Consider the following 55020-nt stretch of genomic DNA (forward strand, 5'->3'; position numbering starts at 1 on the left):
CTGTTCCAGCGTCTCGACCATCTCGACCGTCGCGCCGCCCGGCATCAGCAGCCCGTCGAGCCGCAGGTCGCCCGCGCCACCCTGTCCGGCGCCCTGTTTGGCAAGCAACTCGCCCAGCCGATCCATCGCCGCGTCGAGCTGATCGCGCGCCACGGTCAGGCCCGCCGCCATACGGTGCCCGCCGCCTTTGAGTAAGAGCCCCTCCATCGCAAGCCGCTGGATCGAGGCACCCAGATCTACGCCCGCGACCGAGCGGCCCGAACCTTTGCCTTCGTCCCCGTCGAGCGCGATGACCACGGCGGGGCGGTTAGTGGCCTCTTTCAGCCGCGCGGCGACGATACCGATCACGCCCGGGTGCCAGCCTTCGGCGGCGGCCCAGACCAGCGGGCCATCGAGGCCGCGGAACTCGGCTTGCGCGAGCGCCTCCTCGCGCACCGCCTGTTCGATGGCGCGGCGGTCGTCGTTGAGCAGATCGAGTTGCGCTGCGATCTTCTGCGCCTCGAAGGTATTGTCGGTCGACAGAAGCCGTGCGCCGAGATCCGCAGCGCCGATCCGCCCGCCCGCATTGACGCGCGGGCCCAGAACGAAACCCAGATGGTAGGGGGTCGGCGCCTGATCGATCCGGCCGACATCGCTGAGTGCGACCAGACCGGGCCGCCCGCGCTGCGCCATGACCTTGAGCCCCTGCCGCACGAAGGCGCGGTTGACGCCGATCAGCGGCGCCACATCCGCCACCGTCGCCAGCGCCACGAGGTCGAGATAGCCCATCAGATCGGGGCCTTTGACGCCTTCGTCGCGCAGCCGGCGGTTGGCTTCGACCAGAAGCAGGAAGACCACGCCCGCTGCACAGAGATGGCCCAGATCGCCTGATTCGTCCTGTCGGTTGGGGTTCACGACCGCCAGTGCGTCGGGCAAGGTTTCGCCGCCGAGATGGTGGTCGATGATGACAACATCGGCGCCCTTGGCGGCTGCGACGGGGCCATGCGAGAGCGTGCCGCAATCGACGCAGATGATCAGCCCGTGATCTTGCGCCAGTGCTTCCATCGCCGGTTCGTTGGGGCCGTAACCCTCATCTATCCGGTCGGGAATATAGAGCGTGGCGTCGTGGCCCATGGCGCGCAGCCAGCACAAAAGCAGGGCCGAGGACGCGCCGCCATCGACGTCGTAATCGCCGAACACCGCGATTTTCTCGCGCGAATTCAGCGCGGAAAGCAGGCGGGTGGCGGCTGTCTCCATGTCGCGCAGGCGCCGGGGATCGGGCAGCAGCGCGCGCAGCGAGGGGGCGAGGAAATCGGCGGCCTCCTCAGGGGGGACCTGACGATGGGCCAGAACCGAACACAGTGCCAAAGGCAGGCGCGTGGCTTGAGCCAGCGCCTCGGCCTGTCGTTCCCTCTCGGTGCCCGGGCCGACCCAGCGTCGGCCCGTCAGCGATGTTTCAACGCCAAGATAGGCAGTCGTCATCTAACCGCGATCATTTCACCGGGTTGCGATAGACCATGCGCCGCACCGAGCCGGTTTTCGAGCGCATGAGCAGGGTTTCGGTTTCGATCCAGCCGGGCTCGCGCTTGATACCCTGCACGATCGAGCCATTGGTCACGCCCGTGGCCGAGAAAATCACGTCCGCCGTCACCAGTTCGTCGCGGGTATAGACGCGGTCGAGTTCGGTGATGCCGGCCTTGGCCGCGCGCCCGCGCTCGTCGTCGTTGCGGAACAGAAGCCGGCCATACATCTGGCCGCCCATGCATTTCAGCGCGGCAGCCGCCAGCACGCCCTCGGGCGCACCGCCCGACCCCATATACATGTCGATGCCGGTCAGGTGCGGCTCGGCGCAATGGATCACGCCCGCGACGTCACCGTCGGTGATCAGGCGGATCGAGGCGCCGGTCGAGCGGATCTCGCGGATCAGATCTTCGTGGCGCGGACGCTCAAGCACGCAGCAGGTGATGTCGGTGGTCTCGCAGCCCTTGGCCTTGGCCAGAGCGCGCACGCGCTCGGCGGGTTCCATGTCCAGCGTCACGGTGTCGGTGGCATAGCCCGGGCCGATGGCCAGCTTGTCCATATAGACGTCGGGCGCGTGCAGCAGCGTGCCGCGCGGCGCCATGGCGATCACGGTCAGCGCGTTGGGCATGTCCTTGGCGGTCAGCGTGGTGCCTTCGAGCGGGTCGAGGGCGATATCCACTTCGGGGCCGTTCCCGTTGCCGACTTCTTCGCCGATGAACAGCATCGGCGCCTCGTCACGCTCGCCTTCGCCGATCACAACGACGCCCTTGATGTCCAGCATGTTGAGCTGGTTGCGCATGGCGTTCACGGCAGCTTGGTCGGCGGCCTTTTCGTCGCCGCGGCCAATCCAGTCGGCGGATTCCATCGCCGCCTGCTCGGAAACGCGGGCAAGACCCAGCGACAGCATGCGATCGTGAAACAGGGGGGAGTCGGACATGATCATTCCTTGATTGAAACCGGGCGCGGGTTGCGCGTCCTGCATAACGCGGGCGTGGGGGCGGGACAACGCTGGTGCCGCTAACGACCGCGCCGGATGGCAAAACGTGTCAAAACCGATGCGCCCCGCTTCAAGCAAGAGCATGGCAGGGATGGGGCGATTCCGGGCGCTTGCGTGGTTTTGTCGCGCCAAGAGGGGGGAAGGGCGGCGCACTTGGCCGCCCGGTTCCCGCCCGCGCTCAGACCTCTTCGATGCGCAAAGCGACCGGATCGCCCACGACGACGCCGGTTTCGGCGAACTTCGCCAGCGCGAAGGCGATATCGTCGGACGAGGCCTTGTGCGTAACGATCAGAACGGGCGCGTCGCTGCCGTCATGCGAATACTGCCGCATCCGCGCGATCGAGATCCCGCTTTCGCCCAGAAGCGTGGCGATCTTGGCCAGCGCACCGGGCTTGTCCAGCAGCGTCATGCGCAGATACCACGGCGCGCCTGCGCTGACGACGGCGGGCGGCGCATCGGTGAGCGTCTCGGCGGGCTGGCCGAAGACCGGCAGCCGCAGGCCGCGCGCGATGTCGATCACGTCGCCCATCACCGCGCTGGCGGTCGGGCCTTCGCCCGCCCCGGCGCCGCGCAGCACGATCTGGCCGACCGAGTCGCCTTCGATCACCACCATGTTGGTGCCGCCCTGAAGCTGGCCCAGCGGATGCGTTTCCGGCACGAGGCAGGGCGTCATGCGCTGTTCCAGCCCGCGCCCGGTCATCTGCGCCACGCCCAGAAGCTTGATCGAATAGCCCATGTCGCGCGCCAGACGGATATCGTCGAGCGAGATCGAGCCGATCCCCTGAAGCACCACATTGTCGAAATCGACCTCGGTGCCAAAGGCGATGGCCGAGAGCAGGCTCAGCTTGTGTCCCGCATCGATGCCGCCCACGTCGAGATTGGGATCGGCCTCCAGATAGCCCAGCTTGAACGCCTCGTCGAAGAGCACGTTGTAGCCCTGACCGGTGGCTTCCATCCGCGTCAGGATATAGTTGCAGGTGCCGTTCATCACGCCCATCACACGGGTGATGCGGTTGCCCGCAAGCCCCTCGGTCAGGGCCTTGATCACCGGGATGCCGCCCGCGACGGCGGCTTCGAAGCGCAGCACGCGGCCATTGGCCTCGGCCAGCCGGGCCAGTTCGGTGCCGTGACGCGCCAGCAGCGCCTTGTTGGCGGTGACGACGTCCTTGCCGTTCTTCAGGGCGGTTTCAACGAGCGCCTTGGCCGCGCCGTTCTCGCCGCCCATCAGTTCGATCACCACATCGACATCTTCGCGGCGCCCCAGGGCCACGGGATCGTCCTCCCAGCCAAAGCCCGAGATATCCGCGCCGCGTTCTTTGGTGCGCGAATTGGCGCTGACCGCGACGATCTCGATCGGGCGACCGCCCCGGCGCATGATCATCTCGGCATGGGTCTGGACGATCTTGACCACACCGATACCGACGGTCCCGAGACCGGCGATGCCCAGACGCAAGGGGGCGGAAGTAGGGGACGACATGAAAAGCTCCGGATTACCTGCCCGCGCGGGGGCGCGGGCGTCGCGCTTGGATTATCCGAGAGCCGCCACAGGCGCAATGCGCCGATAGCCATTGCGGGCGCGGTCCGGGGGAAGCGGGGCTGCCTGCGTCGCGCGATAGCGCCTATTCGCTGTTCGCCTGTTCGTCGAGCATCAGGGCCCGGCGGCGCATTTCGGCATATTCGGCGGGCGACAGACCCTGATAGCGCATCTGCTGCGCGCGGGCGCGCAGGCTGGCAGCGCGGGAATTGAGGCTGGCAGTGCTTGCCTGCGCGCGGCTCGGATCGGCGGCACCTTCTGTGCGGGCGACGATTTCGGCGCGCGGCAGCAAGGCCGGGGCTTCGGGTGCGACCGTCGCACAGGCCGCGATCCCCAGCAGCGCGGCAAGGGCAAGGGGAAAAGCGGAGATGCGGGTCATACGGGCCTCGGGTCTGGTGTACCCATGGTAACAACCGCCCGCGAGGGTGTGAAGCGGCAAAGCAGCAGAGGTGGTGGATCCGGGCTTGAATTGAACGGGTGTTCAGTGAAAATGCGCCATGGCTCGAAAACCCGGATCCCGCGCCGAGATTACCGGCCCCAAGCTGCGCGAGACCGCCTTGCGCCTGTTTGCACGCGACGGCTACGCGGCCGTGTCGATGCGCCAGATCGCCGCCGAGGTGGGCGTGCAGGCGGGCGCGCTGTATCTCTATACCGCCGACAAGCAGAGCCTTTTGTTCGACGCGATGTCCGACCATATGGAGGCGCTGCTTGCCGCTTGGCAGGCCGAGGCGCCGCAGGGCGATGCCCCCGCGCGGCTTGAGCATTTCGCGCGCTTCCATATTCGCTTTCACGCCGCTCGCGCGGATGCGGTCTTCATCGCCTACATGGAATTGCGCAACCTCACGCCCGAGAATTTTGCCCGGATCGAAACCCTGCGCTCGCGCTACGAGGCCGAGCTCGAGGGCATTTTGCGCGCAGGGCAGGACGAAGGCACGCTGACCGTGCCCGATATCAAGCTGGCCACCATGGCGCTGATTGCCATGCTGACCGGCGTGAATACGTGGTTTCGCGAAGGCGGGCGGCTCAGCCGCGACCGGGTCGAGGATATCTATGTCGATATGGTGCTCAAAGCCGCGGGCGCCCGGATCTGACCCCGGGTGCCCGTTTGGTTAACGCCGCCGCGCGGTGTCGGTCTCAGTAGCTGGTCCACTGATCGACATGCAGATCCGCATCGCAGGTGCTGTTGCCATAGGTGCCGACGAAGAGCACGTATTGCCCGGTCGGCGCGTTGGTGATCCGCACGCCCGCGTTCCAGTTCAGGTAATCGTCGTTGAAATACCATTGCCCGTTCGGGTCGCGCACCGCCAGCGTGGTGTCGCAGGTATAGCCGTTATTGCCGTCATCCAGCCGCAGCTGCAGCGCCGAGCTGGTCGAGCTGACATTCTGGTTGTCGTAGTTCAGGACCAGACTGGGCGACGCGTTCACCCAGCCCCATCCGCGCAGTGTGTTGCCGCAGACATTCAGGTTGGTTTCGCCACCCGCGCGCTGTGGCACACGGATGCCGGTGGCAAGGTCCGAGCGCGTCATCGTCAACCACGGCGCCCCGATGCGGTATTCCGGGCATCCCGAATAGCGCGGGAAGCGGGAATAGGGATCGGCGCCAAGCGCATTGGCTGCGTCGGCGGTGAAGGGCGGCGCCGAGCCCGAACCAGCCGAGGTGATCGTCAGGTTGTCGAGCCCCCAGGATTCGTTGCCGAGCGCTTCGTTCAGGGTCGCGGAAAAGCCAAGCTGGAAATTCTGCGGGGCATTGTCGATGGTCAGCACGACATGCCAGATCTGATCGTTGTAATAGGCGCCGGTCAGGTTCTCCAATCCCGTCGTCGGCGTCATCGTCATGCGATAGGTCATCGAGCGCAGATACCCGGCCGAGGATCGGGTATTGGCAAAGGGGACCAGCCGGTCGGTTGCGAACGGATCCCGCGAGATCGGCGTGCCGTCGATCATAACCGCGAAACTGTCGCCCTGATCGGTCGCCCAACTCAGATCGAACGCGTCCCAGCTATCGATCATGTAGAAGTCGAATTCGATCGTCGCGACGCTGCCCGCCTGCGGCAGATTGACGTTCAGAGTCACCGGATTGTCGCGGGTTTCCTGACCGAACGGGCCGAGATAGGCGCCGTTGGGGCCGTTCTGGGTGATCGTCGATTGCGAAAACCCTGTGGTGACGCCGTCATCGAAACCGAAGGTTGCCACCTGTCCGGTGTCATCGGGATCGGGCTCGTCGACCTGATCGCCGGGATCGGGCAATTCCTCGTTCCCGCCGCCGGTCCATGCGATCTCGTAATCGCTTTCGGGGTAGACGGGCTCGATCCCGTCGAAATTGATCCACGGCGCAAAGCGCGGACGCACCACGACCACGGGCGAAAAGCGAAGCTGGCCGATGCCGACATTCGCGAAGGGTTCCCACAGCGAAAATGCCTCGACCAGCAGCAGCGCCTCGCCGGGCAGAACCGGCGGGATGCGGTCGGCGAGATCCTCGACCGGCATCTGGTAGGCGGCATTGGTGAAGCTCACGCTTTCTTCGTCACCGAAACGCTCCTGCAACCCGGCGTAATCCTCGTTGCCCAGCAATTCGAACACATCGGCAGGCAGCTCGGCCAGATCGCGGGTCGCATAGGACCATTGCAGGCGGTTGCGCTCGTTCTCGGAATCCCAGATCACCGACGAGACCCTGAGCCGGGTCTCGTAATTGCTGTCGGCGAGGAAGTCGAAAACGTCGTTGAGACCTTCGATGTAATTGGCGGTGAACAGGTTGGTTTCGCGCGACATGATGTCGGCCACGGTCTGCGCGGCCATCTGCGCGTGATAGCGCGCCTGATAGCCGTTGAAGAACACGACCATGGCGGCCAGCCCCCACAGCATCAGCGGCAGCGAGAGCACGAATTCGATCGAAACGGAGCCGCGCGCGCCGGTCACGAAGCCACGCGCCCGGTTGCGGACGCGACCCAGACCCGCACTGCACTGTCTGAACTGGTTAAGCATAGCGGACCTCATGTGGGTTCGTTCGCGAAGGCGGCGTGGGATACAAGGAAGAAGCCGCCGGACTCGTCTTCGGGCATGCCCAGGATCAGGCCGGTCATCTTGATGAAGGGATCGGCGACCGCACAGACGCGGATCAACATCAGCTCTTGCGCGCCGGTGCCGGGGCGGAAGGACACGACGGGATGCAGCTCGTGCTCGCGGTTGACGCATTGCGCGTCGTCGTCGAGCCCGCTCCATGTGGCGGTGTCGACGGGATGCATCTCGACCGCCATCGAATTCACGCAATCGGCGATCAGGAACGTGTTGTCGCAGATGAGCTGGCGGAAATTGTCGTATTGCGCGCCGCTAACATTGCCCAGCCGCACCTGCCGCACGGCGATATCGACGGCGCGATCGAGAAAGACCTGCCGCAGCATCACGATGCCGTAATCGATCGACGAGAACAGCAGCGCCAGCACCATCGGCAGCACGATCACGAATTCGACCGTGGTCGTGCCCGCTTCGCGGCGCGTGAAGCGGCGGATCTGGCGCAGGAGAGCCCTCATAGCGTCAGCCGCAATTGCTGCGTCTGGATCGACGCGGTGATGCCTTCGAAGACCTCGATGATCTCATCGGCTGAGGTATTGAAGTAGTGGCTGGCCGACGAGGCGCAGGATTGCATCAGCTCGGCGCCCGCATTGGGGGCCTGATAGGCGATGGCATAGATCAGCACGCCCTGATCCTTCAGCGCATTGCAGACGCTCAGCGTGTTGTTGTCCTGCGTCTGTTGGCCATATCGCTCGCCGCAGCAATTGGTACCGTCGGTCAGAAGGATCAGCGCGCGCACGACATTGGGTTCATCCCAGTCATAGGGGCGCCCCTCGAAGGCGGCATCGACCTCGCCATTGGCGATCAGCTCGCTGATGACCGGGCGCAGATCGGGGTCGAAGAACAGCGCGCCGAAACGCACGCCGAGATCGATCGAGGTCGTGCCCGCCGCGCGCAGGTCATCGATATATTGCTCGGCCAGAGCGGGGTCGCTGACATAGGGGCGCACCAGCCTCCACGGCTGAGTGTTGCAGTTGTGGCGGACGCTCAGCAGGTTCAGCGAACCGGTGATATTGTTCCAGGTGCTGAAATCGTTGCACGCGCCGATTCCCGCCACGTTGATGAAATTGTTCAGAAACCCGGTCGGCGGCAGCACCCAGGTGTCATAGGGCACCAGCGTGATGCCGACATCGCCCACTTCCTCGGCATCGTTCAGAAGCGTGGTCGTCAGGTTGACGGCGGCGTCGCGCATCGCGGCGATCTTCTGCTGGCCGTTCATCGACCCCGAGACATCCAGCACCATCACCAGCTCGACATCCGGGCCGCCGTCGAATTGCTCGGCGGCACGGGCGGGCGTGGTCATGGCGAAGCTGTCGACGCCCACGAATTGCATGAAAAGGGACGGAACGGTCGCGGCGGGGAAGACGGTGACGACGCGCCCGTCTTCGTCATTCTGTTCGACACGGAAATTCGAACCCAGCTGATCGCTGAGCCCCTCGGCCGCGAAATAGGCGCGCAGGATGTCTTCGGGCGTGGCATCGGCATTGTTCTCGCGCAGCATGGTCGCGGCCAGCACCGCGCGGTCGGCGGCGCTTTGCATTCGGATCCGCTCGTTTTCGTAGCGCATCATGTCGACGGCGATCCCGCCGATCAGGATCATCGCCACCAGAATGAACAGGCTGAAGACAACCACGGTGCCGCTGTCTTGACGGGAAAAACGCGCCAGACGGGCCATGAGGGGATTATTGGCCCAAAGAGCCCTGAAATGGCGCGGGGGCAGCATGCGGATCACCTGTTACTGACATGCACGAGGGCACGGTACGCCGCGACCCTAGGCCGATCCGGTGGCCGAAATACGGCGATGCGCTGCCCGATTGTGGCAAGGATCAGGCGCGAAAAACGGTTTCTTGGAAACGATCTGTTCCCAGAGCGTGCCGGGTTCCGCGAGAGTTGCGAAATGCTTCAGCGTCTCGCCAAATGGTTACCAAATTGCTTAAGCGGGGCCGGCAAGGTCGCGGGCCAGCGCGCAGAACGATTCCAGCCCGATTTCCTCTGCGCGTGCCGTCGGTGCGATGCCCAGACGCTCGAGCCGTGCTTCGATCTGCGGGTCGAGGCCTTTCAGCGCGGCCCGCAGCATCTTGCGCCGCTGGTTGAAGGCTGCGGCGACCACACGCTCAAGCATCTTGGGCGGCGCGGGAAAGCGCGGCTCGGGCAGGGCGGTCAGATGCACCACGGCACTGTCGATCTTGGGCGGCGGGGTGAAGGCCGAAGGCGGCAGCGTCAGCACGATTTTCGCCTCGCACCGCCATTGCGCCAGCAGCGCGAGCCGCCCATAGGCCTTGGACCCCGGCTTTGCAACGATGCGTTCGGCGACTTCCTTCTGGAACATCAGCGTCAGCGTCGACCAGACCGGCGGCCACTCGGCGGGGGTGAGCCAGCGCACCAGAAGCTCGGTGCCGACATTGTAGGGCAGGTTCGCCACCACCTTGATCGGCGGTGTCAGATGCGCCAGCGGATCGATAGCCAGCGCGTCGCCGTTGATGACCTCCAGCCGGTCGGGATAGGCGGCGGCGATCTCGGCCAGCGCGGGCAGGCAGCGCGTATCCTTCTCGATCGCCAGCACCCGGCGCGCGCCTTCGGCCAGCAGCCCGCGCGTCAGCCCGCCGGGGCCTGGGCCCACCTCCAGAACGTCCGACCCCGCAAGATCGCCCGCCGACCGCGCAATCCGCGCCGTCAGGTTCAGGTCCAGCAGGAAGTTCTGCCCCAGCGCCTTCTTGGCCTGGAGATCATGCGCGGCGATAACGTCGCGCAGAGGAGGAAGGTTGTCGATTTGCGCCATCCAATTCCCATCGGGGAAAATCGGGCGCAAGGCAAGAGCGCGCGGGTTGCGGTGGCGCGCGTAAGAGCTAGGCTCGCGCGGAAAGGGAGGGCTGCGATGACCCATGCCGTTTTCTACGATTGCGAATTCCTGACCGCCCCCGGCGCGCCGATGCGTTTCTGGAACGGCCCCAAGGACCCCGATCCGCTGATTGCGCAGATCGGCGCGGTCAAGCTGTCCCTCGACGATCCCTACGATGTCCTCGACACCTTTTGCATCCATGTCCTGCCCATCGGGCGCGACGGGGGACGCGTGGCGCTCGACCCGCTCTTTACCCGGCTGACCGGCATCGACGAGGCGGCGCTCGACCGCGATGGCATCGAACTGGGCGCAGCGCTGGCGCGGCTCGAGTCGTTCAGCGAGGGGGCCGCGCTCTGGTCATGGGGCAAGGACGAGCTGAACATGATGGGCGTAAGCTGCTGGATCGCCGGGATCGTGCCGCCGCTTTCGCCCACGCGGTTCCGCAATGCCTGCGACCTGACGCTGGCCGCCGGAACGCCGCTGGACGAGGTCCAGAAACTGCGCTCGAACACGATTTCCGAGTATTACGGCGTCACGCATCCGCCGCTTCAGGCGCATGACGCGCGCGACGATGCGTTGTGCGTGGCCTATACGATGCAGGCGCTTCTGCGCGACGGGCGGCTTGCGGTCGCGGCCTTTGAGTGAGCGTCAGTGACGGCTGGTGGCCATGTCCCACGCCATCGTCATCGCCGCGCGCATCGAGGTGGGATCGGCCACGCCTTGCCCGGCAATATCATAGGCGATGCCATGATCGGGCGAGGTGCGGATGAATGGCAGGCCCAGCGTCACATTCACGCCGCCCGCGAAATCCACCGTCTTGATCGGGATCAGCGCCTGATCGTGATACATGCAGATCGCCGCGTCGTAACGCGCGCGGGCCGCGGCGTGGAACATCGTGTCGGCGGGCAGGGGGCCCGCGATCTGCATCCCCGCATCCCGGTAGCGCGCGATAAGCGGCGCGATGAAATCCAGCTCTTCGCGTCCCATAGCGCCGCCTTCGCCCGCATGCGGGTTCAGCCCCGCCACCGCAAGGCGCGGCTCGCTCAGCCCGAAATCGCGTTTCAGCGCGGCATGGGTGATCTCGATGGTGCGGCCCAGCAGATCGGGCGTCAGGGCAATCGGCACCTCGGACAGGGCGATATGGATCGTGGCCGGCACGACGCGCAGCTCGGGGCAGGCCAGCATCATCACCACATCCGTGCCGCCCGCCAGATGGGCGAGGAACTCGGTATGGCCGGGAAAGGCGAAGCCCGCGCCGTCCTTGAGCGCTTTCTTGTTGATCGGTGCGGTGACCACGGCGCTGCACGCGCCGCTTTGGACCAATGCCACCGCGCGCTCGATGGCGGCGATGGTGCCTGCGGCATTCTCGGGCGTGGGGCGACCGGGTGTCGCGGGTGCGGCAAAGGGCAGGGGCAATACGGCCAGCACGCCCTCGGGCACGCTTTGCGCCGGGTGATCGACGGCCTGCCACGGCGTGCCGTCGGGCAGATGGCGGGGATCGCCGATCCAGACCATCGGCGCGGACGAGCCCCCGGTGGCGATGCGCGCGGCCAGTTCCGGCCCGATGCCCGAAGGATCGCCGCAGGTCACCGCCAGCGGCGCGGTCTGCTGGCGCTCGGCGGACTGTGCCATCACGGATACCGGATGTCGGCCTCGGCGCGCAGCCGTTCGAGATAGAGCGCTGCCTGACCTTCGAGCGCGCGGTTCATCAGGCCCCGGCGCACATCGTCGCGCGAGGGCGCGCCTTCGCCGGCGACGATGCGGCGGCACAGGATGCGCACGACCAGCGCGCCGTTCTCGACCGTCTGGGCCGAAATCTGGCCCGCGTTCAGGCGCTCAAGTTCGGTCCGCTCGGCGGAGGACAGCTCGCTTTGCGAGACGGTGATCTGTTCGACCGTGCCGGTCGGCAGCTCGGGGATCTCGCGGTAGACCACGGCGTCGAAATCGACGCAGGAATCGACATTCTCGCGGATCCGCTCGAGATGCGCGAGATTGGTCTCGCTGCGCCCGCCGGGCAGGGCCACGCGGCGGAATTCGATCTGCACCTGATCGGGCGGAACCTGACGGGCCTCGCGCCGGGCACGAAGCTGGAAAAAGGCATAGGCGCCGGGCATCTCGATCGGGCCGATGACGGTGCCGACCGGGGCGGTGGCCATCGCGCTGGCGACTTGCGGCGGCATCGCCTGAATGTTGACCCAGCGGTCGATGCGCCCGCCCGAGGGGCCCGAGGGCGCCGCCGAGACCTGACGCGCGGCGTTCGAGAACTCTGTCTCGGAACGCATGCGCTGGATCTGCGGGATGATCCGCTCGACCTGGGCCGCGAATTGCGGGTCCGAGGGCAGGAAAATCTCGGACAGCAGGATCTCGGTCGTGGGCTGCAGCCCTTCGAGCGAGAGCGCCTGATCGATCTGCGCGTCGGTGATGCGGATCTGCGAGCCGTAAAGCGTGCGCACCAGCTCGCGCCAGATCACGCCCGCGCTGATGAAGCTGATCAGCGTTTCGCGGTCCACCCCGGCCTGCGTCAGCCGCGAAACCAGCTCTTCGCTGCTGATCTCGGCGCGCGCGGCGAATTCGGCGATGCCCGCTTCGATCGCATCAGGGGGCACCCGGCCCCCGAGACGACGGCCTTCCTGCATCTGCAGACGGTCTTCGATCAGCCGCTCAATGGCGCGCTCGCGCGGATTGTCGCCCGCCGCGCCGATGAATTGCAGGAAGCGCATCTTCTGCGTGATGTCGTAATTGGTGATCGGGTCGTCATTGACATAGAGCGCCGCCGCGAAGGGCGATTGCGCCTGCGCGGCCGAGACCCATCCCGTGCCGGTCAGCACCGGCGCCCCGACGAGTGCGACGGACAGGGCCGTGCCGAGAGAAAGGGCAAGCGACCCGAGGGTCTTGCGAAGGCGCGAGTCGTTCATAACTGCGATCCGTTCTGTTCGTCGTGCATTGCCCCGGACTAGCCGGTCGGGGGCGGGATGAAAAGGGGGCGCTCAGCTCCGGCAGGTGCGTCCGGCATCGCTTGGCGCTGCTCCGCCGATCCCCAGAAGCTCGACACGCATGTCGAACCGGGTCGAGGCCGAGGGGTTCGTCGCGGTCACGAAACGGCGTGCCATGGTCAGCTCGAAGGACAGGCATTCATTGACGAAGGCAAAGCCCGCGCGCGCGGTCGCGAACAGGTTCTGGCCGATGTCGTAATCCCAGCCCAGCGTCGTCGACCAGCCATTGCCGAAGCGCTGGCCGATATCGACCGACCATTCCGACAGATCGACGGCGCGGTCCTCGAACCGGCTGGCGGGGACATACAGATAGGTGGTCGACAGATCGGTACGCCCGCGCGTCCATGACAGGTTCGTCTCGCCGCGCGACAGGTTGCGCGTTTCGGGGTCGATCGCCATGCGCATGGTAAAGGCGTAGCCATCGGTGTGGCTGACCCGGCCCGCCAGCAGCCAGTCCGAGGTCGCGCCGCCCAGCGGTTGCCTGTTGGCGGGATGGTAGCCTGCCAGTGGCGCGCTGCGCCAGATCCGGCCGATCAGCGCTTCGGTCGACCAGCCGTTTGCGGGATCGTGACGCGCCCAGCGAAGGCCCGCATTCACGCGGCTGCCGTCATCGGGCGCATCAGTGCCCACATAGCGCTGGAAAGCGAACAGGTTGCCGGCATCGAGCTCGGGCATCGTGTGGTCGTCATTGGGCAGCCTTGCGCCCGAGCGCTGCGATCCGATCACCTGCACGACCGGCTCGATCACGTGCCGCGCGCCCCCGGAATCGACACGCATCCACGGCCAGCGCAGCTCGACCATCGCTTGCGCGACGCCGCGAGTGACAGGATCGACATAGCGCAGGTCGTCGTCGATGCGCACATGATCGACGCGGCCGTTCAGCGCAGCCGTGGCCAAAAGCCCGCCGGGCAGCACGCCGCTGCGCCGCCAGCCCAGTTCCACATGCGCCCGCGCCACATCGCGCCCGGCGCGTCCGTCCAGCGTCGAGGCCCGCTCGAAACCGCGCGCGCCATAGGACAGCGCCAGATCCCCGCCGCCGATCGTATAGTGATGCTCGCTCTCGGCCTGAAGCGCGACATTGGGCTGCTGGGCGTTGATGTCGCCTGCGCGCAGCGAATAAAAGCCCAGGGCGCGGATGCGCTGCGCCTCGTTGCGGCGGATACGCTCGAGCGTCACGTGGCCGTGCAGCCGCGCATCGTCGGTGATGCCGTAGGTTTCCAGATAGGTCCGGTCGGCTGCGGCCAGCACATCGGCGCTCAGCACCCAGTCGTTTTGCAGATGGAACAGCGCGCGGACATAGCCGTAGCCGCGCAGATCCGCCGCCGTTAGGTCATCGCGCGAAACCTGCCCGCCGATTTCGATCCCGCCACGCCGCGTCGCGCGCCGCCAGCGAAACCCGAGCGAAACCGTCCCCTCGGACGAAACGCGCGGCGTCAGCGTCAGATCCTGACGCTCGCCTAGCGGGATAAAATAGGGAATCCCGGCGGAAAAGCCCAGATCGCTGTCCATCGAGAATTCGGGCCGCAGGAAGCCACGCAGCCGGTTGGTGCCGGGCGCGGGTAGCACGAGGCGGGGCAGGTAAAAGACCGGCATCCCGGCGATGCGGAACTGCGCATGGTCGAAAGCCAGACGCCCGCCCGGTTCGTCATGGGTGACACGCTCGGCGCGGATCTCCCATAGCGGTGTCGGGTTGGTCGCGCAGACCGGGCAGCTCGAGGCCAGTACCTGATCCATCTGGCTGACGCGGTTGGTGCCGCGCTCGATCCGGGCGGCCGAAATCTGCAACTGCTGGTCCAGCACCAACCGCGCGCTGGTCACGATCCCCGCCTGCAGCGACGGCGCCAGCTCGGCGGCATCGGCCAGAAGCACGGTGTCGGGCCCGTCCGATATCGTCAGCGGCCCGTTCAGGATCAGGGAATCGTTCGCGCGGTCATAGCTGACGCGATCGGCGGTCATGCGGATCGAACCGTGCCAGATCTCGACCGAACCGGTGGCGATCAGCCGCCCGGACTGATCGACATAGACCTGATCGGCCATCAGCGTGGCGGGGACCTGCGCCGCGGCGGGCAGGGCGGTGGCCATCAGGGTCGCGCCGGCAGGAACCAGTGCGGTCGAGGCCAGCAGCGTCGAGCCAAGGAACGCAAAGCTCCGCAGGCCCGCTTGCATGCGGGTTGCGCGGTTGCCGATCCTGCCCCCGATCCTATTCACGGCGCGTGCAATGCGCATTCTGCCAGCCACTATCCGTCTTCCAAGTTCAGCAATACCCCAAGTGCCAGCAGCATGGAAGCTATCGGTGGTGTCCAGATCGCCAGCGACAACGGGATTTGCCCATTCTCCCCGAGAACTTGCGCGAAGTTGCGCAAAAAGAACAGCGCAAACCCGGCCAGCACGGTGATCAGAACGCGGCTGCCGGTGCCGCCCGCCCGGGTGTGTTTGAAACACAGCACCGCGCCCACCAGCAGCATCGCTGCCATCAGCGTCGGCAGGGCCAGTTCGGACTGGAATTGCGCCCGGTGGGTGCGCGACGACAATCCGGCCCGGTCGAGGGCGCGGATGAAGGCGGGCATCTCCCAGACCGACAGCATTCCCGCGCGGCTGACGCTTTCGCGGATCCGGTCGCCCGTCAGGTCGCTGTCGAGCTCGAGCGTCGGATAGCGGCGCGAATCCCGTTCGGGATTCTCCGCGCGCAGGTCCCAGCGCTTGGCGTCGCTCAGGATCCAGCGTCCGGGGACCAGACGGGTCTCGGCGGCTTCGATACGGATCAGCGGCACGCCGCTTTCGCGGTCGAACAACATGAAGCTGACCTCGCCAAAGCCCAGCCCGTCGGGTTCGACACTGCGCGCGCGGATCACGGTCTGGCCCTGCTCATCACCCTGCCGCAGCCACAAGGCCGAACCTTCGAGCGAGATCTGCGCCTGCAGATCGGGCGAGGTCAGCATTTGCAGCCGGTCCTCGTAGGTGCGGCTGGCCGCGGCGACCAGCGGGTTGAGCGCGCCCACCACGAAGACCCCGAAGAGCAAGGCTGCGATGAAGGGCTCGCGCAGCATCCGCATGGCGCTGCGCCCGGCCGAGCGGATGACGACCAGCTCGCTTGAGCGGGCAAGGCCCAAAAAGGCGGCCATCGATGACAGGATCACCAGAAGCGGCAGGATCTGGTAGAAGGTCGAGGGCACTTTCAGCGCCGCGAGCCACAGGATCTCGGACATCGCCACGTCGCGACCACCGAAGCGGCGGACCATCTCGACCGTCTCGAACAGCATCAGCATGCCGAAGAACACGGCGCCGATCATGCCGAAGCTCATCGCTACCCGGCGCACAAGATACCAGCCCAGCGTCATGATCCGGCCCGCTCGCTTCTCGGGGCGCCGATATCGCCACGCGCGCCCCGGACCCGCCGCGTGCGCGATCCCCAGGCGATCAGCGCCAGCGCCGTGGTCAGCGCGACAAAGAGCGGGGCAAGGCCCAGCCAGGCCAGCGAGGCCGAGCGCATCGCCGTACCCGCCACCGCGTTGTTGAGCATCTGCGCCACGGCCATCAGGGCCACCGCCAGCACCACTTCCTTCCAGAAGCCCAGCCGGCTGAACCCGCCTGCGACCAACGAGCCGAAGCCGATCAGCGCCGCCGCCAGCGCGGCGAAGCCATCGATGAAGCGCGAGGCCAGTTCGAAGGCGAAACGCGCTTCGTTCGCGCCGGTCTCTCGCAGCAGGGCGGGCGTGGGAGCCATCAATTCGCGCGATGAGAGTTCCTCGACCGAGCGCCCGCCGCCCGCAGGCCCGGCGATGCTGCTCAGGTCATAGGTGAAATCGCCAAAGCCCGTGACCGACAGCCGCCCGGTCTGCGCGTCGTAAATCTGTGCCTGCCCGTCGATCATCACCAGCTTGGGGCCCGAGGCCTCGGGGACGATCAGCGCGGTGCGGGCGGTATAATCGATGCGGTTCATCTGGCTGCGCGCATCCGACAGGTAGATCCCGCGCATCGCGCCTTCGGGGGTGATTTCATTGATGAAAAAGGTGATCCCCTCGGTCGGGTGCTGGAACACGCCGTCTTGCAGCAGGCTGGCAGTCATGTTCTGCGCGATTTCCGAGCGCCGCTCGGACAGCATCGTGCGCGCCTCGGGGATCATGAAATGCATCAGCACGGCCAAGAAGGCGCTGACGATCAAGCCAAAGACCGCAATCGGCCGGGCGATGCGAAAAGGCGAGATCCCCGCGGCCGTCATCACCGTGATCTCGCTGTTCTTCAGAAGCTGCAGCGTGACATAGGTCGCGGCCACGAAAGCCGAGATCGGCAACACGGTGCGGATCAGCATCGGCAGGCTCAGCGCGGTGAATTCCAGAAACACCGACATCGGCTGCCCGTCGCTGATGAGCTGATCGAACAGCCGCACCGCGCGGTTGACCCAATAGACCGACACCAGCACCAGCGAGAAAAAGCCGAACACCCACAGAAGCTGTGCCAGGATATAGCGATCCAGCCGCGTCACGCGTCCTCCGGGGTCTGCATACGATTGCGCGCAACTTAGCCAGATCGCAGAGCCTGCGAAACCGTCAATCGGCACAGCACCGCCCGATGGCCGTTTCCTGCCTGAAAACGGGGGGAAATCGGATTGCGCACCGGACTTTCCAATCGGGCGGACGCGGGCTAGGTTTCGCGCAACACAGATCAGGACGATTTCTCATGGCCCTTCCCGACATTCAGTTCACCGCCCCCGATCCCGCCGCGATTGCTGCCCATCCCGGCCTTGTCGCCGTTTTCGGCGATCTGGCGCTTGACCCCGAGGCGCGGCGCGTCGACCGGGTGACCAAGGGCGCGCTGACGCGGGCGCTGACCTCGGATGCATGGGACGGCGTGGCCGAGGGCGAGGCGATGGTGCTCGCCTATCCGTCGAACATGGCCGCCAGCGCGATCCTGCTCATCAAGCTGCCGCGCCGCGCCGATGCCACGGTCCTGCGCAAGGCCGGGGCCAGCATCGGCAAGGCGCTGAAGCCCGCCGGCGCGCTGGTTCTGGCCAAGGCGGTCAAGTCCATCGCCCCGTTGGTCGAGGGCGCGGCGCTGCGGGCCTACAGCTATGCCCGCCGGGCCGAAGCCCCGAAAACGCCCGGCGCGATCAATTTCTGCGTCAACGATCCCGACCACGCGGCGGCGGCGGCCAGCGAAGTGCTTGCCGTGGCCGATGGGGTGCATTTCACCCGCGATCTGGTCAACGATCCGGCCAATATCCTGACCACCGTGGAATTCGCCAAGCGTCTCGTGGCGCTGCGCAAGCTGGGGCTCGAGGTCGAGGTGCTCGACGAGCCCGAACTGGAAAAGCTGGGCATGCGCGCGCTTCTGGGCGTGGGGCAGGGGTCGGAAAGCCCGTCCAAGGTGGTCGTCATGCAATGGAAGGGCGCCGAGGGCGCGCCTTTCGCGCTGGTGGGCAAGGGCGTGGTCTTCGACACCGGCGGCATCTCGATCAAGCCTGCCAGCGGCATGGAAGAGATGATCATGGATATGGGCGGCGCGGGCACCGTCGCGGGCACGATGAAGGCGCTCGCCCTGCGCAAGGCCAAGGCGCATGTCGTCGGGCTTGTGGGGCTGGTCGAGAACATGCCCGACGGCAAGGCGCAGCGTCCCGGCGATGTCGTCACCTCGATGAAGGGCGACACGATCGAGATCATCAACACCGATGCAGAAGGGCGGCTCGTTCTGGCCGATGTGCTCTGGTACGCGCAGGAACGGTTCAAGCCTTCCGGCATCATCGACCTCGCCACGCTGACCGGCGCCTGCATGGTGGCGCTGGGCTACGAGAATTCGGGCGTGTTCTCGAATGACGACGATCTGTGCAACGCGCTGCTCAAGGCCGCCGACGCGCAGGACGAAGGCGCGTGGCGCCTGCCGCTGGGCCCGGCTTACGACCAGCTCATCAAGAGCCGCATGGCCGACATGAAGAATACCGGCGGGCGCTGGGCCGGGGCGATCACCGCCGCCCAGTTCCTGCAGCGCTTCATCAAGAAGGACCAGCCCTGGATCCATATCGACATCGCGGGCACCGCCTATCCGGCCTCGGACACCACGCTCGCCCCCAAAGGGGCCAGCGGCTGGGGGGTGCGCACGCTGGACGCGCTGATCAAGGCAAGGTTCGAAAGCTGATCCATGGCCGTCGCCCGATTCTATCACCTCACCCGCGATCCGGTCGAAGCGCTGCTGCCGCTTCTGATCGGCAAGGCGAACGAGATCGGGCTCAATGTCGCGCTGCGCGGCACCGACAAGGCGCGGATGGACAGCCTCGACCGGATCTTGTGGCACGGCGACGGCTTCCTGCCGCATGGCATGGCGGGTGGGCCGCATGACGCGGATCAACCCTGCCTTCTGGTCTGGGAAGAAACGCCCGCTTCAGGGCTGGCCAACAGGCCGGGCTGTCTGGTGACGCTCGACGGGGCCGAGGTGGTCCCGGACGAGGCGCAGGCGGTCGACCGGCTCTGCGTGGTGTTCGACGGCATGGACGAAAGCGCCGTGGCGCGGGCGCGCGATCAATGGCGCGCGCTGACCGGCGCCGGAGTCGCGGCAGAGTACTGGAGCCGCGAATCCGGGCGCTGGGCATGCAAGGCAAAACACCCGCGCGATTGACGCGCGGGTGCTCGGTTCAGGTTCTGTGCGCAGGGCAGGGCGGCTTTGTCTGCGCCCTGCTAATCACGGCGCGCAGTCGGCGCAGAAGGGCGTCGCGGGCAGGACATCGAGCCGCTCGGCGCTGATCTCGGTGCCGCAGGTGACGCAAAAGCCGTATTCGCCTTCGTCCATGCGCTTGAAAGCCGCCCGGATCGCGCGGATCTCCTGCTGGCCTTCCTCGCCCATCGAGGTGAGCATCTCGTCCTGCTCGCGCTCGGTGGCGAGTTCCTCCCAATCCTTCGAATCGTGCGTCAGCAATTCGTCCTGGATGTCGTGCAGGCGCGAATCGAGTTCGCGCAGGCGGGCCAGGAGCTGCGTCTTCCGCTCCGCAACCGAGCGTTCCGGGGTGCCGGGCATAGGCTTCTCCTTTATCATTTCCGGGTTATTCTACGATCTGGCCCTGAAAGCTGCATGATCCATATCAAATATTCACATTCAAAACTTGAAATGTGTCTGAAAGAGTGTATGTTGCATTCAGCAAACGGAATATGGAGCCCGCCATGAAACCCGAAGTCTATGGCTTCTTCGACGAAGCGACCTTCACCATCACCTATGTGGTGCGCGACCCTTCGAGCAGCAAATGCGCGATTGTCGACAGCGTGCTCGACTTCGACTACGCGTCCGGGCGGACCGATACCCGCTCGGCCGATGCCGTCATCGCCTTCGTGAAAGAGAAGGGGTTCGAGGTCGAATGGCTGCTGGAATCGCATGTCCATGCCGACCACCTCTCCGCCGCGCCCTATATCCAGGAGCAACTGGGCGGCAAGATCGCCATCGGCGAGAATATCGCCGTGGTGCAGGACACGTTTGGCAAGGTCTTTAACGAAGGCACCGAGTTCCAGCGCGACGGTTCGCAATTCGACGCGCTCTTCAAGGAAGGCGACAGCTTTCATATCGGCCAGATGCGCGGCGACGTGTTGCACACGCCCGGCCACACCCCCGCCTGCCTGACCTATGTCATCGGCGACGCGGCCTTCGTGGGCGACACGCTGTTCATGCCCGATTTCGGCACCGCGCGTTGCGACTTCCCCGGCGGCTCGGCCGAGACGCTCTATGCCTCGATCCAGAAGATCCTGTCGCTGCCGGATGAAACCCGCATCTTCGTGGGCCACGATTACAAGGCACCGGGTCGCGACGAGTTCGCCTGGGAAACCAGTGTGGCCGAGCAGAAGGCGTTCAACATCCATGTCGGCGCCGGCAAGCCCGCAGACGAATTCGTCTCGATGCGGACCGAGCGCGACTCGACGCTGGCCATGCCGCGGCTGATCATCCCCTCGCTGCAGGTCAATATGCGCGCGGGCCAGATGCCGCCGGCGGAAGATAACGGCGTCAGCTATCTGAAAGTGCCGGTCAACGGGCTTTGATCGACCCCACTCAGGGGCAAGAAAAGCAAATATAAAACAAAAGCCTGCCGTGATGTCTTGATGTCGCGGCAGAGCTTTGTGTCTCACCATGCGGATCCGGACGTCAAGCAAGCCGGGCCGCCTGCCACGGAAAACGGGAAAATACGAAATGCCAATCGATTGGATTTGGGGCCTCGTCGGAGGTCTCATGATCGGCAGCGCAGCTGCCTTCTACCTTCTGGTTAACGGCCGGGTCATGGGGGCCTCGGGCATCGTCGGCGGTCTGGTCGACCGCTCGGGCTGGGGCACCTGGGCCGAACGTCTGACCTTTGTTGCCGGGCTCGCGCTGGTGCCTGCGGTTCTCAAGCAGTTCTTCGAGGCGCCGGTCAGCACCAACATTACCGACAACATGCCTGCCGTCGTGCTGGCAGGTCTTCTGGTGGGCGTGGGCACGCGGATGGCTAATGGCTGTACCTCGGGCCACGGCGTCTGCGGCATCTCGCGCTTCTCGCTGCGCGGTATCGCCGCCACCATATTCTATCTCTTCGCCGGCGGCCTCGCCGTTATCGTCTTCCGTCACCTGTTTGGATCGATCTGATGCTGCGCAATATCACTGCTTTCATTGCTGGCGGCCTGTTCGGTGCGGGTCTGCTTGTCTCGGGCATGACCGACACCACCAAAGTGCAGGGCTGGCTCGACATTTTCGGCGACTGGGATCCGACGCTGGCCTTTGTGCTCGGCGGGGCGATCCTGCCGATGATCGTGGCGTGGAACGTCGCCGCGCGGCGCGCGCGCTCGGTTCTGGGCACGGCTTTGCCTGAAAAGCCCGGCTCTCAGATCGACCGCAACCTGATGATCGGTTCGCTGATGTTCGGCGCGGGCTGGGGCCTTGTGGGTCTGTGCCCAGGACCGGCCATGGCCTCGGTCAGCTGGGGCGGCGTCGGAGGCGCGGTCTTCCTGTTGTCGATGTTTGCCGGTATGTATGTCGCGCCGGCCTTCAAGATCCGTTTCAACCGGATGGCCGAAGCAATCAGCTGACCTAAGGCCAAGGAACGCCCCGCATGGATATCCGCCCGCTTTCCGACACGTACAGCGTCTCGCCTCAGATCGAGCCCGAAGATATCGCGGCGATCAAGGCGGCTGGCTACACCACGGTGATCTGCAATCGCCCCGATGCCGAGATTCCGCCCGAACTGCAGGCCGACGCGATGCGCGCTCTGGTCGAAGGGGCGGGGATGGGCTTTGTGCTGAATCCGGTCATCGGCGGCGCGCTGACGCAGGAGAATGTCGACGCGCAGCGCAATGCCATTGACGAAGCGAGCGGTCCGGTTCTGGCCTATTGCGCCTCGGGTAACCGCTCGTCGATCGTCTGGGCGCTGGCCAATGCCGGGCGCAAACCCACCGACGACCTGATTGCGGCGGGCGCGCAATATGGCTACCAGCTGGCCCAGTTCCGCGAGCTGATCGACCGGCTGGCGAAGGGCTGAAGGCGCCCTTGGTAATGCCTGACAATTGGAAAAGGGGGCGCTTTGTGGCGCCCTCTTTTACTTTTGAAACAAAGCAGTATAGGGTGCCGTTCGCTCAGTTGAAGACGCAGTCGCGCGACTGGGCCAGCCGGGTCTCGGCCCCATCGGCCAGAAGCACGATGTCAAAGCGCGATTCCATGCGCGCCAGCGTCTCGACGTCGTAGACCTCATGCCCCAAAAGCGCGAAGCGCAGGTTCTGCGACGGCGCGACCGTGTCGGGCAGATCGAAAGCAAGCTGGCCGACATATTCAACGACCAGCCCGTCGCGCTTGTTCATCCGGTGCTGACCGCTGACCGCCGAGACGATATCGATATCGGTAAAGGCCGCGCCCGCGCCGATGAACGGCTCGAGCAGGGCCATGACCTGCGGAAATCCGGCATCATCCGCCTCGACCCCCAGCCAGGGCTGGCCGAGCGCGACGCGGGTCGCGGGCATGAACCATGTCGGATTGCCCGACACAACCGCCAGAAGCGTGTCGTCGATCACTTGCCGATGCGGCTGTTGCGGCGCGAGGACGGCGCGGCTGATATCGTCGCGATAGAGCACGCCGCGTCCGATCGGCACCACATCCATCCGCCCCTCGGGGCCGCTGTAGCGCCAGCGCGCCAGCGCCGTTTGCGCCCCGTTCGAGCGTCCGTCCAGCCGCAGATGCGTGGCGGCCCCCGATGTGCTGAGAGAAAAGGCGATAATCTCGGGGGTTACGTGGCGAAGTTCCAGTCGTTCGCGTGTGCGCGTGGGGCCGGTCTGGGCCTGCCCGATCTCGACCTCGGTGTCGCAGACCAGAGCGTAATCGGCGCGTTCGCTGATGGCGACGGGGCCGGCAAGTGGTGCCAGCGCGCCGGGGAACGCCCCCAGCGACAGCGTGCCGCTATGGCCCGCGCGCCCGGCGGCGATCAGGGCGCGCATCCGCGCCAGCCGCTCGCCCGCGCCGGGTTCTGTCGCCTGTTCCAGAAACGACTGTCCGAGCCTTGATAGCTCGCTCTGCTCGGCCACCGACAGATCGGCCTGCGCGGGCGCGGCGGGCAGGGTCAGCGCCAGCGAGGCGGCGGTCGCAAGGAAAAGGCGAAAGGTCATGATCTCTCCTGACAAGGGCAGGCTTTGCGATGACTGGCTGCCGGGAGGGGCCTTTCGGACATGCACCTTCCCTGTCCGGCGGCTTGCGGCGTCGGTCGATCCTGAGGCGGATGGATAACGGGTTCAGACTGCCGTCATGCCGCAAAAGCGTAAAGAACGCGTTGCCGCTTGATCTGGGTTAACTCGGTAAGTGTGCCGCAAGTGCCACTTCAAGCATCGCGATATTGGGGACGATGGTCACCAATTCACGCAAAGTGGCAGGCGCGAAGCCCTGATCTATCACATGGTCGATCAGCGCGATCAGCGGCTGCCAGAAGCCGTTTGTATCGACCAGGATAACCGGTTTGCCGTGCAGGCCGATCTGCGCCCATGTCACGACCTCGAAGAATTCGTCCAGCGTGCCTGCGCCGCCCGGAAGGACAACGGCGGCGTGCGAATTGGCGAACATCACCTTCTTGCGCTCGTGCATCGTCTCGGTGATGACCAGCGCATCGAGGCTGGCGCGCGCCAGTTCGTCATGGATCAGGTGGGTAGGGATCACGCCGAAGGTGCGTCCGCCCGCCTCTTGCGTGGCTTGCGCGGTGGCCCCCATCAGCCCGATATCGCCCGCGCCATAGACCAGCCGCCAGCCCCGGCGCGCCAGCATCGTGCCGGTATCGCGCGCGGCCTGCATCATCGCCGGGTCGGTGCCGGGACGCGAGCCACAGAAAACGCAGACCGAAGACGGGACGGGGGACATGGCGGACCTCTTGCTAGACCTTGGGGAAGATTATTGTTTTGCCCATAGATACAGGCGTTGTTACAAAGGAAGTCACAAGGGAACAAGGGCGCGTGCCCGGTGCTCCCGGTGGTTTGACCCTGGGGTGACATGGCGATGATTAAGGGGCTCGTTTGGTGGTTGGGGGGCGGCTCGGTCGTCGCGGCCGGGGTCGCGGCTTATGTCGTCGTCAACGACCGGCCCGGCACGGTGCCCAACACGGCGCCGCCGGGGGAAATCAGCCCCGTTGAAGGCCCCTCTCAAGACGTTGCATCGGCCCCAAGCCCGGCACCTGCCGCGCCCGAGCCGCAGGCCGAGAGCGCCGACATCCCGGCCGACCCCGACAGCACGGTCGAGATTGCCGAGGCGCCGGCTCCGCCCGCTTTCGATGTCGTCCGCGTCGCGCGCGATGGTGCGGCCCTTGTCGCCGGTTCGGCCATGCCGGGCGCTGCGATCAACCTGCGCGTCGATGGCGCGGTGGTTGCGCAGGCAATGGCTGACAGTGCCGGGCAATTCGTGGCGATCTTTTCGCTCGGTACCAGCGAGGCGGCGCAGATGATGACGCTGGAGATGGAGGATGCCGAGGGCAATGTCACGCAGGCGGTCGATACCGTCATCCTGACGCCGCGCTTGCCGCAGCCGCCCGAACAGCTGGCCAGCCTCGCCCCCGAGACGGCGGACAATGCCCCCGATGCGCCAGAGGTGGCGCCGTTGCCGGAGCGCGCGCCCGAAGCGTCCGCCGAGGCCCCGGTGCAGGCCGCGCCGGGTGTTCAGGCCGAGGACCCGGTTGCAGAAACGGCGTCTCTTTCGTCACCCGAGATAACGTCGGTTCCGGATGTGGCCTTGCCTGCGTTTTCTGATGAGACCGTAAGCGACGCGCCTGCAAGCGAAGACGCTCCGCTTGGCCAAGACGCTACGTCCGACGAGGTCGAGGGTGGCGACACGTCCCCGATGGTCTCCGTGCCGGAAGCGCCCGTGCCTGAAGCGCCGCTTGAGCCAACCTCGATCGCCGACGCGCCGGAAGCCGTCGCAGAGGCCGCGCTAGATACGCAAACAGCGTCCGCGCCGGAACAGCCGCGCCCCGCCGCGCCAGTTGGCGTAGAAACGCCTGAGGTGACGCCCGAAGCGCCCGTGGTGGCTCAGACCGAAGCCGCAGCACCTGTGACTGAGACGCCCGACGCGCAAGCGCAGGAGGTCCCGCAGGAAAGCGCCGCCGAACTGCCGACCGCGTTCCTGCTGCGCGGGGACGGGCAGGTCGAGGTGCTCGATCCCGGTCCGAATGTCATGGATAACGTGGTCATCGACACGATCAGCTATTCCGAAAGCGGCGACGTGCAGATCTCGGGCCGTGCGGCGGGCGTCAATCCGCAGGCCGATCTGCGCATCTATCTCGACAACCGCGCCATCGCGACTGCGCGGGCCGAGGCGGGCGACTGGCGGCTGGACCTGCCCGCTATCGCGCCGGGCGTCTATACCTTGCGCGTCGATCAACTGAGCGAGGGCGGCGATGTGGCCTCGCGCTTCGAGACGCCGTTCCAGCGCGAAGACCCGGCCCGCGTGGCCGCCGCGCAGGCACAGATCGACGCGCAGAACGACGCTCAGGCGCAGGCCGAGGCTCAGGAACCTTCGGTGCCCGGGGGCGAGACGCAAATCGCGCCCCCGGCTCCGGATGCCGCGCAGGGCGAGGGGGGCGATGCGCCAGCCGTCACGGCCGCGCCCGCGACGACGCCCGACGAGCCCCTGGCGCCCGATGCGGAAGAGCCGGCGCAGATCGCTGTGCTCGATAGATCCGACATGACCGGGACCGGAACCGGGGCGCAAAGTAGCGGCCAGACCAGCGACGAGAGCCGCCCGGCGCCGCAAGGCGACAGCCGGGGCGCGGCGCCTGCTGCGACGGATGCGCAAGCCAGCGCCTCTGCCGCCCCGCCGCCACCCGCGCAATCGACGCAAACGCGGATTGAAACCGCCGCACCGCCGGCCAGTGCGGGCACCGAGCCCGACGGGGCCGCGCCGGACAACCGCACGCGCCCGGTTCCCGCGACGGCGCCGAGAGTTATGCCGACCGACCCGCAGCCCGCCGCGCGCGTCGCTACAGACATGCCGTCCTCATCGCCCCCGACCACCCCGGCGCCCAGCGTGTCGCTGATCACCGTGCAGCCCGGCCACACGCTGTGGCATATCTCGCGCGAGCGCTACGGGCAGGGCGAGCAATACGTGATCATCTACCGGGCCAATCGCAGCCAGATCCGCGACCCCGACCTGATCTATCCGGGACAGATTTTCAGTCTTCCGGACCGCTGAGACCCGCCAATTCGCCCGGTCTTCCGCCTTCGGGCTGGCCCCGGCGCGGCCGGGTGGCTATCTGTGTTCCCCGCGAGCCCGCCGCCGGATGCGCCACAGGGTGCATCCGCCGCCCCGTCGCCAGCCCGGAGCCTGAATGAGATATCGCCCCAGTTCGAACGCGCTGCCTTCCGATCCCAGCGAAACCCGCGCCTCGGGCTGGGCGACGATTACCAAGGTCGCGCCCTATCTGTGGCCCGAAGGACAGACAACCTTGCGCGCCCGCGTGGTGCTGGCAATGCTGGCGCTTCTGGCCTCGAAGCTGATCGCGGTGGGCACGCCGTTGCTCTACAAGGGCGCGGTCGATGCGCTCGCCCCGAGTGAGCTGGACGCAGGCTGGCTGGTGGGGATCGGCGCGGTCGGGCTGACCGTGGCCTATGGCCTTGCCCGGCTGATGAACAACGGCTTCCAGCAATTGCGCGACGCGCTGTTCGCGGCGGTGGCACAGCGCGCGCTGCGCAGGCTGGCGCTCGAAACTTTCACGCATATGCACCAGCTTAGCCTGCGCTATCACCTGACGCGCAAGACGGGCGGGCTGAGCCGCATCATCGAGCGCGGTGTGAAGGGCGTCGAGTTCCTGCTGCGTTTCCTCCTGTTCTCGATCGGCCCGCTGGTGCTGGAGCTTCTGCTGATCGGCGTGATCATGACGATCATGTTCGATGTCTGGTATATGGTGGTGATCCTCGGGGTGATCACGCTCTACGTGACCTATACCTTCCTCGTGACCGAATGGCGCGTGAAGATCCGGCGCGAGATGAACAAGCAGGATACCGACGCCAACCAGAAGGCGATCGACAGCCTGCTGAATTTCGAAACCGTCAAGTATTTCAACGCAGAGGCGCGCGAGAGCCGCCGCTATGACGGGGCGATGGCGGGCTATGAACAGGCCGCGCTGAAGACGTCCTATTCGCTGGCGATCCTGAATTTCGGCCAGACGGCGCTGATCACCTCGGGGCTGGTGGCGGTGATGGTCATGGCGGCCCGGGGCGTGCAGGCGGGGACGCTGACGGTCGGCGATTTCGTCATGGTCAACGCCTATATGATCCAGATCACCATGCCTTTGGGCTTTCTGGGCACCGTCTATCGCGAGATCCGGCAGGCGCTTGTCGATATGGGCGAGATGTTCGGCCTGCTCGAACAGCCGCCCGATGTGCATGAGAAACCCCGCGCCCCGGCGCTGGCGCTGCGCGGCGGGCATGTGACGCTGAAGGATGTGCGCTTCGCCTATGATCCCGCGCGGCCCATCCTGAAGGGGATCACGCTCGATGTGCCCGCCGGTCAGACGCTGGCGCTGGTCGGGCATTCGGGCAGCGGCAAATCCACCATCGGGCGGCTGTTGTTCCGCTTCTACGACGTGACCGGCGGAGCGATCGAGATCGACGGACAGGATATCCGCGACGTGACGCTCGACAGTCTGCATCAGGCGATCGGCGTGGTGCCGCAAGATACGGTGCTGTTCAACGACACGATCTTCTACAACATCGCCTATGGCCGGGACGAGGCCAGCGTGGCCGAGGTCGAGGCCGCCGCCAAAGCCGCGCGGATCCACGATTTCATCCAGTCCCTGCCTGACGGCTATGATACGCAGGTGGGCGAGCGGGGGCTGAAATTGTCGGGCGGCGAGAAGCAGCGGGTCGGCATCGCGCGCACGCTTCTGAAGGATCCGGCGATCTTGTTGCTGGATGAGGCGACCTCGGCGCTCGACACGCAGACGGAACGCTCGATTCAAGAGGCGCTGTCGGCAGCTGGGCGGGGGCGGACGGTAATCAGCATCGCGCACCGGCTCTCGACCGTGGTTGATGCCGACCGGATCGTGGTTCTGGAAGCGGGCGAGGTGGTCGAGACCGGCAGCCATGCCGAACTGCTGGCGCTGGGACAGCGCTATGCGCAGATGTGGGCGCATCAGGCAGCCGAGCGGATGGTGGATGCGGCGCAGTAAGGCGCAACCGTTTCTGTGGTGACCGGGAAACGCCGCGCTCAGGCCCCCGCAAGGGGAGCCTTCGCGCGGCGTGTCAGGGCCGGTTGGCCCCTCCGGCCCGGGCGGAGGGCGCGCGCCGTCAAGAGCGCGGCGTTACGGGCGCTTTGTCGGGCAGGTATTGATGCGCAGCAGTGAATAGAGCGGGCAGGTGCCGACGAGGCCCGTGACCAGCGGCACGAGACCCAGAAGGAACGCCCAGCGGTAGGGCGCCTCGGGGAAGACGAAGAAACCGGCGATCAGGGCGAGGCCTACGATGACGCGGAGGGCGCGGTCGAGACCGCCTTCATTGCGCGCGAACATGGGAATTCTCCTTTGGGGCAGACGGGGATGAGCTCTGCCCCTTGGATACGCCCCCACGATCCCGCCGTCTGTGACATGGTCACATCCCGGTCGTTACCCGACCGAGGCAAGCTGTCGCAGCCCCGTCTGATCGCGCAGAAGGATGCGCCCGCGCTCGGTGCTCACCAGCCCGCGCCTTGCCAGCGCTTCGAGCCGCCGCGACACGACCTCGCGCGCCGATCCGATCCGGGCGGCAAGGTCGGCATGGGTGGCGGTGATCGTGCCCTCGACTGCTATATCCAGCAGCGCCTGCGCCAGCCGGGCCTCGACCCGGGTGAAGGCCACGCGTTCCAGCAGATGGGTCATGTCGCTCATCCGGGCGGCGAAGGCGCGGAAGACCTGCGCACGGAACGGTTCGGAATGGTCCATCAGCGCCCGGAACAGTGGCGCGGGGATCACGGCGAGACGGGTGTCGCGGACCGTCATCGCCTCACCGGTATAGGGCTCGCCGCCCATCAGGCCCAGCGTCGACTGGATGCAGCTCTGGCCCGGTTCGATGGAATAAAGCAGGATCTCGCGCCCCGACGGCCCGGTGAGCGAGACCTCGACCCGGCCCGACAGCACCACTGCGAACCCTTGCGCGGTTTCGCCCGGGCCGAAAAGCCGGGTGCTGGCCGGAAGCCCGTGAAGGGGCAGGGCGTCGAGCCGGGCGCGATCGGCCTCGGCCAGTCCGGGAAAGGCCGCCTGCGCCCAGCCCTGCGGCATCAGCCGCGCCCGCGTTTCTCGAAGCGCGGCAGCATGGCCGAGAAATCCATGCCCTTGCCGTTTTCCTGCTCAACGAAATGTTCATAGAGCGCGGCGGCAAGCTGGCCCATCGGCGTGTCGGCATCGGCGCTTTCAGCCGCCTGTTGCGACAGACGCAGGTCCTTGAGCATCAGCTCGGCGGCGAAACCGGGCTTGTAGCCGTTATCGGCAGGGCTGGTCGCTCCGACGCCGGGGGCCGGAGTATAGGCGTTCATCGTCCAGCTATAGCCCGACGAGGTGCTGACGACATCATACATCTTCTGCCGGTCGAGCCCAAGCTTGTCGGCCAGCGCGAAGGCCTCGCAGGTGGCGATCATCGTCACGCCGAGGATCATGTTGTTGCAGATCTTGGCCGACTGGCCAGCACCGGCCGCGCCGCAATGGACGGCTTTCTGGCCCATGATCTCGAACAGCGGCTGGACGGTGGCGAAGGCCGCGTCGCCGCCGCCCACCATGAAGGTCAACGTGCCCGCCGACGCCCCACCCACGCCGCCCGAGACCGGCGCATCGAGCGCCCCCAGACCGGCGGCTTCGGCCTGTTCGGCCACGGCCTTGGCGCTGTCGACATCGACCGTCGAGCAATCGCACAGCACCGCGCCCGCCTTCATTGCCGGGATCACCAGATTGGCGACCGAGCGCAGGATCGCGCCGTTGGGCAGCATGGTGATGACCACATCGGCGTCCTGGACGGCCTCAGGGGCCGAGGTCGCCATGGTGATGCCCTCGGGCGCAGCGGCGGTGTCGAAACCGGTCACGGTATGGCCAGCCTTGATCAGGTTCTGCGCCATCGGCGCGCCCATATTGCCAAGACCGATAAAGGCGATGTTCATTGCGGCTCCTCCTCTTGATCCGCTGGCGCAGGCTGCGTCAGGAAAATGTCAGTTCGTTCTCGCCGAGGCTCGCGAGCATCGCCGCGACATCGGCCTCGGGCACGGCGTCGGGGGCGTCGTGGCGCCATTGGGGATTGCGATCCTTGTCGATGAGCAATGCGCGCACGCCCTCGATGAAATCCGCGTGCTGCATCGAGCGCCATGTCCAGCGGAATTCCTGCTGCAAAGCCTCGGCGAGGCTGGCCGGCGCGGGGCGCAGCATGGCCAGCGTGCAGGCCATCGACAGGGGCGAATTCCGCCCGATCGCCTTGAGCGTCTGCGCCGCCAGTTCCGAGTTATCGTCTTTGAGCGTCGACAGGAAATCGCCCATCGTCTCGCCCGCGAAGAGCGCGTCGATATGGTGTTGCTGCGCGGCCATGGTGCTTTCGGGGGTCGCATGGGCGGGCAGTTCGATCACGTCGCCGGTTTCGCAGAGCCTTGCTTTCACCGTGTCCCATTCGGCCTCGGGGATGAAGCGGTTGGCGAAGCGCGCGTGGATCGCGTCACCCGGACCCATCCGCGCCGACGTCAGCGCAAGATAAAGACCCAGATGACCCGGCGCGCGACCCAGAAGCCAGGTGCCGCCGACATCGGGGATCATGCCGATGCCGCATTCGGGCATCGCCATCTGCGTCGACTCGCCCACCACGCGGAAGGGGATGTGGCAGCCATAGCCCACGCCGCCGCCCATGACGAAGCCGTGCATGAAGCTGATGACAGGCTTGGGATAGGTCGAGAGCAGCAGGTTCATGCGGTACTCGTCGCGCCAGAAATCCCGGCCCATCGCGTAGTCGCCCGCCTTGCCCGCCGCGGTCACCTGCGCCACGTCGCCGCCCGCGCAAAAGGCCCGGTCGCCCGTGCCTTCAAGGATCACCAGCGCGACGGACGGATCGTCGCGCCACGCTTCCAGCGCCTCGGTCGTTTTCAGGCAAATGTCATGCGTCAGCGCGTTCAGGGCTTTGGGACGGTTCAAGGTCAGCCGCCCGGCGCGTCCATCCTTGCGGATGATGATTTCGGGTTCCATCAGCCCCTCTCAGCCAGCAGCGCCCGAACGGTGATCAGGCGCATGATTTCATTCGTGCCCTCAAGGATCTGGTGCACGCGAAGATCGCGTACGAGCTTCTCGATCCCGTAATCGGCAAGGTAACCATAGCCCCCGTGAAGCTGAAGGCACTGGTCGGCGATGCGCGATCCGGCCTCGGTAACGAATTTCTTTGCCATGGCGCAGAACTTGGTCGCATCGGGCGCCTTCTGGTCGAGCTTCCACGCCGCCTGCCGCAGGAAGGTGCGGGCCGCCTGCAGCTCGATCTCCATATCCGCCAGCCGGAATTGCAGCGCCTGAAACTGGTCGATGCTTTTGCCGAAGGCCTTGCGCTCGCCCATATAGGCCAGCGTCTGGGTCAGCGCGGCCTGCGCACCGCCCAAGGAACAGGCCGAGATGTTCAGCCGGCCGCCATCGAGCCCGATCATCGCGTATTTGAACCCGTCGCCTTCGGCCCCCACAAGGTTTTCCAGCGGTACGACGCAATCGTCGAACTGCACCTGACGGGTGGGCTGACTGCGCCAGCCCATCTTGTCCTCGAGCCCGCCATAGGACAGACCCTCGGTCCCATGCTCGACCACCACTGTGGAAATGCCTTTGGGCCCGTCATCGCCCGTGCGGCACATCACGACATAAACGTCCGAATAGCCGCCGCCCGAGATGAAAGCCTTGGTCCCGTTCAGTCGGTAGCCGTCATTGCCCTTCGCCGCGCGCGTCTTCAGCGCCGCCGCGTCCGACCCCGCGCCGGGTTCGGTCAGGCAATAGGACAGGACTTTCTCCATCGTCACGGCGGGGGCAAGGACGCGGGCCTTCACATCGTCCGAACCGAACTTGTCCAGCATCGCGGCGCACATATTGTGGATCGACAGGAAGGACGCGACCGAAGGGCAGGCCATGCTGAGAGCCTCGAACACCAGAACCGCGTCGAGCCGCGACAGCCCGGTCCCGCCGTTGTCCTCGCTGACATATAGTCCGCCAAGGCCCAGCTCGGCCAGTTTGGGCCACAGATCGCGTGGGATACTGCCCTCGGCCTCCCATTGCCGGGCATGAGGCGCGATATGCTCCTGCCCGAAGGCGTGCGCCATGTCGAAAATCGCGACCTGCTCGTCGCTCAGGGCGAAATCCATGCGCGTCCCTCCCTTGGCTCATGGAATTGAACACTCGTTAAATTCCGATTGTTTCAGGAGTTTTGCAACCATCCGCAAGCGCGACGTCGCGGCGCGGCTTTCATCGCAAGGCGGGCAGCAGCGCCCACTGTGTTCGCCCGTCACTGCGCGCCCGAAAGCAGCGCTTCCATTCCGCGTTCGGGCAGGCCGAGGATATCGAGAGCGTGCGATTCGCGACGCTGGATAGTGGACACGACCGAGGTCACCCCCTGCCACGAGCGCATGATCAGCTTGGCCATCTCGAAGCCTTCGTCATGGGGCGCGTAATAGACAAGCAGGGTCTGGCTGCCATTGGCGGGGCGGAAGATCTCGGCCTTCTGGGCCTGCAATTCCATCAGCCGGACGATATCGGCTTCGAAACCGCTGACATCCGACAGGTCGATCAGCTGTTTTTGCCCCGGCGAGCGGTCGGGATGTGCCAGATAGTCCCGGATCAGGCGCACGGTATCGTCGATCGAGACGAAATCCCAATAACGCACATAAGCAAGCCCGCGGGCGGGCAAAATCCGGAAACTCGCAGGCAAGGGACCCTCGGCAATCTTTGGTCAGACGGTCAAGGTAGGCGGGAAATCGCTCGGTTTCCACAAGTTCTTGCCTGCGAGCCGTTTTTGATGCCGCGTCAGCCGGTCACGATGACCTGCCCGCGCATCGACGGGTGAATGGCGCAGACATAATCGTAGGTGCCGGGCGTGTCGAAGCTCAGCTCGCCCGTGTCGCCACGATTGAGCCGCCCGGTATCGAGGCCCGCATCGCGGAAGGTCGCGGTATGGGGCGCGCCATCGGCATTGGTCCAGCGGACACTATCGCCTGTGGCGATGGTGATCGTGGCGGGCGCGAACGCCATGCCCTGGATCGCGACGTCGGTGGTGGCGGCCCGTGCGCGGGCGGCAAGGCCGAGCGCCAGCGGCGTGCCGGCGGCGAGGATCAGGGCCTTGCGGCGGGTCAGGTTTGTCATGGTCTTCTCCTGTAAGGGTGTTGGACCTCTGTGATGCCACAGGCCACGCGCCCCGCGCTGTTCCCTGCGGCACAGGGGCGCCGCAATACGCGAAGGGCAGAGCGATCATGCGGGCGTCGGCACCGTCGCTCAAAGACGAAGACCGTCAGATGCAAACGGCCGCCCCGAAGGGCGGCCGCGTGTCGTGCTTTATAGCGGTGCGTCAGTCCATCGCCTTGAAGGCGAATTCGCCACCTTCCTTGATGCCCGAGAACCAGCGCGCGGTGACGGTCTTGGTCTTGGTGTAGAACCGGAACGCGTCGGGGCCGTACTGGTTGAGATCGCCGAAGGCCGATTTCTTCCAGCCACCGAAGGTGAAATAGCTCAGCGGAACCGGGATCGGGAAGTTGATGCCGACCATGCCGACATTCACCTTGGCCGCATAATCGCGCGCGGTGTCGCCGTCGGCGGTGAAGATCGACGTGCCGTTGCCGTACTGGTTGTCCATCACCAGCTTCAGCGCCTCGTCATAGCTGTCACGGCGGACCACCGACAGGACGGGGCCGAAGATCTCTTCCTTGTAGATGTCCATCTCGGGCTCGACGCGGTCGAACAGCGACGGGCCGATGAAATAGCCGTTCTCATAGCCCTGCAGGCTGAAATCGCGGCCATCGATCTTCAGATCCGCGCCCTGTTCCACGCCCGAGCCGATCAGGCCCTTGATGCGTTCCAGCGCCTGACCGGTGATGACGGGGCCGTAATCCACGTCGTCGCCCGCCGCATAGGGGCCGACCTTCAGCTTCTCGACACGCGGGATCAGCTTTTCCATCAGCGCGTCGGCGGTTTTTTCGCCCACCGGCACCGCGACCGAGATCGCCATGCAGCGTTCGCCCGCCGCGCCGAAACCGGCCCCGACCAGCGCGTCGGCGGCCTTGTCCAGATCCGCGTCGGGCATGATCAGCATGTGGTTCTTGGCACCGCCGAAGCATTGCGCGCGCTTGCCGTTATTCGCGGCGCGGCCATAGATATACTGCGCAATCGGGGTCGAGCCGACGAAGCCCACCGCCTGAATCGTGTCATTGTCGAGGATCGCGTCTACCACTTCCTTGTCGCCGTTGACGACCTGCAGCACGCCGTCGGGCAGACCGGCTTCTTTCAGCAATTCGGCCAGCGCCAGCGAGGTAGACGGGCAGCGCTCGGACGGCTTGAGGATCATCGCGTTCCCGGCAGCCAGAGCCGGGCCCATCTTCCACAGCGGGATCATGGCGGGGAAGTTGAAGGGCGTGATGCCCGCAACGACGCCCAGCGGCTGGCGCATCGAATACAGGTCGATGCCGGGGCCGCCATCGTTCATGTACTCGCCCTTGAGCATATGCGGCGCGCCCATGCAGACCTCGATCACCTCGAGCCCGCGCTGCACGTCGCCGCGCCCGTCGGGCAGGGTCTTGCCGTGTTCAACCGAAACAAGCTCGGCCAGCTTGTCCATGTCGCGGTTGATCAGGTCGGCGAATTTCATCATCACCCGCGCGCGGCGCTGCGGGTTGGTGGCGCCCCAGGCGACCTGCGCTTCGGCGGCGCGCGCAACGGCGTCATTGAGTTCATCGACCGTGGCGAGCGCGACCTTGCCCTGAACCTCGCCGGTGGCGGGGTTCATCACGTCGGCGCTGCGGCCCGAGGTGCCGGCGACCATCTTGCCGTCGATCCAGTGTCCGATATCCTTCATGGAAAGCTCCTCCTGCAACTTTTGCTGAACAATAGCCTTGCAGAAATGCCCTGAACAGAGGCAGTTTCCCAAAAGTGGTTTTGCAAAATTGCAGGGGTTCGGTGGCCGACTGGGATGATCTGAAGGTGTTTCTGGCCGTTGCGCGGGGCGAAAGCCTGTCGCGCGCCGGGCGGGTGCTGAAAATGGATGCGGCGACGGTCGGTCGCCGGGTCGCGCGGCTGGAAACCGCGCTGGGCGCGCGGCTGTTCACCCGCTCGCCGCAGGGCTACGGGCTGAGCGACGAGGGCGCGCGCCTTGTCCATCATGCCGAAACCGTCGAGGCCGAGATGGAGCGCGTACGCGAGGCGCTGTCGGGCCCGGGCGAGGGGATCAGCGGCCAGATCCGCATCGGCGCGCCCGATGGCTGCGCGAACTATCTTCTGCCGCAGGTCGTGGCCGGGATTGTGGCCGAGAACCCGGCGCTGGAAGTGCAGATCGTGGCGCTGCCGCGCGTCTTCAGCCTGACTCGGCGCGAAGCGGATATGGTGATCGCCGTTTCGCGTCCCGAGCAAGGCCGCGTGATCGCCACCCGGATCGCCGATTACCGCCTGTCGCTGGCCGCCAGCGCCGCCTATCTGGCCGATGCCCCGCCGCTTGCCACGTTGGACGATCTGCGTGCGCATCGGGTGATCGGCTACATTCCCGACATGATCTTCGACCGCGAACTCGATTACCTCGCCGATCTGGGGGTCGAGCAGGCGCCAGTCACCTCGAACTCGGTATCGGTGCAGCTCAACCTGATCCGGCAGGGGGCTGGGGTAGGGGTGGTGCACGATTTCGCGCTACCCGCGACTCAGGGCATCACCCGCGTGCTGACCCGGACCTTTCAGCTGACCCGCGCCTTTCACCTCGTGCGCCATGCCGATGACCGCAAGGTCCCCCGAATCGAGCGGTTCTCGCAAGCGCTGATCGCCGGGATGCGCGCCGAGATCGCCCGACTGGAAACGCAAGCGTGCGGGCAGGCTGCACGCTGAGCGGGCGGCGGGAATACGCTTGGCGGTTGGGCGTTTTCAACAGATTGCTGCCAAATGAAACCTTGACAGGATCGCGGGTGCGGTGTCCGATTTCAACGACATACATGGAAGCGGGAGGTGCCCATGCTTGTTAGCCAGATCCTGAAAAACAAGGCGACCGGAATCGTCACCATCGGGCCGAAGGCCACGTTGCGCGAAGTGGTCGAGCTGCTCTCGACCCGGCGGATCGGCGCGGTGGTCGTGTCCACGGACGGCAAGAAGGTCAAGGGCATCGTGTCCGAGCGTGACATCGTGCGCGAACTGGGCCGTGCCGGTCCCGACAGTCTGGATCAGCCGGTCGAAAAGGTCATGACCCGGGCGATCTATGGCTGCGCGCCGGGTGACAATACCGACTCGGTTCTGGAAACCATGACCACGCGGCGTTTTCGCCACATGCCGGTGATGGAAGACAACGTGATGGTCGGTTTCATCTCGATCGGCGATGTCGTCGCGGCGCGGCTGAGCGAATTGCAGATGGAAAAAGACGCGCTGACCGGGATGATCATGGGCAATTGAGACCCGCGTTTCGCGCCGGTGTCGCGGGGATGGCAGGATTGTCGCGCCCCGCGCGCCGGTGGAAAAAGGACGGCTTCGGGGTAATTTCTGCGCTTGCATAATCCGGCGCAATATTGTTGCGTGACGCGGACATGACATCCGTAAGGGGGACGCGATGCGCATCGGCCTTTATCCTGGCACTTTCGATCCGCTCACGCTTGGGCATATGGACATCATCACCCGAGCCTGCGCGCTGGTCGACAGGCTGGTGATCGGCGTCGCGATCAACCGCGACAAGGGACCGCTATTCTCGCTCGACGAGCGTGTGGCGATGGTCGAGGGCGAAACCGCCGCCCTGACCGAGCGCACGGGCACCGAAATCGTCGTGCATCCGTTCGAAAACCTTCTGATCGACTGCGCGCGCGATGTGGGCGCTGGCGTCATCATCCGCGGCCTGCGCGCGGTGGCGGATTTCGAATACGAATTCCAGATGGTCGGCATGAACCGCGCGCTCGACGACAAGATCGAGACCGTGTTCCTGATGGCCGATGCGCGCCGTCAGGCGATTGCCTCGAAGCTGGTCAAGGAAATCGCCCGGCTTGGCGGCGACGTGACCAAATTCGTCCCGGCGCCGGTGAACACTGCCCTGCGCGGCAAGTTCGGTCCCACGCTGGAACGCTGAGCGCGCTCAGGCGTCGGCTTTGGCCTTGGGCTCGCCCGGTTTCGGGCCCTTGGGCTTGACGTCTCTGGATCTGTTATCTTTGGGCGCGGCCGTGATTTCGGCCGCGCCTTTCTTCTGTTTTCCGGCATCGGCGCCGACATCCAGCCCGGCCACCACCGCGACCTCGTCCAGCGGTACGCCGCGCGTGCGGGCCGAATTGATCACCGCCTCGCGCAGGGTCTTGTCCGAGTTCAAAAGCTTGACGAAATGCGCCTCATCGAGCGTCAGCAGCGTGGAATGGGCGATGGCCGTGGTCTGGCCCCGGCGCAGGTTGCGCTTGAGCATCGCCAGATGGCCGAACATCTCGCCCGGACCCAGCCTGAGCACCTGTCCCGCGCGCACCTGTTCGACCGCGCCCGAAGCGATGAACCACACCCGGCGCGGCGCCTCATCGCGGCGCAACAACACGGTTCCCGGCGCCGCATAGATCGTGCGCATCTGGCGCATCAGCATCTTGCGACGGTCTGCGGGCATGTCGGCGAAAAGCGGGAAGGTGGCCACCAGTGCCTTGCGCTGGATCGCCAGATCCAGCGGCGGGCGCTTGGCCAGCTGTTTGCGCCGCTTGGCAATCCCGGCATCCAGCGCGTGACGCAGCTCGGGGCCGATCAGACCGTCATCGACCAGAGCCGCGTATTCGCGTTCCTCCTGCGACAGCACCATCTGCCGGATCAGGCGGCGTTCGAGCTCTTCGGCATAGCCGGGGAATTGCAGCCGCAGACCGTCCAGCGCGCGATCGGCTTCATCCATGCGGCGCTCGAGCAGGTCGTGCAGCAGCTCGGCCACGCGCTTGCCGTGGATGCGACGGATCCGGGTGTCGATGAAATCGTGCAGCTCGCGCAGGATCGGCGCTTCGGCCACCAGATATTCGAACCGGTCGGCGGTCTGTCGGGCCAGCGGTGCCGAGATCCGCATCCGATTGTGCAGGAAGCTGGCCACCCGATGCTCGCGCCCCGATTTGTGCACGCGCCGCGCGGTGCTGAGATAGGCCAGACGCCCACCGGTGCGCGTGCGCTCGATCAGGCGGTCGGCATCGGCGACCATCCGCGTGGCCAGCCGCGCGGGCAGCACCCCGTCGCGGAAGGCTTCAAGGATCAGATCCCGTTCGCGCCCGGCCAGCGCCACCAGCCCCAGCGTGATGCGGTCCCGGTCAGGAATGCCCGCGCCCTCGTCGGCATCGGTCACGGCAAGGTCCACGCGCTCGGCAAAGCGCTTGGCTTCGTCGCGCACCGTCTCGCGGGCCAGACCGAAATCGCGCGCGGTGTCGGCGACATTCTCGCGCACGCTCTGCAGCGCCACCGCGACCACCTGCGCCGACAGCGCCACGTCGAGCGGCGACAGCTTGTCCAGCCCCAGCCGGTGGATCACCCAGCGCAGCGTTGTGCCCTGCACGATCAGCGTGTAGAGCGTAAAGCCGGTGGCGACGATGCCGACGGTGCGCTTGATGTCGGCGGGAATGCGGAAGCTTTCGGTCACCGCCAGCGCCAGCGCCAGCGTCACCGCGCCGCGCAGCCCGCCCCACAGGATCGCCGTCCGCTGGCGCGTCTCGACCTTGGGGGACAATTGCATCCGTGTAAGCAGCGGCAGCAGCGCGAACAGCACGAGCGCGCGTGCCGCCAGCGAGGCCAGTACCGTGATCACCACCAGCACGATGTCCCAGGGCTGCGCGTCCGAGACCAGCCGGGGGATCAGGATCGCCGCCAGCACGAAGATCAGGCCGCCGGCCCAGTAGCCCAGCAGATCCCACGTATCCTGCAGCTTGGCCTGATTGGCGGGCGACAGCGTGCCCGGCGCGTTGAAGTTCAGCGACAGCCCCGCCGCCACCACCGCGATCACGCCCGAGGCGCCAAGGAACACCTCGGCCAAGACATAGGTCAGATAGGGCAGGGCCACGCTGAGCGAGACCTGTCCCATCGGGTGGTTGTCGAACCGCGCCATCGCGGCCAGCGCCAGCCGTCCCGCCAGCCATCCCGTCACGCTGCCCCCCAGCACCAGCCACGGGAACTGCACGAACACGTCGGACAGTTGCGGATTGGGGATGCCGAAGGCCACGAAGGCGAAGAACAGCGAGAACAGCGCGATGGCGGCGGCGTCGTTGAGCAGGCTTTCCCCCTCGACAATACGCGCCAGCCTCGCCGGCGCCGGTGTCGCGCGGAAGATACTGACCACGGCCGAGGGGTCAGTGGTCGACACGATCGCGCCGATCATCAGGCAGGCCATGATCGGCAGGCCAGCCAGCGGATACAGCGCCCAGCCCACGGCCATGGTGCTCAGCACGACCGCGACCACCGCCATCATCAGGATCGGCACCCAGTCATCCAGCATCCGTCGCAGGTCGATGGTCAGCGAGACCTGAAAGATCAGCGTGGGCAGGAAGACATACAGGAAGAAATTCGAGCGGATCGGCAGATTGTGGATCAGCTCGGCCGCGTTGGTCAGCATCTCGGAATCGCGAAACACCAGAAGCGAGGTCGAGGCCGCACCGATCAGGATGCCCAGAAGGGCCAGAATCACCGTCGCCGGCAACCGTGTGCGCGAGGCCAGCGGCTCTGACAAGCCGATGACGACGAACAGGGCGGCGGTGACCGCGACGACGGTGACGATATCCATGTCTCTAGAATAAAAACAAAAACCCCCGGCGCACAGGGGGGCTGGCGCGCCGGGGATGCAACTTTACGACATAGTTTGAAACAATTGGCACTTAGCCCAGCTTGGCGACCTCGGCTGCCGTGTCGAGCATCCGGTTGGAAAATCCCCATTCGTTGTCATACCACGCCAGCACGCGCACCATCGTGCCGTCGAGCACCTTGGTCTGGTCGAGCGCCACGATGGACGAGCGGCGGTCGTGGTTGAAATCGATCGACACGTTCTTGTCCCCGGTCACGCCCAGAATGCCTTTCAGCGGGCCATCGGCGGCGGCGGCCGACAGGGCGGCGTTGACCTCGTCGATGGTGGTGGGGCGCGCGGCTTCGAAGGTCAGGTCGACGGCCGAGACATTGGGCGTCGGCACCCGGATCGCCACACCGTCGAGCTTGCCGTCGAGTTCAGGCAGAACCAGCCCCACGGCACGCGCGGCGCCGGTCGAGGTGGGGATCATGCTGAGCGCGGCGGCGCGGGCGCGGTACATGTCCTTATGCATCGTGTCCAGCGTCGGCTGATCGCCGGTATAGGAATGGATCGTCGTCATGAAACCTTTGACGATGCCCACGCTGTCATTGAGAACCTTGGCCACCGGGGCAAGACAGTTCGTGGTGCAGGACGCGTTCGAGATGACCCGGTGCTCGGGCTTCAATGCGCCGTGGTTGACACCGTAGACGATGGTCGCGTCCGCCCCCGAAGACGGGGCCGAGACCAGAACGCGGGTCGCGCCGTTTTCGAGGTGGATCTTCGCTTTCTCGGCGGGCGTGAAGACGCCGGTGCATTCGAGCACCACATCGACATCCTTCCACGGCAGTTCCGCCGGGTTGCGCAGGGCGGTCACGCGGATTTCGCCGCCGCCCACATTCATCCAGGTCTCGCCCGTCGTGACCTCGCCGTCATAGCGGCCATGCACGCTGTCAAAGCGCATCAGGTGGGCATTGGTCTCGACCGGGCCGAGATCGTTGATGGCGACGACTTCGAGGTCGCTGCGTTTCTGGTCCATCAGTGCGCGCAGCACGAGGCGTCCGATGCGACCGAAGCCGTTGATGGCAAGCGTGGTGGTCATGGAAGCTCCTTGCCCCGGGGTTGCTGAGGCCGAGGCACATGTTTGCGCTAACAGCATATTTTGCGCGGAAAGTCAATCTTTCGCTCGCCGTGCGGGCAGGTGTCGCTAAAATTTCACAGCCGCTGCCCGCCGATCCGGCAGATCGGCGGGGCGGATGCCACGGCTTTGCGCAAACGGCTTCAACTGGCCGCGGTTGCGGGGCTGGTCTCGATCCCGGTGGCGACGAGGTCCTCGATCAGCAGGCTCAGCAATTCCCCCCGGTTCCCGACGCCCGCCTTGCGGTAGATGGCGTTGAGCTGGGATTTCACCGTCCCGGCGGCGGAGTGACGCAGGCCCGCGATTTCACTGATCGACATGCCCTTGACGGTGAAATGCGCCACGTCCCGCTCGGCCGCCGTCAGGCCCCATTGCGCGAACCGGGCGTCAACGACGTCATGGAACGCGCGCGCGGCAAGGCTTACCTGCTGTTCCAGATGCGCCTTGCGTTCGAGCAGGCGAAACAGCACCCGGATTTCAAAGGCGATCCCTGCGATCAGCGCCAGCGTGGCAAGCGTCTCGGCCACGAGGAAGGCTTCGAACGAGCCTTGTCCGCCGACCAGCACATCATGCAGGACATCGACAAGGAAATAGGCCGCACACAGGGATTGAAGCGCGATAAGGGCGGCGACGACGACGGGGCGGTCTGGGGCGGCTTGGGTCATTCCTGAGTGGTTAGCGTATCCGGAACGATCTTGTCACCGCTGATCATCGCGCGGGGCAGGTTGACGCCTGTGCGGTGGCTTTCCCACAGAACCGCGCCGATATGCACCACGATCGAAACCTCGGCCCAGGTCACCAGAACTTCGTGCAATTCCTCGACCCACTTTACGCCCCAGAAGGTGTTGGTCGTCATCATGTAGCCGCTGGCACCGATGGCGAGGATCGTCAGCAGCAGGTTGTAGATCATCAGCGCGCCCAGCGGCGTGTGACCCAGATGCGCCTGCCGCCGCCCGGTTGCGATGTCGGAGACCTGATGCATCGCCCCGCTGAGAGAGGGCGGAAAGCTTGAGAACCGGGCATAGCGCGTGCCGACCAGCCCCCAGAGCAGCCGGATGCCGATCAGCCCGACCGCGATATAGCCGATCCAGACATGGATCGCGCTTTCGGGATCGGTGAACAGGGCATTGGCGGCAAAGGCGATGACAAGGCTCCAGTGAAAGAGCCGGATGAGCGGGTCCCAGACCCTGACGCGGCGCATGGTCGTGGCGTCCTTTCGTTCGGTTGACGGGGCGGGCCGCGCCTTGCTGGCGCGGCCCGGCTTCAAACGAGGGGCAGGCGATCAGTCGTCGCTGTCTGCGCCGCGCACGATGTTCAGCGCGGTGTCGAGATAGATCTCGTAGCGCTGGCCGTCTTTCAGCGCATAGGCTTCGTACATCCCGTCTTCGGTCTGGACCGAGCGGACTTCGTAGCCCTGATCGGTCAGCATCGTGCGGATCTGGGCTTCGGTATCGGCGGGAACGGCGCCGCCCGACGCCAGCGCGGCGGTGGCGGGCAGAAGCAGGGCGGCGGCAAGGGCGAGGTATTTCATCGGAACGGTCCTTTGCTTGGGGTGTCATCAGCGCAGCGGGTCAACGGGGACGAGCAGCGTGCTGTGCCTTGCAGAAAGGACGAAACCGGCGCGGGCACCATGGGTCCGGGGTTCAGAAAGGGGCGGTCTCGGTCCCGGTTCAGCGGCCTCAACCAGGGTTTACGGACCCGCCGCAACGAAAAACGCCCGGCCATGGGCCGGGCGTTTCGAAGATCGGAAGTCGGAAGGGCTCAGATCAGGCGGCCCATCGCACCGGCCACATCGGCCATCCGGCACGAGAAGCCCCATTCGTTGTCGTACCATGCCAGCACGCGCACCGTGCGACCGCCCACGACCTTGGTCTGTTCGGGCGCGAAGATCGACGAATGCGAGGTGTGGTTGAAGTCGATCGAGACTTTCGGCTCATCGTCATAGGCCAGCACGGCACCCATCGCGCCGGCGGCGGCTTCGCGCACGACTTCGTTCACGTCCTCGACCGTCACGTCCTTCGAGGCGACGAAGGTCAGGTCCACGGCCGACACGTTCGGCGTCGGCACGCGCATCGAGGTGCCGTCCAGCTTGCCCGACAGTTCCGGCAGCACTTCGCCCAGAGCCTTGGCGGCGCCGGTCGAGGTGGGGATCATCGCCATCGCGGCGGCGCGGGCGCGGTACAGGTCCTTGTGGCGGCGGTCCAGCGTCGGCTGGTCACCGGTATAGCTGTGGATCGTGGTCATGATGCCCGATTCGATCCCGATCGCGTCATTGAGAACCTTCGCCAGCGGGGCCAGACAGTTGGTGGTGCACGACCCGTTCGATACGACCAGATGCTCGTTGGTCAGCATCCGGTGGTTCACGCCGTAGACGATGGTCTTGTCGGCGTTCTTGGCGGGGGCCGAGACCAGCACGCGCTTGGCGCCGCGCCCCAGATGCACGGCGGCTTTCGAGCGTTCGTTGAACTTGCCGGTGCATTCCAGAACGACGTCGACGCCTTCCCAGTCCAGATCGTCCGGGTTGTAGGTCGACATCACCCGGATCGGGCCACGGCCCAGATCCATGGTGTTGCCCTCGACGCGGATCGTGCCGGGGAAACGGCCATGGACCGAATCGTATTTCAGCAGATGGGCATTGGTTTCGATCGGACCCGTCGCGTTGATCGCCACGACCTCGACATCGTTGCGCGCGGCTTCCGCGATGGCGGCAAGGGTGCAGCGGCCGATGCGGCCGAATCCGTTGATGCCGAGGGTGATGGTCATGTGTCTGTCTCCGTCTGGGGTCGGAACGAGGCGGAAGGCAAAGAGGGCACGGCTTGCCCGGGGGAGGGTGCCTGACGTTCTGTCTGAGCCGGATATACAGGTTCGACTGTGGCAGAGAAAGGGCGAAAACTGCTATTTCGCAAGGCGTTAGCGCAAACCCTGAGGGGCGGATTCGTGTTTGCGATAACGCGGTGCAGCACGCCCGCTTTCCGGGCGCCATTGCATTGCCAGTCGTCGCATCCTAAGAGGGCGCGATCGGCCCGGCCGTCCCCTTTCGCCCTGCGCCTTGTCGCTCTTCGACGCATCCGACCTCGGCAGCCCAAAGTGTTCCAGATCCTCGCCCTTATCTACCTTGTCGTCGTGAACGTGGCCGCGTTTGCGGCCTTCGCGCGCGACAAGCGGCTGGCAATCGAGGGGCGGCGCCGTGTACCCGAGGACCGGCTTCTGGCGCTGGCCTTTCTCGGCGGCTCGATCGGCGCGAAGATCGCGCAGATGAGCCTGCGTCACAAGATCCGCAAGGAACCCTTCCGCCAGCAGCTGAATGGCATCATTTCGGTGCAGATCGTGGCGCTCGCGGCGGCGTTCGCCATCGCCTATCTGGCGCACTGAGTTACAGCGCGCCTTTCAGAATCTCAACGAACTCGGACACATGCGCTTCGGTCGTCGACCACGAGGCCACCAGCCGGCATTGATGGGGGTGATCGGGGCCGGCGCCTTCGGGCGGCGGGGCAGGCCAGTCGTAGTAAACCGCGCCCGCCTTGCGCAACGCCTCATGCGCCTTGAGCGGGAACTCGGCGAAAAGGATATTGCCGCCTCGCGGATGCACCAGCCGGGCACCGGCCTCGCGCAGGCCCACTTCCAGCGCCTCGGCGCGGGCATTCGCGGTGGTCGCCAGATCGCGCCAGAGATCGTCGGTCAGATAGGCCTCCATCTGTGCGCTCAGATAGCGATGCTTCGAGAACAGATGCCCGCCGCGCTTGCGCCGCAGCTCGAATTCCCATGCCTTGGCCGGATCGAAGAAGACCACCGCCTCGACGCCCATCAGCCCGTTCTTGGTGCCGCCGAAGGACAGCACGTCCACGCCCGCTTTCCACGTCATCTCGGCCGGGCTGCAGCCCTCGGCCACGATGGCATTGGAGAAACGCGCGCCGTCCAGATGCACGGGCAGGCCATGCGCCTTGGCAATGGCGCAAAGCCGTGTCACCTCGGCCACCGAATACCGCGCGCCGCGCTCGGTGATGTTGGTCAGGCTCAGCAGCCCTTTCTGCACATGGTGCACGCCTTCGGGCGCGTTGGCGAGAACCTGCTCGAACTGGTCGGCGTCGATCTTGGCATCCGGCCCGTCCAGCAGCGTCAGCTTCGCGCCGCCCGCGTAGAATTCGGGTGCGGCGCACTCGTCTTCCTCGATATGGGCGTGGCGGTGGCAATAGATCGTCTGCCACGGCTGGAGATAGCTGGCGATAGCCAGCGAATTGGCGCTGGTGCCGGTGGCCACCAGATAGATGGCCGCGTCCGGCGCCTCGAACAGGGTGCGGATCTTGTCGCGCACCCGGTCCATCAGTGCATCGGCGCCATAACCCAGGGCAAAGCCGTCATTGGCCGCGCCGATCGCGGTCAGAACCTGCTCGGGCACGCCCGAAGTGTTGTCAGAGGCCAGATACATCACAGCTCCTCGTCGATGATGTGGTCTTCCCAATCGTCCTCGGGGACGTCGAATTCGGGCACGGTGCGATCCCTGACCGAAATGCCCGCCCGGTGCGCCGATTGCGGATCGCCGGTGATCAGCGGATGCCAGTCGGCCAGCCCGCGCCCCTCATTCAGCCGGCGATAGGCGCAGCTTCTGGGCATCCAGTAGGTCACTTCGTCCAGCGTATCGGGCGTCAGCACCACGCATTCGGGCACGATGGTCTTGCGGATCTCGTAATTCGCGCAGCGGCAGGTGGAATCGTCGAACAGGCGGCAGGCGATATTGGTGAAGAATACCTCGCCGGTATCGGCGTCCTCAAGCTTGTTGAGGCAGCACTTGCCGCAGCCGTCGCACAGCGATTCCCACTCGGTGGGGGTCATTTTGGAAAGCGGCACGGTTTCCCAGAAACGGGGGCGTGGCGCGTCGGGCCGGGCAGGGACCGTGGAAGAGGGGGCCTTTGTCATGCCGCGACCCTGTACTTTTCGCCGCCGAAAGAAAAGGGGGTCACAGCACCCGGCGCATCAACGGACGATTGGGTTTCTGCCGCGCCACGGTTTCAAAGCCCGCCGCTTCGAAAACAGCGGTCGAGCCGACGAACAGCCCCACCGATTTCGACTGTTTGGCATGGTCCATCGGGCTGGCTTCCACAAGCCGCGCGCCGCTGGCCCGGGCATGGTCGATTCCCGCGTCGATCATGACCCGGCTCAGGCCCCGGCCCCGAAAGGGCGCACGCAGGAAGAAACAGCTAATCGCCCAGACGCCGGGATCGTCAGCCGGGCCGTCGGGCAGGGGTGTGGACGAGCGTCGCGGATTGTTCCATTGCGGCACCCGGGCGCGCGGGCCGATCTGCATCCAGCCTGCTGGCGCATCGTCAAACCAGAGCAGCAGGCCGGGCGGCGGGCCCTCGGCAATCCGCGCCATCATCAGATCGTGCTTATCCCCGGCACTCATCGCTGCGCGGTCCTTGGGGGGCAGCAGGAAATAGGTGCACCAGCATCCGTAGCACGCGCCGCTCGGGCCCATCACGGCCTCGAAATCGGCGCGGTATTCGGGCATGAGCGGACGGGTAACGGCGGCGGTCTGCATCGGGAACTCCTGCGGATGTTCCGCAAGTGTTCTTGTTTCGATTGCGCCTGTCAAGCGTGTGTGCCCGCAGGATTACTCGCGGGTGAGGATGGTCCGGGCGCGCTGGCTGTCGTGGTCCATCTGCTCGATCAGGGCGGGCAGCCCGTCGAAGGTCATTTCGGGGCGCAGATACTCGACCAGAGCGACCGAGAGGTGCTGATCATAAAGATCGCCCGCGAAATCAAAGAGATGGACTTCGAAATTCGGCGTGTTCTGGCCAAACATCGGGCGCACGCCAAGACTGGCCACACCGTCATGGAAGCCCCGATGCGCGCCGCCCAGCACGGCGACCTTGACGGCATAGACCCCAAGCTTGGGCAGATGCAGCCGGTCCACCATCATATTGGCCGTGGGATACCCCAGCGCGCGACCGCGTTTCTCGCCATGCACGACGGCGCCGTCGATGCGGTGGTAATGGCCCAGCATTTCGGCGGCATCGCGCGGACGCCCCTCGGCCAGAGCCGTGCGGATCGCGGTCGAGCTGATCGCGCCATCCTCGCCGCCGATCAGCGACTGCACGCTGACCGCGAAACCCATTTCCTGCCCCAGATCGGCCAGCATTTCGGTCGTGCCCGCCCGCGCCTTGCCGAAACGGAAATCCGAGCCGACGACAACGTGCTTGATACCCAGACCGTTGACCAGAACCTCGCGCGCGAAGGCCTCGGGCGGCAGCGCGGCAAGGTCGAGCGAGAAGGGCAGCTCATACAGGATATCGACGCCCACCTTTTCAAGCCGGTTACGCCGCGACTCGGCGTTCATCAGCCGGAATGGCGGGGCGTCGGGCGCGAAGACTTCGCGTGGATGGGGTTCGAAGGTGATGACGCCCAGAGGCATGCCGGGACGACGCGCGCCCTCGATCACCGCCTGATGGCCCAGATGGACACCGTCGAAATTGCCCATCGCTGCAGACGCACCCTTCTGGGTCTCGTCAAGGCCGGTCCATGAAGTGACTATCTGCATTCTGCCCCGCGGCACCCGCCGCGGCTCCCGCAGGGGATGGCGGCCTCAGTCGAACTTGCGGCTGGGCGCCAGAACCAGCGCCTCGCCCTTCAGAACGGTGGTATTGCCCACCGTGCAGCGACATTCAAGGGTAACGCGGCGCTTGGCATACTCGATCTCGCGCACGGTGACCTCGGCCAGCACCACGTCGCCGGGACGCACCGGGGCCAGAAACTTGAGCGACTGGCCCATATAGATCGTGCCGTGACCCGGAAGCTGTTCGCCGATCACCGCGCTGATAAGGCCCGCCGTCAGCATGCCATGCGCGATACGTCCTTCGAAAATCGTGTCCTGCGCATAGGAATCGTCCAGATGCACGGGGTTATGGTCGGTCGAGACCTCGGCGAACAATTCGATATCGCGGTCGGTGATCTCTTTGCGCAGATAGCGCGAGAGACCGATTTCGAGATCCTCGATGCAGATCGTGCCGCGGGGCAGATTGTCGTTCGGACGGCTGTCAAGCATGGCGCGGGTTCCGGTTTGATGTCCCATGGGGCTCACTTGTGTGCTGCAGTGCAACATAACGCCGGCCGGGGACGAAATCAACACGGTTGAGTAATAATAGGTCGCATGTTGCCATAAAGTCGAAATTTAATTGCGCGCTCATTCTGGCGCGAAGGCCGGTTTGCGCGGCCATAATGCTGAACAGATGTAGAATCCCCCCGGAAACCGCGCTACCCATGGCGCCAGGGACGGAGGGGCCGTGAACGGCCCGAGGAGGGGCCAATGAGCGAGCGCGCCAAAACCGCATGGCTGGCGGTGGGGATCATGACCTTTGCGGGGGCGATGTGTTCGGCCCATGTGGGGAAATTGCCGCCCGCGCTGCCGCTTATCCGAACGGATCTGGATTTCGGACTGGTGGCTGGCGGCTTCGTGTTGTCGATGTTCAACGCGGTCGGCATGACGCTGGCCGTGCTGTTCGGCGGCCTTGCGGACCGGACGGGCCGGATGCGGATGGTGGGCTTTGGGTTCGCCTGTCTGGTTCTGGGCGGGATCATCGGTGCCACCGCGCAGAGCGTCGAGGCGATGCTGCTGAGCCGCTTCATCGAAGGCGTGGGTTTCGTCTCGGTCACCGTCTGCCTGCCCTACGCGATGGTCGCGGCCTCGGCCCCGCGCGATCAGGGTATGGTGCTGGGGATCTGGAGCATCTACCACCCGACCGGCATGGCGATAACCATGCTGGCCGCGCCTATCATGCTCTGGGCCTTCGGCTGGCGCGGAACGTGGTGGTTTCTGGCGGTCGTCTCGCCGCTGGTGGCATGGGCGGTGCTGAACCAGATGCGCAAGCTCGATCTGCCCAAGCCCTCGGGCGCGCCCTTCCTGCATCTGGCGCTCGATGCGCTGCGCACGCGGGGCTTCCAGCTGATCGCGCTGGTCTTCTGCGCCTATGCGTTCCAGTGGGTGACGCTGATGTCGTGGCTGCCGACCTTTCTGACCGAAAGCTTTGCCTCGGACCTGTCCTTTGCGGCGCTGATGACGGCGCTGGTGGTGCTGATCAACGCGCCGGGCTGTCTGTTCGGCGGATGGGTGATCCGGCGCGGGGGCCGGACCGGGCCGATGATCCTGACCGGGACGGCGGTCATGGCCCTGTGCACGCTGGGGATTTTCCTGCCCGGTCCGCCCGTCTGGCTCAGGATCGTGCTGGCGCTGGTCTTTTCTTTTGCGGGCGGGCTGATCCCGCCGGCGCTGTTCACCTGCGTGCCGCGCTTTGCGCCCTCGCTGCGCCATGTCAGCGCGGGCAACGGGATGCTGATGCAGGGCTCGTCCATGGGTCAGTTTATCGGTGCGCCGATGGTCGCGGCTGCCGTCTCCTTCGGCGGTGGCAACTGGGTCTGGGCGCTGGGTCCGATGCTGGTCTTCTGCGCGATCACCGCCGTGGCGGGCCACCTGCTGGGCAGGCAGCCCGCGCCCGATAGCGTGGCATTCAGCAGGTAACCTTAGCGGATGGTTTTAGCGAATGGTCTTGAGGGCGGTGCCCCATTTGACCAGTTCCGACAACATGCCCTCGGCGCCTTCGACCATCTTGTCGTTGGCCTCGAATACGCCTTTTTCGTTGATGCTGTCGGCGAACATCGGCAGCGGCACGACCTGCTGGATCGGCATCACGCCGTTATTGACCAACAGCATGCGCAGTTCCTGAGACGAGCGCAGCCCGCCCGAAATGCCGCCATAGCAGACCACGCCCGCGACCTTGTACTTCCATTCCTGACTCAGGCACTGGATCGCGTTGACCAGCGAGGCAGGGGCGAAGAAATCGTATTCCGGCGTCACGAAGATCAGCGCGTCGGCGCCTTCGATCGCCGCGCTCCAGCGTTTCGTGTGATCGTGCTCGTATTTCTTCATCGCCGGGTGGTTCGGCTCATCAAGCAGCGGCAGCCCGATCTCGGCCAGATCGACCAGCTCGACATCGAACGCGTCGTTCTTGCGGGCGAGTTCGTCGATCCAGCGGGCAACGGCAGGGCCTTTACGGGTGGGGCGCGTGGACCCGATAATGATTTTCAGCGAAAGCGTCATGATCTCTCCTTGTCTGTCCGGCAAAAGGCCCGGCGCGCAGGGGGCCGGGCTTTTCGCAATGTCGGGTTGTTAAGCGTCAGTTAGCCCGCGGCACCCCGCAAGCAAGACCGCTCAGCGCAAGCGGCCGATGGCGTAACGCGGATGCAGATCCTCGGCCTTGAGCCATGTGTCCAGCAAACCGGCATCGGGGGCCGCGACATCCGCGCCGAAACGCTCGGCTTCCAGCCCGCCGGTGACGAAAAGCGCGTCGATCCCTTCGGCCTGTGCGCCGCGAATATCCGTGCGCACGCCGTCGCCAATGGCCAGAACCGCGTCGGGCTCGTATGTCAGGCCCTTTTCGGCAAGGATATTGCGCGCCAGATCGTAGATCGGCGGATACGGCTTGCCGAATTGCAGAACCTCGCCGCCCATTTCGGCGTAAAGCTCGGCCAGCGCACCGGCGCAGGGGATGCGGGTATCGCCGAAATCGACCATCAGATCGGGATTGGCGCACAGCATGGTCAACCCGCGCGCCTTGGCGCTCAGGAAGCGGCCGCGATAATCCTCGGGCGTTTCGTTGAACTCGTCGAAGGGGCCTGTGCAGATGATGCCCTCGGCCTCGTCCAGCTCGACGCGCTCGATGGGCGGCTGGTCCTGCAGCCAGTCGGGGATGATGCCGAACAGATCCTCGTCCTTGCCCGGCCCAAGATGCCACAGCTTACGCCCGGCGGCGCCTTGCAGCATCGCCACCTGCGTCGCATCGCCCGAAGCGGCGATGGCGTCATAGGCATCCTCGGGCAGGCCCATCTGGTCGAGCCGCTTCTTCACCGAATGCCGGGTGCGTGGCGCGTTGGTCATCAGCACGACGGTGCCGCCCTTGGCGCGAAAGGCTTGCAGCGCGGCCACGGCCTCGGGGAAAAGCGCCTTGCCGTTATGCAGACAGCCCCACAGGTCGCAGTAGAGCACGTCATAGGGGTCCGAGATCTCGGCAAGCGATGCGATCAGCTGGGTCATAGGGGTCCTTTCGTGACGCCGTTCCGCCGTGAAGGGGGACACGCATTGACGGGGGGCAGGGCGGGTTTATCCTTCCCCTGATGCCGGGGCAACGCCCGGACGAAAAAAGGTAACGCAATGCAAGACCCGATCGATCCCGTCAAACTCGACCGCCTGGCAGAAGTCGCCGTCAAGGTGGGGCTGAACCTGCAGCCCGGCCAGGACCTCGTGCTGACCGCGCCGGTCAGCGCCCTGCCGCTGGTGCGCCGGATTACCGAGCATGCCTACAAGGCAGGCGCGGGCGTGGTGACGCCGATCCTGTCGGATGACGAGGTGACGCTGGCGCGCTACCGCCATGCGCGCGACGAGAGCTTCGACAGCGCCGCGTCGTGGCTCTATGACGGTATGGCCGCCGCCTATGACAACGGCGCGGCGCGGCTGGCCATTGCCGGGGGCGACCCGATGCTGCTTGCCAACGAGGATCCCGACAAGGTGGGCCGCGCCAACAAGGCGATGTCGATGGCCTATACCCCCGCGCGCGAGCGCATCACCCGCTTCGCCACCAACTGGAGCATCGTCGCCTGGCCCGATGCCGCCTGGGCGCGGCTGGTCTCGCCCGATCTGTCCGAGCATGACGCGCAGCGCCTGCTGGCGGACGCGATCTTCGCCGCCTCGCGCGTCGATGACGGCGATGCGGTCGCGCGGTGGGAGGCGCATAACGCTGAACTGAGCCGCCGCTCGGCATGGCTGGACGGACAGAATTTCTCGGCCCTGCATTTCACCGGGCCGGGCACCGATCTGCAGGTCGGTCTGGCCGAAGGGCATCGCTGGCTCGCCGGCGCGACGGCCAGCACCAACGGCATCACCTGCAACCCCAACATCCCCACCGAAGAGGTCTTCACCACGCCCGATTGCCGCCGGGTTACGGGGCATGTCTCGGCCACCAAGCCGCTGTCGCATCAGGGCACGCTGATCGAGAACATTCAGGTCCGGTTCGAAGAGGGCCGCATCGTCGAGGCCAAGGCCACCAAGGGCGAGGCGGTGCTGCAGAAGGTGCTCGATACCGACGAAGGCGCGCGGCGGCTGGGTGAGGTGGCGCTGGTGCCGCATGGCTCGCCGATCTCGCAATCGGGGATGCTGTTCTACAACACGCTGTTCGACGAGAACGCCGCCAGCCATATCGCACTCGGCCAGTGCTATGCCACCTGTTTCCAGGGCGGCGAGACGATGGCTGCGGACGAGGTCGCGCGTCGGGGCGGGAATTCCAGCGCGATCCATATCGACTGGATGATCGGCTCGGACCAGATCGATGTCGACGGCATCACCCAGTCGGGCGAGCGCGTGCCGGTGATGCGCAAGGGCGAATGGGCATGAGCGGGTGGTGCGTGCCCAGCACGCACCCTACGCCGTTGTCTTATACTGGGAACGGATGCCTGTTGTCCTGACGCTGTAGGGTGCGTGCTGGGCACGCACCGCTCCGGCAGACAGGACAGAAAGCCGCCCCGGGGGGCGGCTTTTGTCATCGGTATCAGGTGCGGCCCTCAGTCGAGGCGCATATGGATATTGGCGTGCGGCAGACCCTCATCGTCACACGCGCGCCGGGAGACCTCGCGAAACCCGTAGCGCCGGTAGAAGCGCAGGGCCCCGGCATTCTCGGCATAGACCTCGAGCTCCAGCGCGTTGCGCCGGGCCCGGGCGTGGTCCAGAAGCGCGCGGCCTATGCCGCGTCCCTGTGCCTCGGGCGCGACGAACAGCCCGCCAATGAAGTCGCCCAGCAGGCTGATGAAGCCCAGAGGATGGCCATCTGCGGCCTCGGCCACGAAGGTTTCGGCCATCGGCAGATAACGCGTTTCGATCAGTGTTTGCTGCTCTTCGAGCTGCGCGCGGCCCAGAAAGCCATGCGCCCCGAGCGAGGCTGCAAGCCATAGCGCAGACAGCGCCTTGGGATCGCTTGCGCGATTGTTTGCCGGGTCATAGGCCCGGATCGTCTGGATGGGATTGGTCATGTTTCATCCACAGAAAATATCAATACGGCGGCACACCCATGGGGCGGCCGGGTTCTCAGCCGTCTGACGGCTCAGCGCTGATTTCTGTGCATGAAACTCCTTCTTCCGGACCCTCGCTTTCCGAGGGGGCAGGGCACCCGGCGTGACAGCCGGGTGCCCCATAATGATCGCCCGACGCTTACAGCAGCGCCTTGGCTTTGGCCACCGTCGCCTCGGCGGTGATGCCGAACTTCTCATAGAGCGTTTCGGCGGGCGCCGAGGCACCGAACGAAACCATGCCCACGAAGTCCGATTTCTTGGCCCGCTCGCCCAACAGCCAGCGGTCCCAGCCGCCGGCGCGAACCGCGGCTTCGATCCCCACGCGGACCGGGCCCGCAGGCAGGACGCGCTTGCGATACGCCTCGTCTTGCTGCGCGAACAGCTCCATGCAGGGCATCGAGACGACCCGCGTACCGATGCCTTCGGCTTCCAGCATCTCGCGCGCCTTGAGGGCGATTTCGACCTCGGAGCCGGTGGCGATCAGGATCACGCGGCGCTTCGCCTCGGCCTCGGCCAGCACATAGGCGCCCTGGCTCACGAGGTTCTTCGAGGTGTTCTGCGTGCGCGCCTGTGCCACGCCCTGACGCGAGAGCGAGATCACCGACGGCGTCGTCTTCTGCTCCAGCGCGCATTCCCAGGCCTCGGCCGCCTCGACCACATCGGCGGGGCGGAAGACCAGCGTGTTGGGCGTGGCGCGGCTGATCGCCAGATGCTCGACCGGCTGGTGGGTCGGGCCGTCTTCGCCCAGACCGATGCTGTCATGCGTCATGACATAGACCACCGGGATCCCCATCAGCGCCGACAGGCGCATCGCGGGGCGGGCGTAGTCGGTAAAGGCCATGAAGGTGCCCGAATAGGGCCGGATACCGCCATGCAGCGCCAGACCGTTCATCGCCGAGGCCATGCCGTGTTCGCGGATACCCCAATAGACATAGCGGCCCTTGCGGCTTGCCACGTCGAACGCGCCCAGATCGTCGGTCTTGGTGTTGTTCGAACCGGTCAGGTCGGCCGAGCCGCCCATCGTGTCTGTGACGATCGGGTTGATCGCTTTCAGCGCCACTTCGGACGCCGCGCGGGTCGCCATCTTCTTGGGCGTCTCGATCGCGTCGCGTTTGACCTTGCGGATCGCGGCGGTCAGGCGCTTGGGCAGCTCGCGTGCGAAGATGCGCTCGAACTCGGCCTGTTTGGCCGGGGCGAGGGCGACCATGCGGGCTTCCCAGTCCTTGCGCTCCTGGGCGCCTTTCGCACCGATGGCTTCCCATTCGGCCTTGATGTCGGACGGGATCTCAAAGGCGCCGTGTTCCCAGCCATAGACCTTGCGGGTATCGGCGATGAGCTGGGCGTCGGTCAGCGCGCCGTGGCCTTTCGAGGTATCCTGCGCCGACGAGCCCACGGCGATATGCGTGGCACAGGCCACCATCGCGGGACGCGGCGAGGCCTTGGCCTCGGTGATGGCGCGGTCGATATCGGCGGGGTCATGGCCGTCGCATTCGAA

General features: G+C 65.8%; 55 protein-coding genes (2 of these 55 only partly in view). 16 read left to right on the forward strand and 39 right to left on the reverse strand.

The window, feature by feature from the left end; all coding sequences use genetic code 11:
* The 4 genes from recJ to JI664_RS05205 all read right to left on the reverse strand — a co-directional run.
* On the reverse strand, positions 1–1461 hold the 5' portion of the coding sequence (recJ, locus tag JI664_RS05190) for a single-stranded-DNA-specific exonuclease RecJ (RefSeq protein ID WP_207012661.1). 285 nt of this gene lie to the left of the window's left edge; only the first 1461 of its 1746 coding nucleotides appear in the window; the start codon lies at positions 1459–1461; the stop codon falls past the left edge of the window.
* A gap of 10 nt (positions 1462–1471) precedes the next feature.
* Complete coding sequence (gene glpX, locus JI664_RS05195) at positions 1472–2437, reverse strand: class II fructose-bisphosphatase (RefSeq protein ID WP_207012662.1); 966 nt, start codon at positions 2435–2437, stop codon at positions 1472–1474.
* Positions 2438–2675: 238 nt separating this feature from the next.
* The gene (locus JI664_RS05200) at positions 2676–3974 is read right to left on the reverse strand and encodes a homoserine dehydrogenase (RefSeq protein ID WP_207012663.1); all 1299 of its coding nucleotides are present in this window, start codon (positions 3972–3974) and stop codon (positions 2676–2678) included.
* A gap of 142 nt (positions 3975–4116) precedes the next feature.
* Positions 4117–4410: a hypothetical protein gene (locus tag JI664_RS05205; RefSeq protein WP_207012664.1), complete on the reverse strand. Its 294-nt coding sequence runs from the start codon at positions 4408–4410 to the stop codon at positions 4117–4119.
* Positions 4411–4528: 118 nt separating this feature from the next.
* Here JI664_RS05205 and JI664_RS05210 point away from each other — a divergent pair, with 118 nt between their 5' ends.
* Positions 4529–5122, forward strand: coding sequence for a TetR/AcrR family transcriptional regulator (locus JI664_RS05210; protein WP_207012665.1), 594 nt, complete (start codon positions 4529–4531; stop codon positions 5120–5122).
* 43 nt (positions 5123–5165) lie between these two features.
* Here JI664_RS05210 and JI664_RS05215 read toward each other — a convergent pair whose 3' ends face one another.
* From JI664_RS05215 to rsmA, 4 genes are all read right to left on the reverse strand, one after another.
* On the reverse strand, positions 5166–7013 hold the full coding sequence (locus JI664_RS05215; RefSeq protein WP_207012666.1) for a TadE/TadG family type IV pilus assembly protein: 1848 nt from the start codon (positions 7011–7013) through the stop codon (positions 5166–5168).
* An 8-nt stretch (positions 7014–7021) separates the two neighbouring features.
* Positions 7022–7558 (reverse strand): TadE/TadG family type IV pilus assembly protein, encoded by a 537-nt coding sequence (locus JI664_RS05220; RefSeq protein ID WP_207012667.1) that lies wholly within the window; start codon positions 7556–7558, stop codon positions 7022–7024.
* On the reverse strand, positions 7555–8823 hold the full coding sequence (locus JI664_RS05225) for a pilus assembly protein TadG-related protein (RefSeq protein WP_207012668.1): 1269 nt from the start codon (positions 8821–8823) through the stop codon (positions 7555–7557). Before JI664_RS05225 ends, JI664_RS05220 begins: the two co-directional genes overlap by 4 nt.
* A gap of 210 nt (positions 8824–9033) precedes the next feature.
* A complete protein-coding gene (gene rsmA, locus JI664_RS05230; RefSeq protein WP_207012669.1) occupies positions 9034–9879 on the reverse strand; it encodes a 16S rRNA (adenine(1518)-N(6)/adenine(1519)-N(6))-dimethyltransferase RsmA in 846 nt (281 codons plus the stop codon).
* Between the two features lie 96 nt (positions 9880–9975).
* On the opposite strand from rsmA, the gene JI664_RS05235 reads away from it, so the two are divergent.
* Positions 9976–10584 carry an exonuclease gene (locus tag JI664_RS05235; RefSeq protein ID WP_207012670.1) on the forward strand — a complete coding sequence of 203 codons (609 nt, stop codon included), beginning with the start codon at positions 9976–9978 and terminating at the stop codon, positions 10582–10584.
* Positions 10585–10587: 3 nt separating this feature from the next.
* Here JI664_RS05235 and pdxA read toward each other — a convergent pair whose 3' ends face one another.
* From pdxA to lptF, 5 genes are all read right to left on the reverse strand, one after another.
* The gene (gene pdxA / locus JI664_RS05240) at positions 10588–11571 is read right to left on the reverse strand and encodes a 4-hydroxythreonine-4-phosphate dehydrogenase PdxA (protein ID WP_207012671.1); all 984 of its coding nucleotides are present in this window, start codon (positions 11569–11571) and stop codon (positions 10588–10590) included.
* Positions 11571–12854 (reverse strand): peptidylprolyl isomerase, encoded by a 1284-nt coding sequence (locus tag JI664_RS05245; RefSeq protein WP_207012672.1) that lies wholly within the window; start codon positions 12852–12854, stop codon positions 11571–11573. Before JI664_RS05245 ends, pdxA begins: the two co-directional genes overlap by 1 nt.
* Before the next feature lie 72 nt (positions 12855–12926).
* The gene (locus JI664_RS05250; protein WP_207012673.1) at positions 12927–15098 is read right to left on the reverse strand and encodes an LPS-assembly protein LptD; all 2172 of its coding nucleotides are present in this window, start codon (positions 15096–15098) and stop codon (positions 12927–12929) included.
* Positions 15099–15169: 71 nt separating this feature from the next.
* Entirely contained in the window at positions 15170–16270 is a 1101-nt protein-coding gene (lptG, locus tag JI664_RS05255; RefSeq protein WP_207012674.1) for an LPS export ABC transporter permease LptG, read from the reverse strand.
* Positions 16267–17415, reverse strand: coding sequence for an LPS export ABC transporter permease LptF (gene lptF, locus JI664_RS05260; RefSeq protein WP_207012675.1), 1149 nt, complete (start codon positions 17413–17415; stop codon positions 16267–16269). The genes lptG and lptF overlap by 4 nt, the downstream gene beginning before the upstream one ends.
* Before the next feature lie 194 nt (positions 17416–17609).
* Between lptF and JI664_RS05265 the strand changes: the two genes are divergently transcribed.
* The gene (locus JI664_RS05265; protein ID WP_207012676.1) at positions 17610–19061 is read left to right on the forward strand and encodes a leucyl aminopeptidase; all 1452 of its coding nucleotides are present in this window, start codon (positions 17610–17612) and stop codon (positions 19059–19061) included.
* A gap of 3 nt (positions 19062–19064) precedes the next feature.
* Positions 19065–19538 (forward strand): DNA polymerase III subunit chi, encoded by a 474-nt coding sequence (locus JI664_RS05270; protein WP_207012677.1) that lies wholly within the window; start codon positions 19065–19067, stop codon positions 19536–19538.
* A 63-nt stretch (positions 19539–19601) separates the two neighbouring features.
* Here JI664_RS05270 and JI664_RS05275 read toward each other — a convergent pair whose 3' ends face one another.
* Entirely contained in the window at positions 19602–19934 is a 333-nt protein-coding gene (locus JI664_RS05275) for a TraR/DksA family transcriptional regulator (protein ID WP_207012678.1), read from the reverse strand.
* 143 nt (positions 19935–20077) lie between these two features.
* On the opposite strand from JI664_RS05275, the gene JI664_RS05280 reads away from it, so the two are divergent.
* The 4 genes from JI664_RS05280 to JI664_RS05295 all read left to right on the forward strand — a co-directional run bounded on the left by JI664_RS05280 (position 20078) and on the right by JI664_RS05295 (position 22407).
* Positions 20078–20941 carry an MBL fold metallo-hydrolase gene (locus JI664_RS05280; RefSeq protein ID WP_207012679.1) on the forward strand — a complete coding sequence of 288 codons (864 nt, stop codon included), beginning with the start codon at positions 20078–20080 and terminating at the stop codon, positions 20939–20941.
* 148 nt (positions 20942–21089) lie between these two features.
* Positions 21090–21518 (forward strand): YeeE/YedE family protein, encoded by a 429-nt coding sequence (locus tag JI664_RS05285; RefSeq protein ID WP_207012680.1) that lies wholly within the window; start codon positions 21090–21092, stop codon positions 21516–21518.
* Entirely contained in the window at positions 21518–21958 is a 441-nt protein-coding gene (locus tag JI664_RS05290) for a DUF6691 family protein (protein WP_207012681.1), read from the forward strand. Before JI664_RS05285 ends, JI664_RS05290 begins: the two co-directional genes overlap by 1 nt.
* A 23-nt stretch (positions 21959–21981) precedes the next feature.
* Positions 21982–22407, forward strand: coding sequence for a TIGR01244 family sulfur transferase (locus JI664_RS05295; RefSeq protein ID WP_207012682.1), 426 nt, complete (start codon positions 21982–21984; stop codon positions 22405–22407).
* Between the two features lie 94 nt (positions 22408–22501).
* Here JI664_RS05295 and JI664_RS05300 read toward each other — a convergent pair whose 3' ends face one another.
* Both JI664_RS05300 and JI664_RS05305 read right to left on the reverse strand, forming a co-directional pair.
* The gene (locus JI664_RS05300; RefSeq protein ID WP_207012683.1) at positions 22502–23521 is read right to left on the reverse strand and encodes a hypothetical protein; all 1020 of its coding nucleotides are present in this window, start codon (positions 23519–23521) and stop codon (positions 22502–22504) included.
* Between the two features lie 178 nt (positions 23522–23699).
* Positions 23700–24260 (reverse strand): TIGR00730 family Rossman fold protein, encoded by a 561-nt coding sequence (locus JI664_RS05305; protein ID WP_207012684.1) that lies wholly within the window; start codon positions 24258–24260, stop codon positions 23700–23702.
* Between the two features lie 129 nt (positions 24261–24389).
* Between JI664_RS05305 and JI664_RS05310 the strand changes: the two genes are divergently transcribed.
* Together JI664_RS05310 and JI664_RS05315 are read left to right on the forward strand one after the other, a co-directional pair.
* Positions 24390–26579 carry a LysM peptidoglycan-binding domain-containing protein gene (locus JI664_RS05310; protein WP_207012685.1) on the forward strand — a complete coding sequence of 730 codons (2190 nt, stop codon included), beginning with the start codon at positions 24390–24392 and terminating at the stop codon, positions 26577–26579.
* Positions 26580–26715: 136 nt separating this feature from the next.
* Entirely contained in the window at positions 26716–28557 is a 1842-nt protein-coding gene (locus JI664_RS05315; protein ID WP_207012686.1) for an ABCB family ABC transporter ATP-binding protein/permease, read from the forward strand.
* A 132-nt stretch (positions 28558–28689) separates the two neighbouring features.
* On the opposite strand, the gene JI664_RS05320 is transcribed toward JI664_RS05315, so the two are convergent.
* The 8 genes from JI664_RS05320 to JI664_RS05355 all read right to left on the reverse strand — a co-directional run bounded on the left by JI664_RS05320 (position 28690) and on the right by JI664_RS05355 (position 35413).
* On the reverse strand, positions 28690–28896 hold the full coding sequence (locus JI664_RS05320; RefSeq protein ID WP_207012687.1) for a YgaP family membrane protein: 207 nt from the start codon (positions 28894–28896) through the stop codon (positions 28690–28692).
* A 93-nt stretch (positions 28897–28989) separates the two neighbouring features.
* Positions 28990–29640, reverse strand: coding sequence for a Crp/Fnr family transcriptional regulator (locus JI664_RS05325; RefSeq protein WP_207012688.1), 651 nt, complete (start codon positions 29638–29640; stop codon positions 28990–28992).
* Positions 29640–30509 (reverse strand): 3-hydroxyisobutyrate dehydrogenase, encoded by an 870-nt coding sequence (mmsB, locus tag JI664_RS05330; RefSeq protein ID WP_207012689.1) that lies wholly within the window; start codon positions 30507–30509, stop codon positions 29640–29642. The genes JI664_RS05325 and mmsB overlap by 1 nt, the downstream gene beginning before the upstream one ends.
* A 37-nt stretch (positions 30510–30546) precedes the next feature.
* Positions 30547–31572 (reverse strand): enoyl-CoA hydratase/isomerase family protein, encoded by a 1026-nt coding sequence (locus JI664_RS05335; protein WP_207012690.1) that lies wholly within the window; start codon positions 31570–31572, stop codon positions 30547–30549.
* Positions 31572–32717 (reverse strand): acyl-CoA dehydrogenase family protein, encoded by a 1146-nt coding sequence (locus tag JI664_RS05340; RefSeq protein ID WP_207012691.1) that lies wholly within the window; start codon positions 32715–32717, stop codon positions 31572–31574. Before JI664_RS05340 ends, JI664_RS05335 begins: the two co-directional genes overlap by 1 nt.
* 140 nt (positions 32718–32857) lie before the next feature.
* Entirely contained in the window at positions 32858–33280 is a 423-nt protein-coding gene (locus tag JI664_RS05345) for a hypothetical protein (protein ID WP_207012692.1), read from the reverse strand.
* Between the two features lie 95 nt (positions 33281–33375).
* Positions 33376–33711 (reverse strand): cupredoxin domain-containing protein, encoded by a 336-nt coding sequence (locus JI664_RS05350; RefSeq protein ID WP_207012693.1) that lies wholly within the window; start codon positions 33709–33711, stop codon positions 33376–33378.
* Positions 33712–33913: 202 nt separating this feature from the next.
* The gene (locus JI664_RS05355; protein WP_207012694.1) at positions 33914–35413 is read right to left on the reverse strand and encodes a CoA-acylating methylmalonate-semialdehyde dehydrogenase; all 1500 of its coding nucleotides are present in this window, start codon (positions 35411–35413) and stop codon (positions 33914–33916) included.
* 101 nt (positions 35414–35514) lie between these two features.
* Between JI664_RS05355 and JI664_RS05360 the strand changes: the two genes are divergently transcribed.
* From JI664_RS05360 to coaD, 3 genes are all read left to right on the forward strand, one after another.
* Positions 35515–36426 (forward strand): LysR family transcriptional regulator, encoded by a 912-nt coding sequence (locus JI664_RS05360; protein ID WP_349768686.1) that lies wholly within the window; start codon positions 35515–35517, stop codon positions 36424–36426.
* Between the two features lie 123 nt (positions 36427–36549).
* Positions 36550–36981 carry a CBS domain-containing protein gene (locus tag JI664_RS05365; RefSeq protein WP_207012695.1) on the forward strand — a complete coding sequence of 144 codons (432 nt, stop codon included), beginning with the start codon at positions 36550–36552 and terminating at the stop codon, positions 36979–36981.
* 154 nt (positions 36982–37135) lie between these two features.
* Positions 37136–37642, forward strand: a complete 507-nt coding sequence (gene coaD, locus JI664_RS05370) for a pantetheine-phosphate adenylyltransferase (RefSeq protein WP_207012696.1) — start codon at positions 37136–37138, stop codon at positions 37640–37642.
* Between the two features lie 6 nt (positions 37643–37648).
* Here the strand turns inward: coaD and JI664_RS05375 are convergent, their stop codons facing one another.
* The 6 genes from JI664_RS05375 to gap (JI664_RS05400) form a co-directional block, all read right to left on the reverse strand.
* Positions 37649–40288 (reverse strand): cation:proton antiporter, encoded by a 2640-nt coding sequence (locus tag JI664_RS05375; protein ID WP_207012697.1) that lies wholly within the window; start codon positions 40286–40288, stop codon positions 37649–37651.
* Positions 40289–40379: 91 nt separating this feature from the next.
* Entirely contained in the window at positions 40380–41384 is a 1005-nt protein-coding gene (gene gap, locus JI664_RS05380; RefSeq protein WP_207012698.1) for a type I glyceraldehyde-3-phosphate dehydrogenase, read from the reverse strand.
* Positions 41385–41563: 179 nt separating this feature from the next.
* Complete coding sequence (locus JI664_RS05385; RefSeq protein WP_207012699.1) at positions 41564–42085, reverse strand: helix-turn-helix transcriptional regulator; 522 nt, start codon at positions 42083–42085, stop codon at positions 41564–41566.
* Positions 42082–42621, reverse strand: coding sequence for a cytochrome b/b6 domain-containing protein (locus JI664_RS05390; protein ID WP_207012700.1), 540 nt, complete (start codon positions 42619–42621; stop codon positions 42082–42084). Before JI664_RS05390 ends, JI664_RS05385 begins: the two co-directional genes overlap by 4 nt.
* Before the next feature lie 81 nt (positions 42622–42702).
* The gene (locus JI664_RS05395; RefSeq protein ID WP_207012701.1) at positions 42703–42951 is read right to left on the reverse strand and encodes a PepSY domain-containing protein; all 249 of its coding nucleotides are present in this window, start codon (positions 42949–42951) and stop codon (positions 42703–42705) included.
* Positions 42952–43181: 230 nt separating this feature from the next.
* A complete protein-coding gene (gene gap / locus JI664_RS05400) occupies positions 43182–44183 on the reverse strand; it encodes a type I glyceraldehyde-3-phosphate dehydrogenase (RefSeq protein WP_207012702.1) in 1002 nt (333 codons plus the stop codon).
* A gap of 324 nt (positions 44184–44507) precedes the next feature.
* Between gap (JI664_RS05400) and JI664_RS05405 the strand changes: the two genes are divergently transcribed.
* Entirely contained in the window at positions 44508–44792 is a 285-nt protein-coding gene (locus tag JI664_RS05405; RefSeq protein WP_207012703.1) for a DUF1294 domain-containing protein, read from the forward strand.
* 1 nt (position 44793) lies between these two features.
* Here JI664_RS05405 and JI664_RS05410 read toward each other — a convergent pair whose 3' ends face one another.
* The 5 genes from JI664_RS05410 to JI664_RS05430 all read right to left on the reverse strand — a co-directional run bounded on the left by JI664_RS05410 (position 44794) and on the right by JI664_RS05430 (position 48486).
* The gene (locus tag JI664_RS05410; protein ID WP_207012704.1) at positions 44794–45846 is read right to left on the reverse strand and encodes a threonine aldolase family protein; all 1053 of its coding nucleotides are present in this window, start codon (positions 45844–45846) and stop codon (positions 44794–44796) included.
* A complete protein-coding gene (locus JI664_RS05415) occupies positions 45846–46334 on the reverse strand; it encodes a YcgN family cysteine cluster protein (RefSeq protein ID WP_207012705.1) in 489 nt (162 codons plus the stop codon). The genes JI664_RS05410 and JI664_RS05415 overlap by 1 nt, the downstream gene beginning before the upstream one ends.
* A 40-nt stretch (positions 46335–46374) precedes the next feature.
* Positions 46375–46956 (reverse strand): GNAT family N-acetyltransferase, encoded by a 582-nt coding sequence (locus JI664_RS05420; protein ID WP_207012706.1) that lies wholly within the window; start codon positions 46954–46956, stop codon positions 46375–46377.
* Positions 46957–47028: 72 nt separating this feature from the next.
* The gene (locus JI664_RS05425; protein ID WP_207012707.1) at positions 47029–47955 is read right to left on the reverse strand and encodes a bifunctional riboflavin kinase/FAD synthetase; all 927 of its coding nucleotides are present in this window, start codon (positions 47953–47955) and stop codon (positions 47029–47031) included.
* Between the two features lie 45 nt (positions 47956–48000).
* Positions 48001–48486, reverse strand: a complete 486-nt coding sequence (locus tag JI664_RS05430) for a MaoC family dehydratase (protein ID WP_286173868.1) — start codon at positions 48484–48486, stop codon at positions 48001–48003.
* 234 nt (positions 48487–48720) lie between these two features.
* On the opposite strand from JI664_RS05430, the gene JI664_RS05435 reads away from it, so the two are divergent.
* Positions 48721–49929, forward strand: a complete 1209-nt coding sequence (locus JI664_RS05435; protein WP_207012708.1) for a CynX/NimT family MFS transporter — start codon at positions 48721–48723, stop codon at positions 49927–49929.
* A gap of 15 nt (positions 49930–49944) precedes the next feature.
* Here the strand turns inward: JI664_RS05435 and JI664_RS05440 are convergent, their stop codons facing one another.
* Together JI664_RS05440 and JI664_RS05445 are read right to left on the reverse strand one after the other, a co-directional pair.
* Positions 49945–50508, reverse strand: coding sequence for an NADPH-dependent FMN reductase (locus JI664_RS05440; protein ID WP_207012709.1), 564 nt, complete (start codon positions 50506–50508; stop codon positions 49945–49947).
* Positions 50509–50619: 111 nt separating this feature from the next.
* Positions 50620–51501, reverse strand: coding sequence for a TIGR01459 family HAD-type hydrolase (locus tag JI664_RS05445; protein WP_207012710.1), 882 nt, complete (start codon positions 51499–51501; stop codon positions 50620–50622).
* A 117-nt stretch (positions 51502–51618) separates the two neighbouring features.
* Here JI664_RS05445 and JI664_RS05450 point away from each other — a divergent pair, with 117 nt between their 5' ends.
* Positions 51619–52854 (forward strand): aminopeptidase, encoded by a 1236-nt coding sequence (locus tag JI664_RS05450; protein WP_207012711.1) that lies wholly within the window; start codon positions 51619–51621, stop codon positions 52852–52854.
* Positions 52855–53021: 167 nt separating this feature from the next.
* On the opposite strand, the gene JI664_RS05455 is transcribed toward JI664_RS05450, so the two are convergent.
* On the reverse strand, positions 53022–53486 hold the full coding sequence (locus tag JI664_RS05455; RefSeq protein WP_207012712.1) for a GNAT family N-acetyltransferase: 465 nt from the start codon (positions 53484–53486) through the stop codon (positions 53022–53024).
* 178 nt (positions 53487–53664) lie between these two features.
* Positions 53665–55020, reverse strand: partial view of a transketolase gene (gene tkt / locus JI664_RS05460; protein ID WP_207012713.1) — the 3' portion only. The gene runs 657 nt beyond the window's last position; only the last 1356 of its 2013 coding nucleotides appear in the window; its start codon lies off the right edge, out of view; its stop codon occupies positions 53665–53667.

It is taken from the genome of Rhodobacter sp. NTK016B, from assembly GCF_017303295.1.
Taxonomy (GTDB): Bacteria; Pseudomonadota; Alphaproteobacteria; order Rhodobacterales; family Rhodobacteraceae; genus Pararhodobacter.

What these genes read in the sequence shown, in the direction of transcription:
- glpX (WP_207012662.1), bottom strand. Translation starts at nt 2,437, where the DNA reads ATGTCCGACTCCCCCCTGTTTCACGATCGCATGCTGTCGCTGGGTCTT.
- JI664_RS05200 (WP_207012663.1), bottom strand. Translation starts at nt 3,974, where the DNA reads ATGTCGTCCCCTACTTCCGCCCCCTTGCGTCTGGGCATCGCCGGTCTC.
- JI664_RS05205 (WP_207012664.1), bottom strand. Translation starts at nt 4,410, where the DNA reads ATGACCCGCATCTCCGCTTTTCCCCTTGCCCTTGCCGCGCTGCTGGGG.
- JI664_RS05210 (WP_207012665.1), top strand. Translation starts at nt 4,529, where the DNA reads ATGGCTCGAAAACCCGGATCCCGCGCCGAGATTACCGGCCCCAAGCTG.
- JI664_RS05215 (WP_207012666.1), bottom strand. Translation starts at nt 7,013, where the DNA reads ATGCTTAACCAGTTCAGACAGTGCAGTGCGGGTCTGGGTCGCGTCCGC.
- JI664_RS05220 (WP_207012667.1), bottom strand. Translation starts at nt 7,558, where the DNA reads ATGAGGGCTCTCCTGCGCCAGATCCGCCGCTTCACGCGCCGCGAAGCG.
- JI664_RS05225 (WP_207012668.1), bottom strand. Translation starts at nt 8,823, where the DNA reads ATGCTGCCCCCGCGCCATTTCAGGGCTCTTTGGGCCAATAATCCCCTC.
- rsmA (WP_207012669.1), bottom strand. Translation starts at nt 9,879, where the DNA reads ATGGCGCAAATCGACAACCTTCCTCCTCTGCGCGACGTTATCGCCGCG.
- JI664_RS05235 (WP_207012670.1), top strand. Translation starts at nt 9,976, where the DNA reads ATGACCCATGCCGTTTTCTACGATTGCGAATTCCTGACCGCCCCCGGC.
- pdxA (WP_207012671.1), bottom strand. Translation starts at nt 11,571, where the DNA reads ATGGCACAGTCCGCCGAGCGCCAGCAGACCGCGCCGCTGGCGGTGACC.
- JI664_RS05245 (WP_207012672.1), bottom strand. Translation starts at nt 12,854, where the DNA reads ATGAACGACTCGCGCCTTCGCAAGACCCTCGGGTCGCTTGCCCTTTCT.
- JI664_RS05250 (WP_207012673.1), bottom strand. Translation starts at nt 15,098, where the DNA reads ATGCAAGCGGGCCTGCGGAGCTTTGCGTTCCTTGGCTCGACGCTGCTG.
- lptG (WP_207012674.1), bottom strand. Translation starts at nt 16,270, where the DNA reads ATGACGCTGGGCTGGTATCTTGTGCGCCGGGTAGCGATGAGCTTCGGC.
- JI664_RS05265 (WP_207012676.1), top strand. Translation starts at nt 17,610, where the DNA reads ATGGCCCTTCCCGACATTCAGTTCACCGCCCCCGATCCCGCCGCGATT.
- JI664_RS05270 (WP_207012677.1), top strand. Translation starts at nt 19,065, where the DNA reads ATGGCCGTCGCCCGATTCTATCACCTCACCCGCGATCCGGTCGAAGCG.
- JI664_RS05275 (WP_207012678.1), bottom strand. Translation starts at nt 19,934, where the DNA reads ATGCCCGGCACCCCGGAACGCTCGGTTGCGGAGCGGAAGACGCAGCTC.
- JI664_RS05280 (WP_207012679.1), top strand. Translation starts at nt 20,078, where the DNA reads ATGAAACCCGAAGTCTATGGCTTCTTCGACGAAGCGACCTTCACCATC.
- JI664_RS05285 (WP_207012680.1), top strand. Translation starts at nt 21,090, where the DNA reads ATGCCAATCGATTGGATTTGGGGCCTCGTCGGAGGTCTCATGATCGGC.
- JI664_RS05290 (WP_207012681.1), top strand. Translation starts at nt 21,518, where the DNA reads ATGCTGCGCAATATCACTGCTTTCATTGCTGGCGGCCTGTTCGGTGCG.
- JI664_RS05295 (WP_207012682.1), top strand. Translation starts at nt 21,982, where the DNA reads ATGGATATCCGCCCGCTTTCCGACACGTACAGCGTCTCGCCTCAGATC.
- JI664_RS05300 (WP_207012683.1), bottom strand. Translation starts at nt 23,521, where the DNA reads ATGACCTTTCGCCTTTTCCTTGCGACCGCCGCCTCGCTGGCGCTGACC.
- JI664_RS05305 (WP_207012684.1), bottom strand. Translation starts at nt 24,260, where the DNA reads ATGTCCCCCGTCCCGTCTTCGGTCTGCGTTTTCTGTGGCTCGCGTCCC.
- JI664_RS05310 (WP_207012685.1), top strand. Translation starts at nt 24,390, where the DNA reads ATGGCGATGATTAAGGGGCTCGTTTGGTGGTTGGGGGGCGGCTCGGTC.
- JI664_RS05315 (WP_207012686.1), top strand. Translation starts at nt 26,716, where the DNA reads ATGAGATATCGCCCCAGTTCGAACGCGCTGCCTTCCGATCCCAGCGAA.
- JI664_RS05320 (WP_207012687.1), bottom strand. Translation starts at nt 28,896, where the DNA reads ATGTTCGCGCGCAATGAAGGCGGTCTCGACCGCGCCCTCCGCGTCATC.
- JI664_RS05325 (WP_207012688.1), bottom strand. Translation starts at nt 29,640, where the DNA reads ATGCCGCAGGGCTGGGCGCAGGCGGCCTTTCCCGGACTGGCCGAGGCC.
- mmsB (WP_207012689.1), bottom strand. Translation starts at nt 30,509, where the DNA reads ATGAACATCGCCTTTATCGGTCTTGGCAATATGGGCGCGCCGATGGCG.
- JI664_RS05335 (WP_207012690.1), bottom strand. Translation starts at nt 31,572, where the DNA reads ATGGAACCCGAAATCATCATCCGCAAGGATGGACGCGCCGGGCGGCTG.
- JI664_RS05340 (WP_207012691.1), bottom strand. Translation starts at nt 32,717, where the DNA reads ATGGATTTCGCCCTGAGCGACGAGCAGGTCGCGATTTTCGACATGGCG.
- JI664_RS05350 (WP_207012693.1), bottom strand. Translation starts at nt 33,711, where the DNA reads ATGACAAACCTGACCCGCCGCAAGGCCCTGATCCTCGCCGCCGGCACG.
- JI664_RS05355 (WP_207012694.1), bottom strand. Translation starts at nt 35,413, where the DNA reads ATGAAGGATATCGGACACTGGATCGACGGCAAGATGGTCGCCGGCACC.
- JI664_RS05365 (WP_207012695.1), top strand. Translation starts at nt 36,550, where the DNA reads ATGCTTGTTAGCCAGATCCTGAAAAACAAGGCGACCGGAATCGTCACC.
- coaD (WP_207012696.1), top strand. Translation starts at nt 37,136, where the DNA reads ATGCGCATCGGCCTTTATCCTGGCACTTTCGATCCGCTCACGCTTGGG.
- JI664_RS05375 (WP_207012697.1), bottom strand. Translation starts at nt 40,288, where the DNA reads ATGGATATCGTCACCGTCGTCGCGGTCACCGCCGCCCTGTTCGTCGTC.
- gap (WP_207012698.1), bottom strand. Translation starts at nt 41,384, where the DNA reads ATGACCACCACGCTTGCCATCAACGGCTTCGGTCGCATCGGACGCCTC.
- JI664_RS05385 (WP_207012699.1), bottom strand. Translation starts at nt 42,085, where the DNA reads ATGACCCAAGCCGCCCCAGACCGCCCCGTCGTCGTCGCCGCCCTTATC.
- JI664_RS05390 (WP_207012700.1), bottom strand. Translation starts at nt 42,621, where the DNA reads ATGCGCCGCGTCAGGGTCTGGGACCCGCTCATCCGGCTCTTTCACTGG.
- JI664_RS05395 (WP_207012701.1), bottom strand. Translation starts at nt 42,951, where the DNA reads ATGAAATACCTCGCCCTTGCCGCCGCCCTGCTTCTGCCCGCCACCGCC.
- gap (WP_207012702.1), bottom strand. Translation starts at nt 44,183, where the DNA reads ATGACCATCACCCTCGGCATCAACGGATTCGGCCGCATCGGCCGCTGC.
- JI664_RS05410 (WP_207012704.1), bottom strand. Translation starts at nt 45,846, where the DNA reads ATGTATCTGGCCTCTGACAACACTTCGGGCGTGCCCGAGCAGGTTCTG.
- JI664_RS05415 (WP_207012705.1), bottom strand. Translation starts at nt 46,334, where the DNA reads ATGACAAAGGCCCCCTCTTCCACGGTCCCTGCCCGGCCCGACGCGCCA.
- JI664_RS05420 (WP_207012706.1), bottom strand. Translation starts at nt 46,956, where the DNA reads ATGCAGACCGCCGCCGTTACCCGTCCGCTCATGCCCGAATACCGCGCC.
- JI664_RS05425 (WP_207012707.1), bottom strand. Translation starts at nt 47,955, where the DNA reads ATGCAGATAGTCACTTCATGGACCGGCCTTGACGAGACCCAGAAGGGT.
- JI664_RS05430 (WP_286173868.1), bottom strand. Translation starts at nt 48,486, where the DNA reads ATGGGACATCAAACCGGAACCCGCGCCATGCTTGACAGCCGTCCGAAC.
- JI664_RS05435 (WP_207012708.1), top strand. Translation starts at nt 48,721, where the DNA reads ATGAGCGAGCGCGCCAAAACCGCATGGCTGGCGGTGGGGATCATGACC.
- JI664_RS05440 (WP_207012709.1), bottom strand. Translation starts at nt 50,508, where the DNA reads ATGACGCTTTCGCTGAAAATCATTATCGGGTCCACGCGCCCCACCCGT.
- JI664_RS05445 (WP_207012710.1), bottom strand. Translation starts at nt 51,501, where the DNA reads ATGACCCAGCTGATCGCATCGCTTGCCGAGATCTCGGACCCCTATGAC.
- JI664_RS05450 (WP_207012711.1), top strand. Translation starts at nt 51,619, where the DNA reads ATGCAAGACCCGATCGATCCCGTCAAACTCGACCGCCTGGCAGAAGTC.
- JI664_RS05455 (WP_207012712.1), bottom strand. Translation starts at nt 53,486, where the DNA reads ATGACCAATCCCATCCAGACGATCCGGGCCTATGACCCGGCAAACAAT.